53 protein-coding genes (2 of these 53 only partly in view) are annotated in these 57,244 nt (G+C 62.9%); 19 read left to right on the top strand and 34 right to left on the bottom strand.

Features of this window, described 5'->3' with window-relative positions:
• Positions 1–1,257, bottom strand: the 5' portion of a protein-coding gene (locus CCC_RS11110; protein WP_041041293.1) for a homospermidine synthase. The gene continues 147 nt to the left of window position 1, outside the view; 1,257 of the gene's 1,404 nt are visible here — the first part of the coding sequence; it begins with the start codon at positions 1,255–1,257; its stop codon lies beyond the left edge, outside the window.
• A gap of 464 nt (positions 1,258–1,721) precedes the next feature.
• On the opposite strand from CCC_RS11110, the gene CCC_RS11120 reads away from it, so the two are divergent.
• Complete coding sequence (locus CCC_RS11120; RefSeq protein ID WP_041041297.1) at positions 1,722–2,888, top strand: YbfB/YjiJ family MFS transporter; 1,167 nt, start codon at positions 1,722–1,724, stop codon at positions 2,886–2,888.
• On the opposite strand, the gene CCC_RS11125 is transcribed toward CCC_RS11120, so the two are convergent.
• The 3 genes from CCC_RS11125 to CCC_RS11135 form a co-directional block, all read right to left on the bottom strand.
• Entirely contained in the window at positions 2,857–3,105 is a 249-nt protein-coding gene (locus CCC_RS11125) for a GIY-YIG nuclease family protein (protein WP_009866625.1), read from the bottom strand. The two genes, CCC_RS11120 and CCC_RS11125, sit on opposite strands and share 32 nt — an antisense overlap.
• Before the next feature lies 1 nt (position 3,106).
• Positions 3,107–3,739: a LysE family translocator gene (locus CCC_RS11130; protein WP_009866626.1), complete on the bottom strand. Its 633-nt coding sequence runs from the start codon at positions 3,737–3,739 to the stop codon at positions 3,107–3,109.
• A gap of 80 nt (positions 3,740–3,819) precedes the next feature.
• Positions 3,820–5,910: a sensor histidine kinase gene (locus tag CCC_RS11135; protein WP_236686362.1), complete on the bottom strand. Its 2,091-nt coding sequence runs from the start codon at positions 5,908–5,910 to the stop codon at positions 3,820–3,822.
• 95 nt (positions 5,911–6,005) lie between these two features.
• Here CCC_RS11135 and CCC_RS11140 point away from each other — a divergent pair, with 95 nt between their 5' ends.
• A complete protein-coding gene (locus CCC_RS11140; RefSeq protein WP_041041299.1) occupies positions 6,006–6,806 on the top strand; it encodes a substrate-binding periplasmic protein in 801 nt (266 codons plus the stop codon).
• A gap of 4 nt (positions 6,807–6,810) precedes the next feature.
• Here the strand turns inward: CCC_RS11140 and CCC_RS11145 are convergent, their stop codons facing one another.
• The gene (locus CCC_RS11145) at positions 6,811–9,354 is read right to left on the bottom strand and encodes a sensor histidine kinase (RefSeq protein ID WP_041041301.1); all 2,544 of its coding nucleotides are present in this window, start codon (positions 9,352–9,354) and stop codon (positions 6,811–6,813) included.
• A gap of 292 nt (positions 9,355–9,646) precedes the next feature.
• Between CCC_RS11145 and CCC_RS11150 the strand changes: the two genes are divergently transcribed.
• Together CCC_RS11150 and CCC_RS11155 are read left to right on the top strand one after the other, a co-directional pair.
• Positions 9,647–10,135 (top strand): phosphatidylglycerophosphatase A family protein, encoded by a 489-nt coding sequence (locus tag CCC_RS11150; protein ID WP_052473107.1) that lies wholly within the window; start codon positions 9,647–9,649, stop codon positions 10,133–10,135.
• Between the two features lie 2 nt (positions 10,136–10,137).
• Entirely contained in the window at positions 10,138–10,629 is a 492-nt protein-coding gene (locus tag CCC_RS11155; RefSeq protein ID WP_009867274.1) for a CinA family protein, read from the top strand.
• Here CCC_RS11155 and CCC_RS11160 read toward each other — a convergent pair.
• A complete protein-coding gene (locus CCC_RS11160; RefSeq protein ID WP_009867275.1) occupies positions 10,571–10,900 on the bottom strand; it encodes a hypothetical protein in 330 nt (109 codons plus the stop codon). The two genes, CCC_RS11155 and CCC_RS11160, sit on opposite strands and share 59 nt — an antisense overlap.
• 87 nt (positions 10,901–10,987) lie before the next feature.
• Here CCC_RS11160 and CCC_RS11165 point away from each other — a divergent pair, with 87 nt between their 5' ends.
• Entirely contained in the window at positions 10,988–12,661 is a 1,674-nt protein-coding gene (locus CCC_RS11165; protein WP_041041480.1) for a thiamine pyrophosphate-binding protein, read from the top strand.
• 165 nt (positions 12,662–12,826) lie between these two features.
• On the top strand, positions 12,827–13,432 hold the full coding sequence (locus CCC_RS21200; RefSeq protein ID WP_009868435.1) for a Crp/Fnr family transcriptional regulator: 606 nt from the start codon (positions 12,827–12,829) through the stop codon (positions 13,430–13,432).
• An 11-nt stretch (positions 13,433–13,443) separates the two neighbouring features.
• Here CCC_RS21200 and CCC_RS11175 read toward each other — a convergent pair whose 3' ends face one another.
• From CCC_RS11175 to CCC_RS11200, 6 genes are all read right to left on the bottom strand, one after another.
• Positions 13,444–13,704, bottom strand: a complete 261-nt coding sequence (locus CCC_RS11175) for a hypothetical protein (RefSeq protein ID WP_009868434.1) — start codon at positions 13,702–13,704, stop codon at positions 13,444–13,446.
• The gene (locus tag CCC_RS11180; protein WP_009868433.1) at positions 13,701–14,087 is read right to left on the bottom strand and encodes a cyclophilin-like fold protein; all 387 of its coding nucleotides are present in this window, start codon (positions 14,085–14,087) and stop codon (positions 13,701–13,703) included. Before CCC_RS11180 ends, CCC_RS11175 begins: the two co-directional genes overlap by 4 nt.
• 120 nt (positions 14,088–14,207) lie before the next feature.
• Positions 14,208–14,645: a response regulator gene (locus CCC_RS11185; protein WP_041041303.1), complete on the bottom strand. Its 438-nt coding sequence runs from the start codon at positions 14,643–14,645 to the stop codon at positions 14,208–14,210.
• Positions 14,642–16,399 carry a sensor histidine kinase gene (locus CCC_RS21205; RefSeq protein ID WP_152619760.1) on the bottom strand — a complete coding sequence of 586 codons (1,758 nt, stop codon included), beginning with the start codon at positions 16,397–16,399 and terminating at the stop codon, positions 14,642–14,644. Before CCC_RS21205 ends, CCC_RS11185 begins: the two co-directional genes overlap by 4 nt.
• Before the next feature lie 145 nt (positions 16,400–16,544).
• On the bottom strand, positions 16,545–17,738 hold the full coding sequence (locus CCC_RS11195; RefSeq protein WP_009868430.1) for an acetate/propionate family kinase: 1,194 nt from the start codon (positions 17,736–17,738) through the stop codon (positions 16,545–16,547).
• A 52-nt stretch (positions 17,739–17,790) separates the two neighbouring features.
• Entirely contained in the window at positions 17,791–19,200 is a 1,410-nt protein-coding gene (locus CCC_RS11200; protein WP_009868429.1) for a bifunctional enoyl-CoA hydratase/phosphate acetyltransferase, read from the bottom strand.
• A gap of 218 nt (positions 19,201–19,418) precedes the next feature.
• On the opposite strand from CCC_RS11200, the gene CCC_RS11205 reads away from it, so the two are divergent.
• The 3 genes from CCC_RS11205 (at position 19,419) to CCC_RS11215 (ending at position 23,869) form a co-directional block, all read left to right on the top strand.
• Entirely contained in the window at positions 19,419–22,130 is a 2,712-nt protein-coding gene (locus CCC_RS11205; RefSeq protein WP_009868428.1) for a bifunctional acetate--CoA ligase family protein/GNAT family N-acetyltransferase, read from the top strand.
• A gap of 268 nt (positions 22,131–22,398) precedes the next feature.
• Positions 22,399–23,196: a motility protein A gene (locus tag CCC_RS11210; protein ID WP_009868427.1), complete on the top strand. Its 798-nt coding sequence runs from the start codon at positions 22,399–22,401 to the stop codon at positions 23,194–23,196.
• A 16-nt stretch (positions 23,197–23,212) separates the two neighbouring features.
• A complete protein-coding gene (locus tag CCC_RS11215) occupies positions 23,213–23,869 on the top strand; it encodes an OmpA/MotB family protein (protein ID WP_009868426.1) in 657 nt (218 codons plus the stop codon).
• A 1-nt stretch (position 23,870) separates the two neighbouring features.
• Here the strand turns inward: CCC_RS11215 and CCC_RS11220 are convergent, their stop codons facing one another.
• A complete protein-coding gene (locus CCC_RS11220) occupies positions 23,871–24,074 on the bottom strand; it encodes a DUF6898 family protein (RefSeq protein ID WP_009868425.1) in 204 nt (67 codons plus the stop codon).
• 11 nt (positions 24,075–24,085) lie between these two features.
• Positions 24,086–25,144, bottom strand: coding sequence for an enoyl-CoA hydratase/isomerase family protein (locus CCC_RS11225; RefSeq protein ID WP_009868424.1), 1,059 nt, complete (start codon positions 25,142–25,144; stop codon positions 24,086–24,088).
• Positions 25,145–25,308: 164 nt separating this feature from the next.
• Here CCC_RS11225 and CCC_RS11230 point away from each other — a divergent pair, with 164 nt between their 5' ends.
• The 3 genes from CCC_RS11230 (at position 25,309) to CCC_RS11240 (ending at position 28,444) form a co-directional block, all read left to right on the top strand.
• The gene (locus CCC_RS11230; RefSeq protein ID WP_041041305.1) at positions 25,309–26,601 is read left to right on the top strand and encodes an O-acetylhomoserine aminocarboxypropyltransferase/cysteine synthase family protein; all 1,293 of its coding nucleotides are present in this window, start codon (positions 25,309–25,311) and stop codon (positions 26,599–26,601) included.
• A gap of 97 nt (positions 26,602–26,698) precedes the next feature.
• Positions 26,699–27,751 (top strand): porphobilinogen synthase, encoded by a 1,053-nt coding sequence (gene hemB / locus CCC_RS11235; RefSeq protein WP_009867614.1) that lies wholly within the window; start codon positions 26,699–26,701, stop codon positions 27,749–27,751.
• Positions 27,752–27,931: 180 nt separating this feature from the next.
• Positions 27,932–28,444 carry a pentapeptide repeat-containing protein gene (locus tag CCC_RS11240; protein ID WP_052473109.1) on the top strand — a complete coding sequence of 171 codons (513 nt, stop codon included), beginning with the start codon at positions 27,932–27,934 and terminating at the stop codon, positions 28,442–28,444.
• 5 nt (positions 28,445–28,449) lie between these two features.
• Here CCC_RS11240 and CCC_RS11245 read toward each other — a convergent pair whose 3' ends face one another.
• From CCC_RS11245 to mce, 11 genes are all read right to left on the bottom strand, one after another.
• Complete coding sequence (locus CCC_RS11245; protein WP_009867612.1) at positions 28,450–29,259, bottom strand: FkbM family methyltransferase; 810 nt, start codon at positions 29,257–29,259, stop codon at positions 28,450–28,452.
• The gene (locus tag CCC_RS11250; RefSeq protein ID WP_009867611.1) at positions 29,256–30,935 is read right to left on the bottom strand and encodes a glycoside hydrolase family 17 protein; all 1,680 of its coding nucleotides are present in this window, start codon (positions 30,933–30,935) and stop codon (positions 29,256–29,258) included. The genes CCC_RS11245 and CCC_RS11250 overlap by 4 nt, the downstream gene beginning before the upstream one ends.
• Before the next feature lie 50 nt (positions 30,936–30,985).
• A complete protein-coding gene (locus CCC_RS11255) occupies positions 30,986–31,462 on the bottom strand; it encodes an LEA type 2 family protein (protein ID WP_041041307.1) in 477 nt (158 codons plus the stop codon).
• Positions 31,462–34,926, bottom strand: a complete 3,465-nt coding sequence (dnaE, locus tag CCC_RS11260; RefSeq protein ID WP_041041309.1) for a DNA polymerase III subunit alpha — start codon at positions 34,924–34,926, stop codon at positions 31,462–31,464. The genes CCC_RS11255 and dnaE overlap by 1 nt, the downstream gene beginning before the upstream one ends.
• Before the next feature lie 43 nt (positions 34,927–34,969).
• On the bottom strand, positions 34,970–35,350 hold the full coding sequence (locus tag CCC_RS11265; protein ID WP_009866879.1) for an MAPEG family protein: 381 nt from the start codon (positions 35,348–35,350) through the stop codon (positions 34,970–34,972).
• A gap of 5 nt (positions 35,351–35,355) precedes the next feature.
• Positions 35,356–36,036, bottom strand: coding sequence for an ABC transporter ATP-binding protein (locus tag CCC_RS11270; protein ID WP_009866880.1), 681 nt, complete (start codon positions 36,034–36,036; stop codon positions 35,356–35,358).
• Positions 36,029–37,273, bottom strand: a complete 1,245-nt coding sequence (locus CCC_RS11275) for a lipoprotein-releasing ABC transporter permease subunit (protein WP_009866881.1) — start codon at positions 37,271–37,273, stop codon at positions 36,029–36,031. Before CCC_RS11275 ends, CCC_RS11270 begins: the two co-directional genes overlap by 8 nt.
• 60 nt (positions 37,274–37,333) lie before the next feature.
• Positions 37,334–38,194: a hypothetical protein gene (locus CCC_RS11280; RefSeq protein WP_041041311.1), complete on the bottom strand. Its 861-nt coding sequence runs from the start codon at positions 38,192–38,194 to the stop codon at positions 37,334–37,336.
• Positions 38,195–38,531: 337 nt separating this feature from the next.
• Positions 38,532–39,335 carry a hypothetical protein gene (locus tag CCC_RS11285; RefSeq protein WP_009867169.1) on the bottom strand — a complete coding sequence of 268 codons (804 nt, stop codon included), beginning with the start codon at positions 39,333–39,335 and terminating at the stop codon, positions 38,532–38,534.
• 192 nt (positions 39,336–39,527) lie between these two features.
• On the bottom strand, positions 39,528–40,085 hold the full coding sequence (locus CCC_RS11290) for a DNA-3-methyladenine glycosylase I (RefSeq protein WP_041041313.1): 558 nt from the start codon (positions 40,083–40,085) through the stop codon (positions 39,528–39,530).
• Positions 40,086–40,150: 65 nt separating this feature from the next.
• Positions 40,151–40,555 carry a methylmalonyl-CoA epimerase gene (mce, locus tag CCC_RS11295; protein ID WP_009867171.1) on the bottom strand — a complete coding sequence of 135 codons (405 nt, stop codon included), beginning with the start codon at positions 40,553–40,555 and terminating at the stop codon, positions 40,151–40,153.
• Positions 40,556–40,727: 172 nt separating this feature from the next.
• On the opposite strand from mce, the gene CCC_RS11300 reads away from it, so the two are divergent.
• A complete protein-coding gene (locus CCC_RS11300) occupies positions 40,728–43,133 on the top strand; it encodes a penicillin acylase family protein (protein WP_041041315.1) in 2,406 nt (801 codons plus the stop codon).
• 4 nt (positions 43,134–43,137) lie between these two features.
• Here CCC_RS11300 and CCC_RS11305 read toward each other — a convergent pair whose 3' ends face one another.
• Positions 43,138–43,641, bottom strand: a complete 504-nt coding sequence (locus CCC_RS11305; protein ID WP_041041317.1) for a flavin reductase family protein — start codon at positions 43,639–43,641, stop codon at positions 43,138–43,140.
• A 209-nt stretch (positions 43,642–43,850) separates the two neighbouring features.
• On the opposite strand from CCC_RS11305, the gene motA reads away from it, so the two are divergent.
• From motA to CCC_RS11335, 6 genes are all read left to right on the top strand, one after another.
• Positions 43,851–44,711, top strand: coding sequence for a flagellar motor stator protein MotA (gene motA, locus CCC_RS11310; RefSeq protein ID WP_009867491.1), 861 nt, complete (start codon positions 43,851–43,853; stop codon positions 44,709–44,711).
• A gap of 18 nt (positions 44,712–44,729) precedes the next feature.
• Positions 44,730–45,764 carry a flagellar motor protein MotB gene (locus CCC_RS11315; protein WP_041041318.1) on the top strand — a complete coding sequence of 345 codons (1,035 nt, stop codon included), beginning with the start codon at positions 44,730–44,732 and terminating at the stop codon, positions 45,762–45,764.
• Positions 45,765–45,773: 9 nt separating this feature from the next.
• Entirely contained in the window at positions 45,774–46,295 is a 522-nt protein-coding gene (locus tag CCC_RS11320; RefSeq protein WP_009867489.1) for an RDD family protein, read from the top strand.
• 84 nt (positions 46,296–46,379) lie between these two features.
• Positions 46,380–47,114, top strand: a complete 735-nt coding sequence (locus CCC_RS11325; protein ID WP_041041320.1) for an arginyltransferase — start codon at positions 46,380–46,382, stop codon at positions 47,112–47,114.
• A 119-nt stretch (positions 47,115–47,233) separates the two neighbouring features.
• Positions 47,234–47,797, top strand: a complete 564-nt coding sequence (locus CCC_RS11330) for a TRAP transporter small permease subunit (protein WP_041041322.1) — start codon at positions 47,234–47,236, stop codon at positions 47,795–47,797.
• The gene (locus CCC_RS11335) at positions 47,794–49,254 is read left to right on the top strand and encodes a TRAP transporter large permease (RefSeq protein ID WP_041041324.1); all 1,461 of its coding nucleotides are present in this window, start codon (positions 47,794–47,796) and stop codon (positions 49,252–49,254) included. The genes CCC_RS11330 and CCC_RS11335 overlap by 4 nt, the downstream gene beginning before the upstream one ends.
• A gap of 71 nt (positions 49,255–49,325) precedes the next feature.
• Here the strand turns inward: CCC_RS11335 and CCC_RS11340 are convergent, their stop codons facing one another.
• The 8 genes from CCC_RS11340 to CCC_RS11375 all read right to left on the bottom strand — a co-directional run.
• Positions 49,326–50,420: a TRAP transporter substrate-binding protein gene (locus CCC_RS11340; protein WP_041041326.1), complete on the bottom strand. Its 1,095-nt coding sequence runs from the start codon at positions 50,418–50,420 to the stop codon at positions 49,326–49,328.
• A 108-nt stretch (positions 50,421–50,528) separates the two neighbouring features.
• Complete coding sequence (gene parC, locus CCC_RS11345; RefSeq protein WP_041041328.1) at positions 50,529–52,763, bottom strand: DNA topoisomerase IV subunit A; 2,235 nt, start codon at positions 52,761–52,763, stop codon at positions 50,529–50,531.
• Positions 52,764–52,815: 52 nt separating this feature from the next.
• The gene (locus CCC_RS11350; RefSeq protein ID WP_009865557.1) at positions 52,816–53,493 is read right to left on the bottom strand and encodes a TetR/AcrR family transcriptional regulator; all 678 of its coding nucleotides are present in this window, start codon (positions 53,491–53,493) and stop codon (positions 52,816–52,818) included.
• A gap of 69 nt (positions 53,494–53,562) precedes the next feature.
• Entirely contained in the window at positions 53,563–54,336 is a 774-nt protein-coding gene (locus CCC_RS11355; RefSeq protein WP_201773302.1) for an SDR family NAD(P)-dependent oxidoreductase, read from the bottom strand.
• Positions 54,333–55,517, bottom strand: a complete 1,185-nt coding sequence (locus CCC_RS11360; protein ID WP_041041331.1) for an acyl-CoA dehydrogenase family protein — start codon at positions 55,515–55,517, stop codon at positions 54,333–54,335. The genes CCC_RS11355 and CCC_RS11360 overlap by 4 nt, the downstream gene beginning before the upstream one ends.
• Before the next feature lie 17 nt (positions 55,518–55,534).
• On the bottom strand, positions 55,535–56,353 hold the full coding sequence (locus tag CCC_RS11365; RefSeq protein WP_041041333.1) for an enoyl-CoA hydratase family protein: 819 nt from the start codon (positions 56,351–56,353) through the stop codon (positions 55,535–55,537).
• A 38-nt stretch (positions 56,354–56,391) separates the two neighbouring features.
• Positions 56,392–57,138: an SDR family NAD(P)-dependent oxidoreductase gene (locus tag CCC_RS11370; RefSeq protein WP_041041491.1), complete on the bottom strand. Its 747-nt coding sequence runs from the start codon at positions 57,136–57,138 to the stop codon at positions 56,392–56,394.
• Positions 57,139–57,161: 23 nt separating this feature from the next.
• Positions 57,162–57,244 carry the end of an enoyl-CoA hydratase/isomerase family protein gene (locus CCC_RS11375; RefSeq protein WP_009867742.1) on the bottom strand. Its footprint extends 685 nt past the window's final position, so the window shows 83 of its 768 coding nt (coding positions 686–768); the start codon falls outside the window, past its right edge — the gene reads right to left on this strand; its stop codon occupies positions 57,162–57,164.

Consider the following 57,244-nt stretch of genomic DNA (forward strand, 5'->3'; position numbering starts at 1 on the left):
CTGGAAATCGATTTCGTCGGGCTCGACGATTCCCATCATGGGATTTTCCAACGCCCAGATCATGCCAGCCAGCACCGTTGCGGTGACCTGCAGGCTGGTGGCGCTGTTATGGGGTGCCAGTTCGCGGGCTTCGGTGATGGAGAGCTGCGAACCGTACCAATAAGCCCCCTTGGCATGACCGGCGATCAGCACGCCCAGTTCATCGATTCCGCTGACCAGTTCCTTGACCATCAGCCGTTGTTTGGACGGCATGGCCCAGTTCTTCCCGGCCAGTTCATGCAACGACAGCACGGCGGCGTCACAAGGGTGATAGGCATAGTGCACCGTGGGGCGGTAGACCACCCGGCCCTCCTCCTTCACCGTGAAATAATCGGCGATGGAGATGGATTCGTTATGGGTGATGAGAAAGCCGTGAAATGCGCCTTCCACCGGCGTCCAGGTCCGCACCTTCTGGCTGGCGCCGGGCTTCATCAGATAGATGGCCGCATCGCCGCCGAAATCGTGGCGCCGCCCATCGGGGGGCAGTTCCTTTTCGTGAGTGCCCCAGCCCAGTTCGGCGGGCTGGCAGCCCTCGCCCACGAAACCGTCGATGGACCAGGTATTGACGAATTCGTCGGGTCCCTTGGGAGTCGAGCCCTGCTGGGTATCGCGTTCGGCCACATGGATGACCTTGACGCCCAGCCGCGAGGCCAGATCACCCCAGCCCTGACGGTCCTTCGGCACGTCAGCGCCCATTCCGGTGTCGGCGGCGATATTCAGTAGAGCCTGCTTGACGAAATGGGAGACCAGGCCGGGATTGGCGCCATGGGTGACAAGCGCCGTCGGCACCGGCGCGTCGACCCGAAGACGCAACATCTCTTCGCGCAGCGCATAATTGGAGCGCAAGGACGGCGACAGGCTGAGATCGGTATATCCGCCAGCCCAAGGCTCGATGCAGGTGTCCTGATACAACACCCCGAGATCGCGGCACAGCTCGACCAGCGCGGTCGACGACACATCCACCGAAAGATTCAGCAGGAAGTCGCCCTTGCCCAGCATGGGAGTCAGACGGTCGCGGAAATCGTCCTTGGTCAGCGCTTTGTTGATGAATTCGATGCCGTATTCGGCGGCAACCTCGCGGCCGCGTTCGCAGGCCGTAATAATGGTGATCTGGGCCGGTTTGATCTCGATATGGCGCAGGATGAGGGGCAGAATGCCCTGGCCGATGCTGCCGCAGCCGATGATGACCAAACGGCCCTTGAAGACAATGGTGCGCATAGCGGTACTCCCCTTACCTCGGTTCTGGCCGGTGCCAGTAAGGCCCGGACCTGATGACATCAACAACGCTCCCAATCACGGGCTCCTTACGGAGACCGCGCTCGATGAATTCGGCGGCAGGCGACCTGAATCGGCCGCGACCGCCGTCACATACTGTGAAGAATTTCCGGGATAACGCCCGTCGTGCAGGTCACGAACATGTCCACCTCCCTTTCGGGCGCCGCCAAAGAACCCGGCGGCTCTTCCAAAAAGGACGCGTCCGTCGTTGCAGAACCATCAAGGGCCATTTGCACGTACGTGTGCGTCACTGATCCGCTATATACCCGTCCCTTTACTGCGATGCAATACCTCTTGGTCCCAAGCGATATCGCGTACCGCCTATTCGATGGCCTGGGCACGGGACCGTCCCTGCCCCATATGATCGCAATCTGGTATAAGGTCTGTAGGAATAAGAGGAGCAAGTGATGCACCATCCTGGGCCATGGCGTTCCACCGTGTCGGCGCTTTTTGCCAATCTGGTGGGTATCGGTCTGGCCCGCTTCGCCTATTCCCCGCTGATTCCGGCCCTGGTGGTGGAAGGCTGGTTCGAAGCCTCGGCCGCCGCCTATCTGGGCGCCGCCAATTTGGCCGGATATCTGGCCGGTGCGCTGTCGGCCCGTGCCCTGGGGCGCCGCCTGGGTCCTGCCTTGGCCCTGAAGGTGATGATGGGCCTGATCGCCGCGTCTTTTCTGGTCTGTGCCCAACCCGCCCCCTTTGCCTGGTTCTTCATCTGGCGCTTTGCCTCGGGTCTGGCCGGAGGCGTCATCATGGTCCTGGCCGCCACCCTGGTCCTGCCCCATGTGCCGGAATCGAGACGCGGCCTGGCCGGGGGCCTGATCTTCATGGGCGTGGGCCTGGGCGCCGTGGCCTCGGCCACCTTGCTGCCCCTGCTTCTGGCCCAGGGCATGAGTTTCACCTGGATCGCGCTCGGCCTGCTGTGCCTGGGCTTCACCCTGGCCGCCTGGAGCGGATGGCCCGAGGACGCGGTCCTACCGGCAAGCACTCCTGCCGCCCCCCTCAAGGATTCCCGCCTGCGCGCCCTGATGGTCATCTACGCGCTGAATGCCTTCGGACTGGTGCCGCATATGGTGTTTCTGGTGGATTTCGTGGCGCGCGGCCTGAACCAGGGAATCGGGCGCGGCGCCTTCATCTGGTTTCTGTTCGGATTGGGAGCCACGGTGGGTCCGGTCATTCTCGGCCGGCTCGGAGACCATTTCGGCTTCGGCAGGGTTCTGCGCGGCGCTTTGGCGACCCAGGTCCTGGTGGTGGGACTGGCCTCGACCACCAGCCAGATCGGATGGCTGGGTCTGTCCGCCCTCATCATGGGAAGCTTCACGCCGGGTGTGGTGCCTGTGGTGCTGGGCCGTGTCCGCGAACTGCTGCCTGGCGATTTCGGTGCCCAGCGCACCGCCTGGAGCCGGACCACCGCCGCCTTCGCCCTGGGACAAGCGGCGGGGGCCTATGGCCTGTCCTGGGTCTTCGCCACGGAGAAGGCCTATCCGCCGCTGTTCGCCCTTGGGGCCGTAGCATTGGCCCTGGCCCTGGCACTGGAACTGGTGGTCAGACGCCGGAACGTTTCAGCGCCCGTTTGAAGGCGCCGTCGCGCTTGATGGCCATTTCGCGCCGTAGCGCGTCGCCATGGCTCAGCGGCCCTTCCACATGGGCCAGCCGCCAGGGGCCGCGCCCGCGGGTGAACTTGGCCCCCTCGCCCGCATTGTGGCGGGCCAGCCGGTCTTCCACGTCAAGGGCGATGCCGGTATAGGCGATATGGGCCCCATTGAGCAGGACATAGACGAACCAGTCCTTCATCTCACCCTTCGACCATCAGTTTCAGACCCAGGGAGATAAAGACGATTCCGGCCGTGCGATCGAGCCATACCCCCGCCCGCCCGTGACGGCCCAGCCATCCGCCCAGGGAGCCGGCGAACCACCCGATGAGGCCGAACAGAACACAAGCCTGGACGGTAAACATCAGCCCCAGGAGGGCCATCTGTCCGCCCACCGCTCCCTTCCCGGAATCCACGAATTGCGGAAGGAAGGCCAGAAAGAACAAGATCACCTTGGGATTGACGGCATTGGCCAGCAGACCTCGCCAGAACAACATGGGCAGGGACTCGGGACTCGCCATCGTCCCGTCCAGCCGCACGCTCCCGGTGGAGGGCAAGGCGCGTATTCCCAGCCAAACCAGATAGATGCCGCCAGCCACTTTCAGTCCGGTGAACAGCGCGGGCGAGGCCGCGATGGCCGCGCTGATTCCCAAAGCCGCCAGAATGGTATGGCTGAGACAGCCCAGCGCACATCCCAGACCGAAAGCCATGCCGAAATTCCGACCCCGCGACAGGCCGAGGCTGAGGATCATCAGATTGTCCGGCCCCGGCGACACGGTGATCAGCATGGCCGCCGCCAGAAATCCCAGGACCTGAGATGCGTCCAGAATGGCCATGCCCTCGTCCTCCCTCCCCCTTGCGTGCCAGCGGCTCTACAATAGCCGTCCAGGCGCGCTTTTGAAGCGAAGATGAGGGATCAGACCGGCCCGCCCGGCGCCTGGGGCATGGTAAACAAGACGGTGGTGCCGCTCGTCCCGTCGGATTCCACCCAGATACGGCCTCCCGCCATCTCGGTGATCTTGCGGGCAATGGCCAGGCCAATGCCGGTACCGCCATAGGTGCTTGCGGAATGAAGGCGTTCCAGCGCCACGAAAACCCGTTCGTGATAGCAAGGATCGATGCCGATACCGTTATCCGCCACCTGGAACACCCAGCCTTCCGGGTGGTTCTGCGCTCCGACATTCAGACATAATGGCCGCTCGGCATGGCGGAAGCGTACGGCATTCTCGATCAGGATCTCGAACAGATCATCGAGATATTTCTGCGGGATGCCCACGCGGGGCATCAGCCCCCTTTCCACCTGCACCGGGCCGGTCTTGCTGGTATCGACGAAACGGTTGATCGCCGCCGCAAGCGCCGTTTCCGAAGAAGCGATCCCGCCGACCACCGGCTGGCGCTCGATGGCAAGATAGGCCTGGACGTCACGCAATATGTCAACCAGACGCCTGGCGGCGTCGATAATCAGGTGGGCCGGCTGCTCGGCTCCCGTGGCCTCGGGCAGATCCTCGATCCGTTGAAGCAGAACCTGGGCCTGAAGACGCATCTGGCGGGCCGGTTCCTGAAGATGGTGGGCCAGCACGAAGGAAAAGCGCTCCAGATCCTCGCTATAATGGGCCACGTCGTCATAGGCCTTGGCCAGTGACGCCCGCGCCTCCTCCTGTTGGGTGATGTCGCGCTGGACCCCCACCCAGTGGGTCAGAGCGCCATTGGTGCCCCGCAAGGGCGACAGCGAAAGCTGATTCCAGAACAAGGTGCCATCGGCGCGCTGATTTCGCACCACCACCGTAACCGGACGCCCCTCGGCCAGCGCTGCGCGGATATCGTCCAATCCCTCCTGGGCCGGATCGAATTCGTGCAGGAAACGGGCATTACGCCCCAGGGCGTTTTGGGCGGCGTAACCCGTGATGTGCTCGAAAGCGGGATTGACGTAGATAAGCGGCATGTCAGGGCCGCTCACATCGGCGATGGTCACCCCGTTGGAGACATTGGACAGAACCATGTCCGACAGCCGCAATCTGGCCTCGTCACGCCCCCTCTTGTGCAGCATGGCGGCCATGGCCGCGGTCAGTCCCAGCACGATCAGCGTCATGGCCGCCACCGGCCAGGCGATGATCTCGACGCTGCGTGTCCAACCCTCCAAGGCGCGATCGAGGGAAATACCGACGCTCACCACCAGCGGCCAGGCCAGGTTCGTGCGGTAACTGGTGATCCATGTCACGCCGTCGCCCCAGGGCCCCATGAAGGTCCCCATCTCCGAGTCCTTCAAATGGCGGGAAAACAGCGGATTGTCCCATCCACGATCCTGGTGCTGGTCGTCAATCCCCCCCGCTCCGGCAAGAAGCAGGCCGTCAAAACGCCAAAGATGGACATGGGCGCCGGATTCCCCCTCGATCCCCTGGAAACTGGAGACGAAGTAATCGGGGTTGACCGCACCGATCACCAGCCCGAGGATCTTCCCACTGGCATCACGGATAGCCCGGCTGAGGGGAATGGTCTTGTGACCGCCGCCCCGGATGCCGATTCCAATAAATCGCCCATCGACCGGTAGGCCGATGACCAATGGACGCGGAAGACGCTCATGCTCGACCAACAATCCGCCGATATCAAAAGAGCGGCCATCGGATTGGTTGGCCGAATCGAACAGCAAGGCGCCATCGGCCCTGACCACCAGGATCTGCCGCAGATAAGGGGTAAAGGTCAGACGCTGGGCCACGGCGGCGCGCAGATCAAGCCGCGCGCTTCCCATTCCCTGTTCCAGCGCCAGATCGGCAACCGAGGCAAGGGTCACATCCATGGAATTGACGGAACGTTCCACGGATTCCGTCAGGCTGCGCGCCAGATTGCGGGTCACCGCCTCGGCGCCGCCGATGGCTTCCTGACGCCCAGCCAGCAATCCCAGCGTGGTGGCAACGGCCATGGCCAACGCCATGCCAACCCCGAACACAACCACCGCCGCGATCAAACGCGCAGAGAACAGCGGTTTGACCGGGACGCGGCCCAACTCCACCGGAGAGATTTCCGGTTGCGCCTCTCTTGTCTTGGTATGGTCAGCTTGCATGGTCTATGTGAAATAGCATAATACATCCGTATCGGAGGACAATAATGTACAGACACGCCTGCCTTGTCACCGCCGTTATTGCCGCCTTGGCGGGAATTCCGTCCTTTGCCACCGCATCCGGCGGAAAACTGGCGAAAATCCGTCAGACGGGGGAGGTCAGAGTTTGCATCTGGCCCGACTACTACTCCATCTCCTACCGCAATACCCGGACCGGCAAGCTGGAGGGCATCGACATCGACATGGCCCATGAGTTTGCCAAGGACCTGGGTGTTCAGGTGCGGTTTATCGATTCGTCGTTCAAGACACTGGTCGAAGACCTTCTAAGCGATAAGTGCGACATCTCCATGCACGCGGTGGCCATTACGCCTGACCGCCAGGAGAAACTGGCCTTCACCCGCCCCCATCTGCGCAGCGGTATCTTCGCCATCACCAGCAAGACCAATCCGGTCGTCAAGGAATGGGCCGATATCGACCGCGATGGCGTGGTGGTTGCCGCCGCCGCCGGAACCTTCATGGTCGGCGTCATGAAGAATGAGTTGAAACAGGCCCGCCTGTTGGAGGTCGCCACACCGGAAGCGCGCGAACAGGAAGTGATGAGCGGACGCGCCGATTTGTTCGTCACCGACTATCCTTTCAGCCGCAAGATGCTGGCCCGGCATGATTGGGCCAAGTTGTTGACGCCGCCCACGCCCCTGGCGCCCAGTCCCTATGCCTATGCCATGGCGCCCGGCGACCGGGAATGGCTGGAAACGGCCGACGCCTTCGTGGGACGCGCCAAGACCGACGGCCGCCTGCTGGCCGCGGCCAAGGCCAACGGCCTGGAAGCCATCGTCGATCTCAAATAAGCGCTCATTCCCCCGCATCCAGGAGCGTTCCCGACTGACCGCCGTGCTCGTCCAATGGCAGGCGCACGGTCACGCGGGTTCCCTCCCCCTTGCGGCTGTCCATGACCAGGCTGCCTCCGTGCAGTTCCACGAAAGCCCGCACCAGGGGCAGCCCCAGACCGGTGCCGTCGTAGCGGCGTGACAGGCTGCCATCAACCTGACGGAAGGGCTGCATCGCCACCACCACCTCATCTTCGCTCATGCCGATCCCGGTATCGGCAACGGTAAAGCCCACATCTACGCCGATCTTCTCGACAGTGACTTCCACACGACCGCCTTCCGGGGTGAACTTGACCGAATTGGACAGAAGATTGACCAGAATCTGCAGCAACCGGCGGCGGTCAGCCCTGAGAATGGGCACATCCTCCGCAATGTGGGTGCCGAGAAACAATCCGCCAGAATCGGCGCGGCTTTCGACAATCCGGATGGCGGCCGCCACCACTTCGGCCGGTTCTACCGGCTCCATGTCGAATTCCATCTGACCCGCCTCGATCTTGGCGATATCGAGAATGTCGTTGATAACCGCCAGCAAATGGCGGCCCGAGGTCAGGATATCGTTCACATAACCGGCGTAGCGGGCCGAACCCAGCGGGCCGAACATTTCCGACGCCATGACCTCGGAAAAGCCGATGACGGCATTCAGCGGCGTGCGCAATTCGTGGCTGACATTGGCCAGGAACTCGGTCTTGGCGCGGTTGGCCAGATCGGCCTGTTCCTTCGCAGCGACCAGTTCGCGTTCGGCACGGATATGCTCGGCGATCTCGGCTTTCAGGGCCTCCGTCCGCTGATGCACACGGCGCTCCAGGCTCTCATTGACCATGTGCAAGAGACGTTCGGCGGCAATGCGCCCAGTGATGTCGCTGCCATAGACATTCACCACGCCGACGCCGGGCAGGGGCACGAAAACCAGGGACAGAATGCGGTCGCGGACGGTGATCTCGACCTCTGACTGATCGCCGCTGTCCAGGGCATCGACGATATTGGCCTTCCAGTCGTCGGGCAAAGTGCCGCCCAGATCGATATTCCAGAACACCAGCAGCCTGGACGCAGCCTGATTGGCATGGGTCACCACGCCGTCGCGGGTGACCCGCAGCACGGGATTGGGATCTTGCGAGGGAAACTGGGCGAAGATGGCGATGTTTTCTTCCGCCTTGCGGCGGCTTGTCGCATCCTCCACCAGAATCAGCCCGGTATCGACATTGCGGGCCAGCATGGTCTCGAACACGCGTTCCTTATCTCCCTCACCGATACGGACCACGTCGCCGCCACTGGTTCGGGCATCCAGGAATGGCTGAAGACCGCCAGCCTGCCGTGCAAAGTCGCGCATGACGGAATTTTCCGCCTGGGCTCCCTTATCGGTAATGCGGATGACGCCCAGCCCCATGATTTCCGTCACGGAATGCAACAGGCGCAGACGTTCGTTCTCGGTCGCCAGGGCCGCCTGCTCGGTCAGCATGCGGATACGTGTTTCCCCTTCCGCGCGCAAGGCTAGCCGCGAAAGTTCGACCTCGGAAACAAGAGTCTCCACCTCGGCTTCCAATTTGGCCAGTTCATCGCACCCCACATCCTTGCTCCGGACGTCGGAAATGCGGTGAGTCAGGGCGGCGACACGGGCCGACGCATTGCGAATTCTCCAGGCAAGATAAACGAGAGCCAGGAAAAACAGGGTACTCAGCCCCGCCCCCATGATGGTGCGGCTTGAACGCTCCATGGTGACCAGCGGTTCGCTCATCACGCCTTGCCGGTCACGGGGCAGAGCGGTCAAAAAGGCCAATCCGGAAAATCCGTCCCCCGCCCCCAGCACCCTCGGATCGCCCAGCAGGAACGTATCGGCCCAGGCCGCAAGGCTGACCCCAGGCAAGACATCACCCGGCGTTCCGGCGCGCGCCACGATCTGATCCCCACCAGGCTTGGCGGCGAGCAAAGCATAGCCACGATCCATGTACGGCCCCATGGCCACCCGCAGGAAGTCGTCATCGACGACCGAAACCACCGCCAGGCGGCGGGAATCGTCACCGGGTAAGGGAGCCGCCGAAATCAGCAACCCCACGGAATCGAGGGCCAGCAATCGCTGCACCCGGCCTGGCGGCAGGTCAGCCAGTATCCCGGCCAGTTCGGGACGGAGGACCCGGCCCGCCAGTGGCAGGGGCGCGCCCTCCACCGTGCCGCCCTTCAGAATGGCAAGATAATCCACAGGGGGAAATGCCCCGCGCTCCCCGGGGGCGGGAAACCAGATGGAAGCGTCGCCAGATCGCCCCCCCTGAAACCGCCCAGCCAGGAGCGCCAGGGACTGATGGGACCGCAGCATGTCATCTAGGCGCAAGGCATCGCGCCCGGCCTTCTGTTGGAGGCGCTCCACCAATATGCCATCGGCGACGCGGATCAGAACTTGCTGATGCACCAATTCGAGCAGCGTCCACAATGCGACGCAGACGCCCATGCAGATGAACACCAGCCTCACCATGAGACCGCGCCAACCGATCAGCCTTGCTCCCCAAGCCTCGCTCATGGCCGCCTCTGCGACTCCCCGAAACATCGAACAAAGGAAGATTTATTAAACTTATGCATAGGGCACAACACAAACAAGACCCTTTGGAATAATATTTAATAAGAACATAAAATTCATATGAATTCTCACATACCGGCCAGACTATGTCTAGTGCCGCTCAGGTTGAATATTGAGGTGAAGTCATTACTCAATATGACGTTTTGAGATGAAGAACCTCGCCAACCTTATGACTTAAGGATGTGGCTTGTCGTCGCTCGCGCCAATGATATGGTATCGCCGTTCCAAAGGAGGCATGCCTTTGTCCTATCGCCGCGCAGGCATTACGGCCTTTCATCCCGCAACCATCGTCTCCACGTGGTTCGGCGCCGGATTATTACCAAAAGGACCGGGAACCTGGGGTTCGGCCGCCGCCCTCCCCTTCGCCTGGGCATTGATGGCGGCGGGAGGACCCGAGCTGCTGCTGGTGGCCACCCTGATCTGCTTCGCTCTCGGCTGGTGGGCCTCGGCGGTCTATGTGCGCCGGACCTTGGCCGAGGACCCGAGCGAGGTGGTCATCGATGAAGTGGCCGGGCAATGGATGGTTCTGCTGGCGGCGCCGCTGGACCCCCTCTCTTATGGAATCGGCTTTGTCCTGTTTCGCATTTTCGACATCTGGAAGCCCTGGCCGGTAGGCTGGGCCGACCGGAAAATCGGTGGGGGATTAGGCATCATGGCCGACGATATCCTGGCCGGAGTCTATGGCCTGGGATTGCTGATCCTCTTCAACCACTTTCGGAGTTGAGCATGCTGCCCGCCGCTTTGAAAGAGACGGCCGCCTTGGTTCTCCGCGAGGCCGGACAGCGCGGCGAGCGCATCGCCACCGCCGAATCATGCACAGGCGGACTTGTGGCTGCGGCGCTGACCGCCATTGCCGGATCATCCTCGGTGGTGGAGCGCGGCTTCGTCACCTATTCCAACGAAGCCAAGACGGAAATGCTGGGCGTTCCCGCGCCGTTGATCGCCACCCATGGCGCGGTCAGCCGGGAAGTGGCCGTGGCCATGGCCGAGGGTGCCCTGGCCCATTCCCGCGCCGATGCGGCCGTATCCATTACCGGCATCGCCGGACCGGATGGAGGCTCGGAGGATAAACCGGTGGGCCTCGTCCATTTCGCCCTGGCACGGCGAGGATGTCCCACACGCCACGCCCGGCACGTCTTTACCGGAGACCGCGATGCGGTCAGGCTTCAGGCGGCGCTTGCCGCCCTGGACCTGCTTTTGCCGCCACCAGGGATCTGAGAATGGCCAGCGGCACGGTCGCCGCGTCCGAGATGATGCTCAGCCCCTGGCCCCTCAGGGAGGCATAGGGAAAGACACCGCTGGCGCCATAGCCCAGATGCAGCCGGATGCCGGGCAATGCCGCCTCGGCCAGGGAATGGCAATCGGATACCGATGAGGTGAAGGGGGCGAGAACCACGCCGAAGGCCGCGGCCAGATCGCGGTCGAGTTCGGGATCAGAGCCTGCCGCCCGTTCAAGACGCCGTTCCAACGCGGACCAGTCGGTTGCCATAAGCCCTCCATGTCGTCCATGGACGAGACGACAGGCCTCAGCCTATCCTGTGCTCCAGCCTTGTTCCAGATGTACTCGGAGAATTTCATGTCCCAGTCCCGCACCGGAGGCGAAATCCTGGCCGACGCCCTGATCGCCCAGGGCGCCGATACGGTGACCTGCGTGCCGGGCGAGAGCTTTCTGCCCTTCCTGGATGCCGCCTGGGATCGCCGCGACCGCCTCAAGATCCTGGCGTTTCGCCACGAAGGCGGAGCCGCCTATGCCGCCGAGGCCCATGGCAAGCTGACCGGGCGGCCCGGCGTGTGCATCGTGGGACGCGGACCCGGCGCCACCCATGCCTCGGTGGGCGTCCACACCGCCTTCCAGGATTCCACCCCCATGGTGCTGCTGATCGGCCAGGTGGACCGCCCCATCCGGGGACGCGAAGCCTTTCAGGAGGTGGAACTGGCCCAGATGTTCCTCCCCCTGGCCAAACGGGTCGAGGAAATCACCTCGCCCGACCGCCTGCCCGAGGCGGTGGCCCGCGCCTTCGCCGCCGCCATGGGCGGGCGCCCCGGTCCAGCGGTGCTGATCCTGCCCGAGGATATGCTGGCCGAGCGCGCCCAAGTCGCCGATGTGGAACGCCTCGTCCCGGCGCTGCCCCATCCCGGCCCCTGCCGCCTGGAGAAGATGGTGGACCTGCTGGGCCAGGCCCAACGCCCTCTGATGCTGGTGGGCGGAGGCGGCTGGAATGCCGAAAGCGCGGGCCTGATCACCACCTTCGCGGAAGGTTGGAACCTGCCTGTGGCCGCGTGCTTCCGCCGCCAGGACATCATCGACAACGAATCCCCCTCCTATGGCGGCGAACTGGGCTATTCCATGGCGCCCAGCCTGGGGGCGCGGGTCAAGCAAGCCGACCTGATCCTGGCGGTGGGAACCCGGCTGGGCGATATCGACACGGCCGGGTACAGCCTGATCGAGGCGCCCAATCCCAAACAGACGCTGATCCATATCTTCCCGGAAGCCGAGGAATTGGGCCGGGTCTACCGCCCCCACCTTGCCATCGTCTCGGCCATGCTGCCCTTTGCGCGCCGCGCCGCGCAATTATCCCCGCCAACCCGAATTCCCTGGACGGATTGGGCACGGTCAGTGCGCGACGATCACCTTGCCAATCGTATTCCCAATCCCTGCCCCGGCGCCCTGGACATGGGACAGGTGATGGCCGAGATCGAGAAACGCCTGCCCGATGACGCCATCATCTGCACCGGAGCGGGCAATTACACCGGCTGGCCCCAGCGTTTCCACCGGTTCCGCCGTTATCCCGGCCAACTGGCGCCCGCCAACGGCTCCATGGGCTATGGCCTGCCCGCCGCCCTGGCGGCCAAGTCCCTTCATCCCGACCGGATCGTACTGGCCTTCGCGGGCGACGGCTGCTTCCTGATGACCGGCCAGGAACTGGCCACCGCCAAGCTGCACGGCCTCGCCCCCGTGATCCTCATCGTCGATAACGGCATGTACGGCACCATCCGCATGCATCAGGAGGCCAGCCATCCCGGACGAACCCTGGCCACCGATCTCGCCAATCCCGATTTCGCGGCTCTGGCCGCGTCCTACGGCGCCTGGACGGCGCGGGTGGAGCGCACCGAGGACTTCGCCCCCGCCTTCGATCAGGCTCTGGCCGCAGGACGTCTTGCCGTGCTGCATCTGGTGATGGACCCGGAAGCCATCACCACCCGCACCACCCTCTCGGCCATTCGGGATAAGGCCCGCGCCAAGGCATAGGCCGTAAGCTCCGACCGATGTCACAATTTATCGAACCTTAGCGATTGCAGCATTGTGGAGTTTCGAGCAGAGTCGAGGCGCCTCCACCTTCCCTCATGCCCCCCCAGGATCATGAACGAAATCAGCGCCCCCCTCGCTCCTTCCCCCAGCCCAGGCGAACCCAAGATGGAAAAGCTCGCCGTCGCGGCCGGAGCGACCTTGTTCCGCCAGGGGGACGCGGGCGATGCCGCCTATATCCTGGAAAAGGGCAAGATCATGATCTTCCAGCAGGTGGAGGGTCAGCGGGTGGAACTGGACACCATCCGGCCGGGCGAGATTTTCGGCGAAATGGCGGTGATCGACAGCACGGAGCGCATGGCCACCGCCGTCGCCGCCACGGATTGCAGCGTAACCCGCGTCCCCCAGGCCATCTTCAACCGCAAGCTTGAAGCCACCGACAAATTCGTCCGTGCCCTGGTCAACATGTTCATCAAGAACATCCGCACCTCGCACCGAATCTTCGTTCGCCGCCCGCGCAGTTTCCGCGACAATATCAAGCTGATCCGCTTCTTCGCCTTCAATATCCAGCGCTATGCCAGGCTGATGGACGACCGCCCCCTGGGCGACGAGATGCTGGCGGCACTGGAGAAGGTGGAAAAGGCCGTCGCCGATTTGGCTGAAATCGGTAGCCGCGCCAAGGACAAGCGCCACGATCACATCATGGAGGAAGGCGATGCCCATAATGTGGGCCTCAAATCCGTGATGGGCACCGAGGGTCACCGGAAGCTTTAGACTTCCGCCCTCTAGCGCGGGGGCAGTTCCTCGACCGTCACCGATGATGACGACCGGGTGGCCGGAGCCCTGGCGGGCGGCGGGGGCTCTTCCTCGGTCCGCGATTGCGGCTGCGCCGATTGCTGCGAGGCGGTCTGTGACGACTGATCACCGCGATTACGCTTCTCGATCTCCTTGACGCCGTGGGCCGCCAGTTCCGCGACGGCGCAGCCCGAAAGCCCCGCCGACAGCAAAACGGCAACCGCCACCCGCAGCAAACCGGACATGGTCATCCCTCGGACTCTCCGGCCGCTTCGATGCGGACCAGCGCGCCCGCCTCGACCCCGCTGAGAAAGGCCAGGGAATCACCCGTGCGTCCGAAGATATTGGCGGGAACCGCCAGGCGGATCTCGTCCCCCTCGGAACAAGGGGTGGGGCCATAGGCGATGACCACGGCCTCTCCCTCATGGCGAAAAGCCAATTCCCCGGCTTCCACCACTTCACGGGCCGTATCCTCGCGATCGGCATGGATGGGAGCCTGGAAATAGACCTCGCCCTGCCAAGTGGCTGCACGGGCCTCGAACGGCACCGCCGCAAGAACGGCATCGGCCGTGGCCGTATCGTAGAGGTCGATATTCAGGACATGGTGTCCGATGGAAATCTTCAGCTTACGCATGCCTTACCGGTCCCGACTGGTTCGGTGTCATGGGGTGACTGTGCCATACCTCAAGGGATTTGACCAGAAGCACAATATCCACACCATATCTGGTGCCGAATAGGCCGAAAGTTAGGTTCTTCAATCCTCGTTGGCTGGCCAACGCCTCATGGTCTTCCAGTAAATCTCGATTTCTTGGATCAAAGCGAAGAACTTATCGACATCGATGGGCTTGACGGCATAGCCGGCGGCACCGGCCAGATAAGACGCCTCGACATCGCGCTCGACACTGGACGTGGTCAGCACAATCACCGGAATGGCCCGCAGATCGGGATCACTCTTGATGGCGTGCAGGACCTCACGCCCATCCATGCGCGGCATATTGAGATCAAGCAGCACGAAATCAGGACGGGGCGCAGCCTCGTAAGGCGTCTTCCGGCTCAGGAAATCCATGGCCTCCCTGCCGTCGGCCACATGATGAAATGCAAAGGGAATCTGGGTTTCCCTCAGCGCCGTCCTCACAAGCGCGGCATCCGCAGGCTCATCCTCCGCCAACAAGATAACAAGTGGCGAAGTCATGGCGCGGAAGCCCCCGGTATTTTGGGTAAAGTGAACAGGAAGGTCGATCCCTGTCCGGGCGCCGACCGGGCGTGGATGCTGCCACCCGCATATTCGACGATCTTGCGGGCCAAGGCGAGGCCGACCCCCGTCCCGGCATGACGGCCGCGCGGATGCAACCGCTCGAATACGCGGAAGATGCGCTCCAGGTAGTCCGCCTCGATGCCGATTCCGTTATCCCCGACGGAAAATTCCCACATCGTTTCACGATCAGCGCATTCGACCGTGATCCGGGGCGGCCGGTCCGGGCTGCGAAATTCGATGGCGTTGCTCAAGAGGACCATAAACAGATCGACCAGCCTCTCGCGGCAGACTTTGACCGCAGGCAGGGAGCCGGTATCGAGTTGCGCCCCGGCTTGCTCGGCCCGGTCGCTCAGCGCCCGCCAGGCCGCCTGCAAGGCTTCGGCTGCGGAAACGGGTTCGGAGGGCGGCGGCAAGCGATCGACCACCAGATAGAGATAGGCATCATGAAGCAGATCGCGCAACCGGACGGCGCTGACCTGAACAAAGCCGATCACCTCCTCGATCTCGGGAGACAGGGGCTTGGGCAGAAGATGTGCCAGGGTCTGGACATAGGTCACCTGAATGCGCACCGGTTCTTGCAGGTGATGGGCCAGGATTTCCGTAAAACGGCGCAGATCGGCATTGATCGCTGAATGTCTGGCCCCAAGCTCCGTCAGGTCGGCGCCAAGCCTGCGTATTTCCTTGGGACCGCTCCAGTCGAAGCGAACCCCCTTCTCGCCCGCGATGATCCGGTTGAGTCCGGTAAGGGCGTTCAGACGGATGGCTTCGGCCCGAATGGCCGCCCATCGCGCCGCCACGATAAGGGCAAGAACCAGGACACCGGCCACGATGCCCGAGCGTAACCACAGGGCTGCCAGCCATGCATCCAGTTCGCTTTCGTCGAGACGCGTGCCGATCCAAAGCCGGTCCGTCGGATCCGGGCCCACCACCAGCGGCACCCAGGCGATCCGCTCGCCGCCATCTCCGCCAACCACCACTGGCTTTGGCTCGGCACTCTTTTTCAGGTTGGGAAACCGGTCGAACACCGTTACCGCATCCTTTCCGCCGTGAAGCGGACGGCCACTGCCATCCACCCATACCGAGCGGGCCGCGGCCGACAGGGTTCCGGTCAGATCGTAATCGATGGTCAGCATGCCGACGGAAGTGCCGTCAGGCTTGCGAATCGGCTGGAACAGGCGCAACGCGCCGCCAGCAAGAACGCTGGCTCCGCCCTGACCCGACGACATGGACGACGCGAACCGCGCCCCGAGACCGTGGCGCGACTCGGAAGACAAGGCCGCGACGGCAAGTCCGCCCCCCTCCCTCGGCTCGAACCGCAGGCGCTCGTGCCCCTGACGATCGAGTACGGTAATGACGTTGAGATCGGCCGAGTCCCGGAACCAACGGCTCAGCACGCCGCGCAGGCGCTCTGCCGCCTGGCCTTGGTCGAGGGTGGGGCCAGTGGCGCCCTCCGCCATGGACAGGACCTCGAGCGGCGCCGGAAGCAACGCGATATTGCGCGTCCGTTCGCTGCGCCGTTCGATGGCCTGCATCAGCAGGCTTTGCTGGGCGCGGGCCTGCGACAATCCTTCCTGCCGCGCCACGGTGTCGAAGGCATCGACCACACCGGGCAGCAGCAGAACACCCAGAATCAATGCAGGGAACACCCCAAGCGCCAACAGAAGCAGCGGAATCAGTCTACGTAAGGTCAAACCGCCCCCCGACCCGAACCATTGCCGACATCATACTTAGGTTTTAGGATGCATCCGCACCCACCTAAAGACCAGTCAGAAATCGGGTCGCTTTCCGCATGCCTGGGCATTGAAAACCGCCGCCCCTCCCAGAAGGCGGCGACCCCTAATCGCGCAGGCTCTTCAACACCTCGCGGGTATGCTTGGCGATCATCATTTCCTCGTCGGTGGGAATCACCCAGACGGAAACGGGGCTTTCCACTGCGCTGATCAGCAGGGAGTCGCGCTGATTGGCCTCCTGATCCATTTCGACCCCCAACCATTCGGCATGGGCGCAGACCCTTTCGCGGATCTGATGCGAGCGTTCGCCGATGCCTGCGGTAAAGACCAGGGCGTCCACGCCGCCCATGGCGGCGGCCAGGGACCCCAATTCCCGCGAGATGCGGTAGACGAACAGTTCGACCGCCTCGGCCGCGTGGGGCTCGGAACTTTCCAGCAGAATGCGCATGTCATTGCTGACGCCTGACACGCCCAACAGGCCGGACTGCTTGTAAAGCAGATCCTCGATCTCCTTGGGAGTCATGCCCTTCTGCTGCAGCAGATACAGCACCACGCCCGCATCCAAGGTGCCGGTGCGGGTTCCCATGGGCAGGCCGTCCAGGGCGGTAAAGCCCATGGTGCTGGCCACACTCTTACCGCCTTCGATGGCGCACATGGACGCGCCGGACCCCAGATGGCAGACCACCACCTTGCCTCGCGCCGCCGCCGGAGAAAGCTGATGCAACTGGCGGGCGATATATTCGTAGGACAATCCGTGGAAGCCGTAGCGCTTGACGCCTTCGCCGGTGATCTTGCGCGGCAGGGCGAAGCTTTGCGCCGTCCAGGGATTGGAGCGGTGGAAGGCTGTGTCGAAACACGCCACCTGGGTGAGATTGGGATGGACCTTGGTCAGCGCCCGGATGGGGGCCAGGTTGTGGGGCTGATGCAGCGGCGCCAGGGGAACCAGCTTGTCCAGTTCGTCCATCAGTTCGTCGGTGACCAGCAGCGGCTGCGAATACTGCGAGCCGCCATGCACCACACGATGCCCGGCCGCCTTGAGTTCGGCATCGCCCAACTGCGCCTCGATCCAGTCGATCATGTATTTGAACAGAGCCTCGTGGCTCATATTCGGCTGATCGGGCCAGCGCTGCTCGTTCAACACGCCGCCATGGGGGGCCTTGGCGATGAAGTGAGGAGCCACATTGATCCCCTCCACCTGCCCCTTGCACGACAGAAGCGGCTTCTCGTCGCCACTGGAGATGTAGAGCGAGAACTTGATGCTGGACGAACCGGCATTGATGACCAGGATGCCTTCACGCATAGGTCCGAAACTCCGTTGATTGTCTGGCCCGCCATGACCGGCGGGCCATTCGTTACTGCGCCGCGACCGTGCCTTTGGCGCGGCGGGCATGGGCGAACAGGACGGCGACGGCGCAAGACGCCAGACGGGCCTTGGCGCTGTCGGCGCGGCTGGTCAGCACGATGGGCACCCGGGCGCCCAGCACGATGCCGGCGGCATCGGCGTCGGCCAGATAGGACAACTGCTTGGCCAGCATGTTGCCAGCCTCCAGATCGGGAACCAGCAGAATATCGGCACGCCCAGCCACCGGCGAATTGATCTTCTTGATCTTGGCGGCTTCCTCGCTGATGGCGTTGTCAAAGGCCAGCGGACCGTCCAGCAGGGCGCCGGTAATCTGGCCGCGATCGGCCATCTTGCAGAGCGCGGCGGCCTCGATGGTGGAGTTGATCTTGGGATAGACGGTCTCCACCGCCGACAGAATGGCCACCTTGGGCAGTTCGACGCCCAGCACATGGGCCAGTTCGATGGCGTTCTGCAAGATGTCGGCCTTGTCCTCCAGGGTCGGATAGATGTTGATGGCCGCATCGGTGATCAAGAGGGTGCGCGGATAGGTCGGTACGTCCATGACGAAGACATGGCTGATGCGCCGCGCCGTACGCAGGCCCTTATCCCTGGACGCCACCTCGTGCATCATCTCGTCGGTGTGCAACGAGCCCTTCATCAGGGCCTCGGCCTCACCCGAACGGCACATGGCCACCGCCTTCTCGGCGGATTCGTGGGAATGCTGGGTGTCGATGATACGCAACCCCGTGATGTCCAGGTTGAACTCCTTGGCCACCGAACGGATCTTGGCTTCCGGCCCGATGAGGATCGGGTCGATGAGTCCCAACTTGGCCGCCTCCACCGGGCCTTCCAGCGACACCTGGTCACAAGGATGGCACACCGCCACCGAGATGGGCGCCAGGGTGTGGCAGCGGGCGATGATGTCTTCGAACACATGATGGCGGCGGCGCAGCGAGACTTCGTTCAGCTCCAACCGGGGCAGAACCAGCTTCTCGCTGGGCGCCGCGACACGGGCCCGGCCCGAGAACACCGTCTCGCCCCGCTGGTTGACGCCCTTGCAATCCATCAAGATATCGGAAGGAGCGCTCTTTTCCGTCACCGTCACGGTGACGGTCAGGGTATCACCCACCTCGACGGCCGCCGAGAATTCCAGGTCCTGGTTGCGATAGACGGTGCCCGGCCCCGGCAATTCATTGCCCAAGAGAGCCGAGAGCAACGAGCCGCCCCACATGGAATGCGCCACCACCTTGCGGTGATGGGCGAATTTCTCGGCGCTTTCCGCGCTGTAATGGGTCGGGTTGAGATCCCCCGTGGCGACCCCGAAAAGCTCCACATCCTTCATGGAACAGGTTCGCGACAGGCTCGCGGTATCACCGATCTTGATCTCGGCGAATGTGCGGTTTTCCATCATCTCGACCATACCCGGCCCCCTTCGATATCAATCGGCAATAACGCTATTGCAGTGCGGAATTGTACATCCGTTCCGCCGCGCCGCACAATGACGCCTTGGTGACTAAGGTCAAGACCGGATGGGTTTTGGGGAGCTGGCAGGTATGTTTCACAACATATTGCGGTGCATTATGAAACAGGACTAATCTGCCGATCGCGCCGGACATTGACCGCCATATTGGGATTCCCATGAGCACCCGCAACCTGAAGTCCCTTTTCCGCCCGCAATCCATCGCCGTGGTGGGAGCCTCCACAAAGCCAAAGAGCGTCGGCTCGGTGGTGATGCGCAACCTCCTGAAGGGCGAATTCGCAGGCCCGGTGATGCCGGTGACCCCCGATCACGCCTCGGTTGGGGGCGTTCTTGCCTATCCCGACGTGGCCTGCCTGCCCATGGCGCCCGATCTGGCGCTGATCTGTACACCTGTGGCGGGCATTCCCGCCACGCTTCGGACGCTGGGAGAGCGCGGCACCAAGGCCGCCTGCGTCATGACCGGCGGGCTGCATCTGACCCAGGGCGAAGACGGCACCACCATGCTGGAACAGGCTCTGGCGGTGGCGCGGCAGTTCGACATGCGGCTGCTGGGGCCCAATTCCATGGGCATCCTGGTCCCCGGCATCGGTCTTAACGCCAGTTCGTCCCACGAGAACGTCCTGCCCGGCAAGCTGGCCTTCGTCTCCCAATCCGGGGCGCTGTGTACGGCGGTGCTTGATTGGGCGCGGGCCCGGGAAATCGGCTTTTCCCACTTCATCCATCTGGGCGACACCGAGGGCGTGGATTTCGGCGACGTACTCGACTATCTGGGCAGCGACCCCAGCACGCGCGCCATCCTGCTTTACATGGAATCCATCCATGAGCGGCGCAATTTCATGTCCGCCGCCCGCGCCGCCGCCCGCAACAAGCCCGTTCTCGCCATCAAATCCGGGCGTTCCAAGGAAGGCGCCCGCGCGGCGGCCTCCCATACGGGCGCCCTGGCCGGTTCCGATCTGGTGTTCGACGCGGCCATGCGCCGGGCGGGCATGCTGCGGGTGAAGGATATCGAAGAGATTTTCGGCGCGGTGGAAACCCTGGCCCGCTCCAAGCCCATGAAGGGCAAGCGGTTGGCGATCTTGACCAATGGTGGCGGCTTTGGGGTCATCGCTTCCGACGATCTGGCCGAAATGGGCGGTGAACTGGCCCAGTTGCCCGACGATGTCATCGACAAGCTGAAGGCGATTTTGCCCCCCGGCTGGACCCAGGGAAATCCGGTCGACATCTCGGGCGACGCCGATGGCGACCGCTACGTCAAGGCGTTGAATATACTCTCGGAATCCAGGGCGGTGGACGCGGTTCTGGTCATGCACTCCCCCTCGGCGGTCTCGGACCCCACCGATGTGGCGGCGGCCATCATCAAGACCGCCAAGGACCGCCCGCGCGCCAATGTCATGACCTGCTGGGTGGGCAACGAGGCGGTGGCGCGGGGCCGCCACCTGTTCAGCGGCGCGGGCATTCCCACTTACGACACACCGCGCGCCGCCATCCAGGCCTTCATGCATCTGCTGGAATACCGCAAGAACCAGGACCTGCTGATGGAAGTCCCGGCCTCGGCGCCGACCGACTTCGTGCCCGATACCAAGCGGGCCCGCTTCCTGATCGACGAGGCCCTGGCCAAGGGCGGCGGCACCTTGAACGAGCCCGAGGCCAAGGCGGTTCTGGAATCCTACGGCATCCCCACCGTCGAGACCCATGTGGCGCGCAGCCCCGCCTTGGCGGGCAAGATCGCCATGGCCATGAAGGTGCCGGTGGCGTTGAAGATTCTATCGCCCGACATCTTGCACAAGTCGGATGTGGGCGGCGTCATGCTGAACCTGGAAGGCGCCTTCGAGGTCGAGAAGGCCGCCCATGCCATGCTGGAGCGCGTCAAGGAGGTCTATCCCCAGGCCCGCATCGACGGATTCACCGTGCAAACCATGGCGCGGCGCCCCGGCGCCCAGGAACTGATCTGCGGCGTCGCAACCGATCCGGTCTTCGGCCCCGTCATCATGTTCGGCCAGGGCGGTATCGCCGTGGAAGTCATCGCCGACAGGGCCATGGCCTTGCCGCCGCTGAACATGAATCTGGCCGCCGAGGTGATCTCGCGTACCCGCGTGTCGCGCCTGCTTGAAGGCTATCGTGGCCGCCCCCCGGCCAATAAGGAAGCCATCCAGCTTGCCCTGGTGCAGTTGTCCCAACTGGTGGTCGATTTCCCCGAGATCGTCGAACTCGACATCAATCCGCTCTTCGCCGATGCCCAAGGCGTGCTGGCCCTGGACGCCCGCATGGTGGTGGCCCCCGCCAAGCCGGGCACCGAGCGCCTCGCCATCCGTCCTTACCCCAAGGAACTGGAGGAATGGTTCACCATGACCGACGGGCGCAAGACCCTGCTGCGCCCGCTGCGGCCCGAGGATGAGCCCAACCACCACATCCTGGTCTCCAAACTGACGCCCGAGGATATCCGCTTCCGCTTCTTCGGCCTGGTGCACGAACTGCCCCATTCGGAAATGGCGCGCCTGACCCAGATCGACTACGACCGCGAAATGGCCTTCATCGGTGAGATCGAGACGCCCGAGGGCAACAAGGAAACGCTCGGCGTGGTGCGCACCGTCACCGACCCCGACAATGAGGCCGCCGAATTCGCCATCGTGGTGCGCTCGGACCTCAAAGGATCTGGCCTGGGCAAGCGCCTGCTGGTCAAGATGATCGAATACTGCCGTTCGCGTGGTACCCGCACCATCGTGGGCCAGGTCCTCAAGGACAACCCGCGCATGCTGGCCTTCGTGCAGCATCTGGGCTTCCTGCCCACCCGGACCATCGACGGCGACATCGTCGAGGTGGAACTGGAACTGCAAAAGGAACACGAACTGGGCCCCGACCCCACGGCTTAGGCAAGACGGCGGGAGAATTCCCATCCCTGTCCGCCGCGGCAAGACGAAGACCCCGCCACCCCGCCCCTAACCTGTTGCTCAATATGGCGACTTGCCGCAAGATGAGGCGAATCTCGGGGTCTGGCCCCATCGGAAGATTTTGGGGCGGGTAAGCAGGCCGGGTCTCGGGGTGTCTTGGTGGAGCGCTTGTTCACCAAACATAAAGCACTCGTCCGTCACTCTTTCCGCCAGATGAGTGCGCTCGCGGGCAATTGGGGATTTCGCCGTCATGTCGCTGCCTACAGTCATCGGCTTCACGCTCAGCCTGCTGCTGATCATCGGCTCGATTCTCGAACTGACGACCAACTTCAAGATCTTCCTGCACCTCTCGGGCCTGCTGATGGTGATCGGCGGCACGCTGGCCGCCGCCAATGTGGGCTTCGAGGCCCGCTACGTGAAGCAGGCGCTGGGCAATATCAAGGCCATCTTCTTCTCGCCCAAGATGGCGCGCGGCATGCTGACCAACGAGGTGGCCCGCGTCATCCGCTGGGGCTATCTGCTGCAAAAGAGCGGTATTCAGGCTCTGGAAAGCGATGTGAAGAGCCTGAAGGGCCAGGACGCCTTCCTGGCCTATGGCGTCGGTCTGGTGGTCTCGGGCTATACGGGCGAGGAAGTGCGCCACATGCTGGACAATCAGGTTGAAACCGCGTTCCAGCGCCACACTGTCTCGGTGGAAATTCTCAAATACATGGCCAGCAACGCCCCGGCCTTCGGCATGATGGCCACCCTGGTGGGTCTGGTGGTCATGCTCGACAATATGGGCGACGACCCGTCCAAACTGGGCGCTGGCATGGCGGTGGGTCTGCTGGGCACGCTGTACGGCGTGCTCTTCGCCCGCCTGATCCTGATGCCGGCGGCAGAAAAGGCCCATCAGCGCGAATCCATCATCCGGTTCCGCAACATGCTGGTGGCCGAAGGACTGGTCATGCTGGCCGAGCGGCGCAGCCCCCGCTTCATTCAGGACGCCATGAACTCCTATCTCGACCCCGCCATCCACTTCGACATCGACAAGGCGCCGAAGAAGTAGCCGGGAGGCATCGGTCATGAGCAAGTTCCACAAGGAAAACAAGGAAGCGGCCGAGGACTGGCTGCTGTCCTATGCCGACATGATCACCCTGCTGATGGCCTTCTTCATCGTCCTGGTCTCCATGTCCAAGATCGACAAGAACAAGTACGAGCAGGTGCAGCAGGGCATGGCCAAGGATATCGGCCTGCGCGAGACCAAGACCCCGCTGCAGGACCTGCGTTCCGAAATGCTGGGCCAGGTGACCGGAGCTGGCGTCGAGGATACCGTGGATGTGGGCCGCGACGACAAGGGCATCGTCCTCAATCTGGCCAGCGGCACCATGTTCAAGCCGGGCTCGGCCGAGGTCCGCCCGGAAATCCTGCCCTTGATGAAGGAAATCAGCGCCACGCTGAAGCAGGAGCGCTTCCTCAACTACCAGATCGACATCCAGGGCCATACCGACGACACGCCGGTCCGCACCCCGCAATTTCCCAGCAACTGGGACCTGTCGGCGGCCCGCGCCCTATCGACGCTGAAAGTCATGAACGAGTTGGGCATTCCCACCAACCGTATGAAGCTGGCCGCCCTGGCCGATACCGCGCCGCGCGTTCCCAACCGTAGCGATACTGGCAAGGCCTATCCCGAGAACCAGGCCATCAATCGCCGGGTCGAGATCCATATTTATCCGCGCTAGTTCACGCTTCGCCCTGACGCCGCTTGTTCAGCACGTATTCCAGGCGCTTTAGGCCCAACAGCTTCAGATGCGCCTGGCTGGCCGTCCGGGGGCCGACGATGGAAATTTCCGTCAAGGTGGGGACGTGAAAGACCGTCACCTTGACCGCATTGCCCAGGCGGATGAACTCGAACAGCACTTCCGCCGCATTGATATCCGGCTTCATCCCCAACACTCTCACGGTAACGGCAACTCGTCGTCGCCCAGCATCTGGAAATACGCCGCCACCGACAATTCGTCCACTTCGGCCAGGCTGGAAGGGCTCCAGACCGGCCGCCTGTCCTTATCTACGACCAGAGCCCGGATTCCCTCAAGAAAATCGTGACCCGCCAGGAAGTGCCAGGCGAGACGGAATTCCCGCGAGATGGCTTCGTCGAATTCCATCCCCTTGCCTTCGCGCAATTGCCGATGCGTGACCGCCAGACTGAGGGGCGCCCGGCCCGATAGATCCCAGATGGTATCCCAGGCCCATTGGCCGCCGTCCCTGCGCAGGCCCTCCACCACATCCTCCAGGCGCCCCATCGCGAAGCAGCACTCGAGCGTATCGAGATGCCGGAGAAGCGGCCCGTCACCCGGCGGCTGATGAAAACGGCTTAAGGTGGCCGCGACTGCATCGGTTGGATCGGAAGATAACGCTGCCGCATCCAAGGCATTGTGCAGTTCATCCAGCCGTTCCACCGGTACGAAATGGGTGGCGATGCCTGCCCACAGGCAATCCGCAGGCCCCAATTGACGCCCCGTCAGACCGAGATACAGCCCCACCGAACCGGGACAGCGGTTGAGAAAATGGGTGGCGCCCACATCGGGAAAGAAACCGATTCCCGTCTCGGGCATGGCGAAGCGGGTCCGTTCTGTGGCGATCCGGTAGCGCCCGTTGACCGACAATCCCGCCCCTCCTCCCATGCAGATACCGTCGAGCAGACTGACATAAGGTTTGGGGTAGTGATGGATGCGCCGGTTCAGACGGTATTCGGTGCGAAACACGTCGAGATTGAACGCGTGATCGCCCCGCCGGGCGGCGTCCCACACCATGCGGATATCGCCACCCGCGCAAAAAGCACGATCCCCCTCGCCCTCGATCAGAATGACGGCGATGTCGGGATCGATCTCCCACTGACTGAGGCAATCCGTGATTTGATGGTACTGCGTGGCAGACAGGGCATTGAGGACCTTGGGACGATTGAGAACGATCCGGCCCAGCCTGCCGCTCCGGTCGATCCGTGTTTCCTCGCCCATCCCCGCCCCCATTACTCTACATTTCTGGTAGATTTATAATTGACAGAACAGTTTTTATGCGTGAAATTTTTTCCATTGCCATGAAGGCGTTCGTTGCCGACCCTTGCGCAGCCGAACACCACGCCACCTTCCGCCCCGGCGGCCAACACAGGAATCCGACGCCCATGACCGTCACCAGCGCCAATCCCGAGACGATCGTTCTCCATGCCGGCTATCGCGCCGATCCGGCCACCGGTGCCGTCGCGGTTCCCATCTACCAGACCACCTCGTACCAGTTCCGCGACACCGAACATGCCGCCAATCTGTTCGCCCTGAAGGAACTGGGCAACATCTACACCCGCCTGATGAACCCGACCACCGACGTGCTGGAACAGCGCCTTGCCGCCCTGGAAGGCGGAGTCGCGGCCCTGGCGGTAGCCTCGGGTCAGGCGGCATCCACCTTCGCCATTCTGAACCTTGCCCAGGCCGGTGACAACTTCGTCACCTCCACCGACCTTTATGGTGGCACCTGGAACCTGTTCGCCAACACCTTCAAGCAGCTGGGCATCGAGGCCCGTTTCGTCGATCCCGCCGACCCCGAAGCCTTTGTGCGCGCCACCGACGACAAGACCCGGGCCTGGTATGCCGAGACCCTGCCCAACCCCAAGCTACAGGTCTTCCCCATCGCCGAAGTGGCCAAACTGGCTGAGAAGATTGGCGTGCCGCTGATCGTCGACAACACCGCCTCTCCGGTGATCGCCAAGCCGCTCTCGCTCGGCGCCCATATCGTGGTCTACTCCACCACCAAGTATATCGGCGGCCATGGCACCTCGATCGGCGGCGCCATCGTCGATGGCGGCACCTTCGACTGGGAGAAGCATGCCAAGCGCTTCCCGCTCTTGAACGAGCCCGATCCCAGCTATCACGGCGCCGTCTGGACTCAGGCGGTCAAGCCACTGGGCCCCATCGCCTATATCATCCGCGCCCGCGTCACCTTGCTGCGCGATATCGGCGCGGCCATCAGCCCGTTCAACGCCTTCCAGGCGCTGCAGGGCCTGGAAACGCTGCCCCTGCGCATCCGCGAGCACAGCCGCAACGCGACGGCGGTGGCCGAGTTCTTGGCCGGTCATCACAAGGTGGCCCATGTCATTCACCCCTCCCTCCAGGATGGCGAATACCGCCGCCGCGCCGATGCGGTGCTGAAGGGCGGCTATGGCGGGCTGCTGGGCTTCGAGCTGAAGGGCGGAGCCGATGCCGGGCGCCGCTTCATCGATGCTTTGAAGCTGTTCTATCATGTGGCCAATATCGGTGACGCCCGCTCGCTGGCCATCCACCCGGCCAGCACCACGCACTCCCAGTTGTCGGGCGACGACCAGTTGGCTTCGGGTGTGACTCCGGGCTATGTGCGCCTGTCCATCGGCATCGAACATATCGACGATATCCTGGCCGACCTTCGCCAGGCCCTCGACGCCGCTTAAGGCCGCGTTTCGACGAAAACAGGGGGGGCCGGTTCCGCGAGGGATCGGCCCCTTTCCCGTTCATGGATGATTGTTCACTGGCCGCCGGGCGGGCATTATGCCATTTCCGTTACGCCGCCCCCTGCTGGAGAACCGGACCGTGCCGTCCTTCCTGCCCCACGCCCAATTCCCGCTCACCCGCATGCGCCGCAACCGCCGCGACGAATGGCAGCGCCGCATGGTCGCCGAGACCAGTCTGTCGGTGGCCGATCTGATCTGGCCGCTTTTCGTGGTGGAGGGAAGCGGGGTGCGCCAGCCGGTGGCTTCCATGCCCGGTGTCGAGCGCCTGTCCATCGACCTGCTGGTCGAGGAAGCGCGGCGCGCCGCCGATCTGGGGATTCCCGCCATCGCCGTCTTCCCTTCGGTGGACGCGGCGCTGAAGACCCCCGACGCCGCCGAGGCCGCCAATCCCGACAATCTTGTCTGCCGGGCGGTGCGCGCCGTCAAGAAGGCGGTGCCGGGTCTCGGCATCATCTGCGACGTGGCGCTGGACCCCTATAACAGCGACGGCCATGACGGGCTGGTGATCGACGGCTATGTGCAAAACGACGCCACGGTCGAGGTACTGTGCCGCCAAGCCGTGGTCCAGGCCGAGGCGGGATGCGACATCAACGCGCCTTCGGACATGATGGACGGCCGCATCAAGGCCATCCGCGAGGCTCTGGACAGTGCCAGCTGCGACCATGTGCGTATCCTGTCCTATGCCGCCAAATACGCCTCGGCCTTCTATGGCCCGTTCCGCGACGCGGTGGGGTCCAATACGGCGCTAAAAGGCGGCGACAAGAAGACCTACCAGATGGACCCGGCCAATACGGACGAGGCCCTGCGCGAAGTGGCGCTGGATCTGGCCGAGGGCGCCGACATGGTCATGGTCAAGCCCGGCCTGCCCTATCTGGACATCGTGCGCCGGGTCAAGGAGGCCTTCTCGGTCCCCACCCTGGCCTATCAGGTGTCGGGCGAATACGCCATGATGAAGGCCGCCGCCCTGAACGGCTGGCTGGATTGGGACAAGGTCATGCTGGAAAGCCTGATGGCCTTCCGCCGCGCCGGAGCCGACGCCATCCTCACCTATACCGCCCCCGAGGCCGCCCGCCTGCTGGCCAAGAAATAGGCTTTTCAGGCTTTTTGGGATTGCGTGAAGGGCAGCTTATTTCAGGTATACAACACATTCTTGCTGTAATTAACCAAAGTCAAGACTCTGCACCGGGGTGTCATCGTATTGTTTTTCCGGAAAACCACATATCTGTGTGTTGATGGTTCGGCTTTTCCGACAGACGGAAGGATTGAGACGATGACCAGGATCAGGAGCCTCCTTTGCCACAGCGCCGCCTTCTCACTCCTCACCGTGATGCTGGCTGTACCGGCCTTGGCCAATGACAAGGGCGTGGTCAATCCCGCCTGCAAGGCGGAACCCGAAAATCAGTGCGCTTTTGGCGAACTCCGTAACGCCAATCTGGCGGGAAAGGACCTGCATGACGGCAATTACGACACCGCCCGCCTGGACGGCGCCAATCTGTCGGGGGCCAATCTGAGGGGATCGAGCATGCAGGTTGCCAATTTGAGCAAGGCCAATCTGTCGAAAGCTAATCTGGAGCGCGTCCATCTTCACGCCGCTCAGTTGATGGGGGCCGATCTGACCGGGGCCAACCTGACGGGGGCGATCATGACCAAGACCTTTGCCATGGGTGCTAATTTCAAGGGAGCGACCTTGACCAGAACCTCACTGCAAGGGGCTGATTTCTCGGGGGCAACCTGGACCGACGGACGGATTTGCGCCCAAGGCTCCATCGGTGGCTGCAAGTAGAAGACTCAGAACGGCGGCGGCGCGTCGGGGGAGAGAATCTCGGTGCCGTCGCCGAAGGTCACGCCGCTTTCCCGCGGCAGACAGGCCATGTTGAGCGACGAGATATTGCCGAACACGTTCTCGGCATTACCGCGCGGATTATGAGGCGAATAAAGCGGCACGACGTGCCACCACAGCCGATAGCCCAGGTCCAGAATACGGGCGATCAGCGCCGCCGACTTTTCCTTGCGGTCGTTTTCCACGTAAAGCACCGGCCTGGTGCGGGTGATGGTATGGCGCGCACCATCGATGACCTCGGATTCGGCGCCTTCAACGTCGATCTTGATCAGCTTCAGACTCTGCAACCCATAAGAATCCAGCGTCACCAGCGGGCAGTCCTCGCCCACATCCCCGCCCGTGGAGATGCCGCCGAAATTGCCCGTCCGCGACAGATCGAGCAAGGGCACCTTGATATTGCCCGCCGCGGCTCCCAGAGCAACGCGCTCGGCCCAGACCTGCTGCAAACCGTTCAGCATGAGATTGGTGGTCAGCACCGCATGGATGGGGCGCTGCGCTTCGAAAGCCAGCACCCGCCCCCTGGCCCCCACCAAACCGGCCAGTGGCAGGGTCAGGCCACCGATATTGGCGCCCGCTTCCACCACCGTGTCGCCTGCCCGGAGAATCTGGCGAAACAAGGCGGTCTCGCCCTCGGAATACTCGCCGTAAACGGCCAGGGAGCGCCCGACCCAGACATCGCCCTTGGGGAAAATCATGGTGCCATAGCGGGTCTGCGCCACCCCCAGATAGGGCGGCAGGGCAAGGGGCGCTTCGGTCATGGCCGCGACCGCAGGCGCGCTTCCGCCCAGAAGGGCAGGATCATCACCACAACCATGGCGGCCCAGACCATCATCTCCTGATTTTCCCACAACGCCCGGATCAGCAGGGGAAGGCGATCGGACCACTGGGGGTGGGAGGTAACGAAATCATCGCCCCGCGACAGGGCCCAGGCCTCGGACAAGGGAGCGGCCAGGGCGGACAGCGCCAGCCCGGTGACGAAGCGCCGCGCCATGGCGAAGCCGTCTCCGCCGAACAGGCGGCCCACGGCAAAGGCCTCCTCCCAGGTCCTGCCCTGCACCACCATGCGGCCCAGGGCATAGACGATGATTCCGAAGCAGGGCATCAGGAATTCCACCGGCGGAATATCGCGGTAGCGGCCATGGATCAGCAAGGTTGCGCCCACCACCATGGCGGCAAAACCATAAAGGGGCATGATCTTCTCGGCCCAGGCCCAGTTCACCGGCCCCGGCTCGCGCCGGAACTGCAAGGCAGCACCCCATGCCAGTGTGATGGACAGTACCGTATGCAATCCGATGCGCGCCCAGGCCCAGGCGTCCTCCAGCCCGTCATAGGCCATGGCCAGGGCGTTGACCGCCTGCCAGGTGATGAACAGACCGGCCAATTGCGCCAGTACAAGCACGAACAGCCCGCCTTTGAGATCAAAGCGGTCATACCGCCGCCACATCAGGAAAAGGGCCAGGGCCGAACCGATCAGCACCGAGGCGGCGGCGTGGCGCGGCCAGTCGGGGCTGGGCTCGACGGGGCCGGACATGGCGTATTTGACCCGGCGATTCTCGTCGACCACGCCCCATTTGGCGCCCACCGTGCCTTCGAGGAAGGCCTTCCACGGCTGGTCGAAGGCTTCGACCACGTTGTAATCGAAACCGTTTTCCTTGGAGACCAGGGCCAGGGTGCGCACGAAGCGCGCCGCATTGGCCGTATCGGCCACCGCTGGCCCGCGCGAGCGGCCCCGTGTCGGCCAACCGGCCTCGCCGATCAGGATGGGCTTGCCGAACTGCTCGGCCATGCGCTTGTAGATGGCGACGATATGTTTCGCGGCACCATCGACACCGATGGGCTCGTCCTCCCAATAGGGCAGGATATGGATGGTAAGAAAATCCACTTCCCTGGCCACTTCCGGGTATTTCAGCCAGAAGGCCCAGACATCGGCGTAAGACACAGGCTGTTTCACCGCCGCCTTGACCTTGCGGATGTAGTAGATCAGCTGCTCGGGCGGCAGATCCTGGCGCAGCAACACCTCATTGCCGACGATCACCCGCTTGATGACGTCGGGAAAGGCGTTGGCCGCCTTGATCAGGGCGTCGACCTCGGCCTCGTTGATGGCGATCTTCTGGCCCAGCCAGGCGGAATGGGTGACCTCGATTCCGTATCGGCGGCCCAGTTCCGGCACCACGTCCAGGCCTTCGCGCGCGGTATAGGTGCGCACCCCCTTCGAGACGCCCACCAAACTCTTCATATCCTCGGCAATCTGATCCGCTGTGGGATAGACCTTGGTGATGGGCCCCTGGCCACGCCGGAACGGCGCGAAGGATACAGAGGGGAACGGCTCGTTGAACGACAGTTCCACCGGCACCGGCCGGTTGAACCACCACCAGCCAGCGGCGTTGAGAACGGCCAGGACGAGGACGGCGAGAAGAGCGAGAAGACGGTTCATGGAAAACTCATGCTGTTGGCGGGCGGGACGCCCGCGCTTGCCGGATCGCGTCAGTTCCTCTTGCCCGCGCCCCCCAGGGCCGAAGCAAAGTCGAAATCGCCATTGGTTTCGAAACCGGCGCTGCGACCTGCCATACCCGCCAGGAACAAAGTTCCCGACATGCGGTAGGCCAGCCCCTGGGCCGACGGCGCGCTCAAGACCTGACGCACCAGATCGGTGGTGGAGACATGGGCGGTGCCTTCCAGCTCGGCTTCCCCCAGACGCGGCACGGTCACCGCCTTGTCGCTGCTGCCCTTGGCGAAACCCTTGCCATTGATGTCGATGGAAAAACGCATTCCGTCCACACTCATGGGCACGTTATTGGGATTGCGCACGCGCAGCGTCACCGCCAGCCTCTGCTCCATCAGCGAGACATCCACCGGCACCATGGAAACCAGCACCACCTCGGGCGGTTCGGCGAATTCGGACGGGGTGCAGGCGGAAAGCCCCAAGACCACAAGGACAGCCGTCAACCATCGCATTGACATCAGATTTCCTCCACCTCGACGATGCCGGGAATGCTGCGCAGGGACCCCATGAATTTGGGCGACAGGGTGATATTGGACTTCAGGCCCAGTTCCACCTCGCGATTATCGGCCCGCGCCACGATGGCGACGCGGTTGCGGCCCCTGGCCTCGCCATTGATCAGCTCGGCCAGTTGGCGGATGGCGCTGTCGTCGGAAATGATGATGCGGATACCAGCCGCCGCCTTGGCGGCCTCCTGATCCAGCGAGGCGATGCGCTGGCAGGTCATGCGCAACTGCTCTTCCTCCAGCTTGGCATCCACATCGATGAGCAGCGGCCCGCCCGCATCGAGCAAGTCGCGCGACGCGGCCAGGATTTCCGAGAAGCAGGTCACCTCGAACATGCCGCTGGCATCTGAGAATTGCAGGAAGGCATAGCGTGACCCCTTGGCCGAGACCCGCTCCTGCTTGGACAGAAGCGAACCGGCCAGACGCACCCTGCCCTTGCCGCCCGATTGCAGATGGCGCGGCAGTTCGGCGATCTTGAGCACATTGAGACGCTTCATGCTCTTGGCATAGGCGTCGAGCGGGTGGGCCGAGAGGTAGAATCCCACCGCCTCGAATTCCTGATTGAGCTTCTCGTGGGGCGACCAGTCTGGACCGCTTTCCAGCTTTAAGGTCGGCGCGTTGGAGCCGCCCAGCAGGCTCATCTGGCTGGACTGGCGGTCCTCGGCGGCCTGGGCCGCGTAACGGCACAATGTGTCGGCGTTCTTGAACAGGCGGCCGCGATTCTTGTCGATGGAATCGAAGACGCCCGCCTTGACCATGTTCTCCAACTGGCGGCGGTTGAGCACCTTGGAATCCATGCGCGCCGCGAAGTCGCCCATATCCTTGAAGCGCCCGCCGCGATCGCGTTCCTCCACCAGGGATTTCATGGCCGCCTCGCCCACATTCTTCAAGGCCGCCAGGGCATAGCGCACGGCGGAACCGCCATCGGGAAGCAGTTCCACCGAGAAAGTGGGCTGGGACGAATTGATGTCAGGCGGCAGCAGTTTGATCCCTAAGCGATCCAGTTCCTGGCGGAAGGAATTGAGCTTGTCGGTGTTGCTCATTTCGTAGGTCATGGTCGCCGCCATGAATTCGGCCGGGTAATTGGCCTTCAGCCAGGCGGTCTGATAGGCGATCAGGGCATAGGCGGCGGCATGGCTCTTGTTGAAGCCGTATTCGGCGAACTTGGCCACCTTGTCGAAGATCATGGAAGCTTGGCCGCCATCCACCGCCCGCGCCGTGGCGCCTTCGACGAATTTGGCCCGCTGGCGGTCCATTTCCTCGCGGTCTTTCTTACCCATGGCACGGCGCAACAGATCGGCGCCGCCCAGGCTGTAGCCCGACAGCACCTGGGCGATCTGCATCACCTGCTCCTGATAGACCATGATCCCGAAGGTTTCCTTCAAGATGGGTTCCAGCAGCGGATGCATGTAGTCCGGCTCTTCCTTGCCGTGCTTACAGGCGATGTAGCGTGGAATCTGGTCCATGGGGCCGGGACGGTAAAGCGCCACCACGGCGATCAGGTCTTCCAGGCGGTTGGGGCCCATCTTGCGCAGCACGTCGCGCATGCCCGAACTTTCCAGCTGGAACACGCCCGCCGCATCGCCCCGCGACAGCAGCTCGTAGGATTTGGCGTCGTCCAGGGGGATGGCCGACAGATCAATGTCGATGCCCTTGGACTTCTTCACGTGCTTGACCGCCGTGACCATGACGGTAAGCGTCTTCAATCCCAGGAAGTCGAACTTCACCAGACCGGCGGATTCCACCCATTTCATATTGAACTGGGTCACCGGCATGTCGGAGCGCGGATCTCGATACAGAGGCACCAACTCGTCGAGTGGCCTGTCGCCGATCACCACGCCCGCCGCATGGGTGGAGGCGTGGCGGTAGAGACCTTCCAGCTTCATGGCCAGATCGATCAGGTGGGAGACGGTCTCGTCCCTCTCCTTCTGCTCCTTGAGTAGCGGCTCGTTCTCCAGCGCCTGTTCCAGGGTCATGGGATTGGCGGGATTGTTGGGCACCAATTTGCAGATACGGTCCACCTGGCCATAGGGCATCTGCAGCACACGGCCCACGTCACGCAGCACGGCGCGGGCCTGCAGCTTTCCGAAGGTGATGATCTGCGCCACCTGGGAATAGCCGTATTTGGCCTGGACATAGCGGATGGTCTCTTCGCGCCGGTCCTGACAGAAATCGATATCGAAGTCGGGCATGGAGACGCGTTCGGGATTGAGGAAGCGTTCGAACAGCAGCCCCCAGCGCAGCGGGTCCAGATCGGTGATGGTCAGCGCCCAGGCCACCGCCGACCCCGCGCCCGATCCGCGGCCCGGCCCCACGGGAATCTCATGGGCCTTGGACCACTGGATGAAGTCGGACACGATCAGGAAGTAGCCGGGAAAGCCCATCTGCTCGATGACGCCCAGTTCGAACTCGATGCGCTCGCGGTACGGCTTGGCGGCGTGGTCCTTCTCGTCATCGGTCATGCCGTCCTTGAAGACATGCTTGGCCAGTCGGTCATCCAAGCCCTCAAGGGTCTTCTTGCGCAACACCTCCGCCTCGGTCAGGCCGTCCATGCGGTAGGGCGGCAAGATGGGCTTGCGCTTGGCGACGCCGAAGGCGCAGCGCCGGGCGATCACCAGGGTGTTGTCGCAGGCCTCGGGCAGATCGGCGAACAGGGCGCGCATCTCTTGGGGCGACTTGAAATAATGCTCGGGCGTCAGCCTGCGGCGCTCGTCCTGGGAGATGTAGGCCCCTTCCGCGATGCAGACCAGGGCGTCGTGGGCCTCGTACATGCCCCGGTCGGCGAAGAAAGCTTCATTGGTGGCCACCAGGGGCAGGTCATGCTTGTAGGCCAGGGAGACCAGCATGGGCTCGATGCGGTCCTCGACCTCCAGCTTGTGGCGCATGATTTCCACATAACAGCGCCCTGCGAAGGCCCGCGCAAGGCGGGCCAGCACGATCTCGGCCTTCTCCGCCTGCCCGTCGGCCAGCAGACGTCCCACCGGCCCAGCCGGGCCGCCGGTGAGAATGATCAGACCGTCGGAGCGGGTCTCCAGATCATGCAGCGTCACCTGGGGCGTCTCGCCCGCATCGGTCTCGAGGAAGGCCTTGGACACCAGTTTCAGCAGATTGAGATAGCCCGCCTCGTTCTGGCATAGCAGGACCAGGGTGTCGGGCTCGGGCTTGCGTCCATCCTTGGACGGGCCGCCGTCTTCGCGCCGGATAGCGATCTGGGCGCCGACGATGGGCTGAATCCCCGCATCCGAGCAAGACGTGGAGAATTCCAGCGCGCCGAACAGATTGCCGGTATCGCTGATGCCCACGGCAGGCATGGCCATCTTCTCGCACAGCTTGATCAGCTGTTTGAGCTTGATGGCGCCTTCCGCCAGGGAATAGGCGGTGTGGACCCGAAGATGGACGAAATCGGCATAGGCAGGCATGGCGGCGAGATTACCGCAACTCAGCGTCCTTGTCCCCTATGCCTTAGCCGCCGAGAACTGCATGGGTGGCAGCCCCCAGCAGGACGACAAAGGTCCCGATCACGCCCACCTGGCGAAAACGAAGCACACCGGTTGTCAGCCCCCAGGCATGGGAGAGACGGACCAGAATCAGCACGCTCCCCAGCACATGAATGGACCAGAAGGGCGAACCGTTCATCTCGGCCAAGGCGATCAGCACCAGGGCGAAGGGCACGAATTCGGCGAAGTTGCCGTGCACCCGAATGGCACGCTTCAACCCTTCGTCGCCACCGTCGCCCAGGGATGCCCTGGCGCGGTAGCGGGCCTTGATCACGCGGATGGTCAGGACCACGAACATCACCGCAAGAACGGCGGCGTAATAGGCGACAATCTTGGGAGCATGCATGATGGCTAGACCTCGACCAGCAATCCCTCGCTCATCTTCACCACCCGGTCCATGCGGGCGGCCAGATCAGGGTTATGGGTGGCGATCAGGGCGGCGACCCCCGAGCCCTTGACCAGGCGGATCAGTTCGTCGAACACGCCCTCGGCGGTATGGGGATCGAGATTGCCGGTGGGCTCGTCGGCCAACAGGACGCGCGGCCCGTTGGCCAGGGCGCGGCAGATGGCGACACGCTGCTGCTCGCCGCCCGACAACTGGCCGGGACGATGCTCGGCCCGTTCTGCCAGTTTCATGCGCGCCAGCAGATCCATGGCCTTTTCCCGCGCCTTGGACCGGGACACGCCCGCGATCATCTGAGGCAGGATCACGTTCTCGACGGCCGAGAATTCCGGCAGCAAGTGGTGGTACTGGTAGACGAAGCCCAGATGCAGACGCCGCAGCAGGGTGCGTTCCCCCTCGCCCAAACTTCCAGCCGGGTTACCCGCCAGATGGACCTCGCCCGCATCGGGACGTTCCAATAGACCGGCGATGTGCAAAAGCGTTGATTTGCCCGCGCCCGAAGGACCGACCAGGGCGACGATCTCACCCGCCCGGATCTCCAGATTGGCGCCCTTCAGAACTTCCAGGTCATCCTTGCCCTGTTTGAAGACGCGGCGGATGTTTTCCAGTTTGAGCCCGTCGTTACTCATAACGCAGCGCCTCCACCGGATCGAGTTTGGCGGCGCGCCAGGCGGGATAGATCGTGGCGGCGAATGACAGGCCCAACGCCATCAGCACCACGGTGACCACTTCGCGCGTCTCGACGCGGGCGGGCAGTTGGGTCAGGAAGTAGATCTCGGCGGCGAACAGTTCGCGGCCGATGATGGACTGGATGAACTGGCGGATATTCTCGATATTGGTGGCGAAGGCCACGCCCAGCAAGGTGCCCGCCACGGTTCCCACCACACCCACCGAAGCCCCGGCCAGGAAGAAGATGCGCAAGATCATGCCGCGCGTCGCCCCCATGGTGCGCAGGATGGCGATGTCGCGCCCCTTGTCCTTCACCAGCATGATCAGGCTGGAGATGATGTTGAACGCCGCCACCAGAATGATCAGGGTGAGGATCAGGAACATGACGTTCCGCTCCACCTGGATGGCATTGAAGAAATTGGCGTTGGCTTGCTGCCAGTCATAGATGGTGGCGCTGCTCCCCGTCAGGTCCCAGATGGCCTTGCGGGTCTCGGGCACCATGTCGGGATTTTCCAAAAAGACCTCGATCTGGGTCACCAGTTGGGGCAGGCGGAAATAGGTCTGGGCGGCCTCCAGCGGCATGAAGACGAAGCCGGAATCATATTCGAACATGCCCACATCGAAGGTGCCCACCACCCGATAACCGCGCATGCGCGGCACGGTGCCAAAGGCGGTGACATTGCCCTTGGGCGAAATCAGTGAAACGGAATCGCCGATGCGCACGCCAAGCTTTTCCGCCAGGCGCTTGCCGATCACCACGGCGTCGTCACCGGCGAAGTCGGCGGGATTGCCGCGATACTTCTTCTGAAAGACCGGCCGCGTCAGCAGATCCTCGGCACGCACGCCGCGCACGATGGCCCCCGTCCCGCCCCCGGCCGAAGTGGCGAAGACCTGGCCCTCGGCGGTGGGAATCACCTTGGTGACCCCCGGCAACTTGCGGATGGACTCGGCCAGCGGGTCGTACCCCGAGAGCGGTGCGCCGCTGCCATAGACGCCGATATGACCGTTGATGCCGAGGATGCGGCCCAGCAATTCGTGACGAAAGCCGTTCATCACGGCCATCACCACGATCAGCGTGGCGACGCCCAGGCCGATTCCCGCCAACGAGAAACCGGCGATCACCGAAATGAAGCCTTCCTTGCGCCGGGCCCGCAAATAGCGGAACGCCACCATGCGCTCGAACGAATTGAAGATCATGGAACCCCGCCGATCAATCCTGGAGGGCGACAATAGGCAATGGCGACCGGCTTGGCAACGCTACCGCACGCCCCGTTTGGAACAGGCCTCGGCCAGGGCGCGCTGGTCCTCGGACACCATGGGCTCGTCGTTGAAGGTGAAGGAGTTGCGCGCGATGTCGTATTTGACCACGCCCACCTTCATGGAGGTGGAATCCAGCCCCTTGCCCGACAGCCCGGCCAAGGTGCCCTCGGTCGCCATGTTGGTATCCGTGTATTGCTGGCGAAGGGTGGTGTCCTTGGTCTGCAGGTCGGAGACCGTGGTGGTGTTGGCGGTGATGGCGGTATTGGTCGTAGTGATCTGCGAATTGATGGACGCAAGCTTTGTGTTATAGGCGTCATCGATGGTCTTTTGCCGCGCCGCCCGGACCCGCAGCAAACCGGGATCCGTCGCCCCCGCCCCACCGGTATTGGCGATCAATGCAGCCGTATCGGAATTGTAGGTGGTGGTCAGCGCCGTCTTTTGCGAATTGAGACTGGTGAGTTGAGTATTCAGGGCCGTGCCTTGCGCCTTGGCAGTGGTGATGGCCGTGGTGTTGGACGCCACGGCGGAAGCGGCGGCGGCCTTGTTCTTGTTGGCCGTCTTGGCCTTGTTGTAGGTCATGGGATTGATGGTGATGGGAATCTCCAACACCTCGGGCAGCACCTTCTTGGCGAAGGCCTCCCTCCCCGGATCGGTATCGGCCGAGACCACCGGCTTGCCGCGCACATCAACGCCCGGTTTATAGGCCACGTCGGGCGCGGGCGTATGGCTGATCACCCGCGAACAATCCAGCTTGGATATGGTGATCACCACCGGTCCCGACGAGCCAGATGCCCCCTGCGCCATCACGGCGGGGGTGCAAAGGCAAAATGCGGCGGACAGCGACAGAAAGCGGCGCATGGCCAGGCTCCGAAGGGGATCAACGACGGTTCACGAAGGATGCGCCCCTCTAGGCCCGCCTTTCAAGCCCCGGACTCCCGCATTAGAGACTTTCGCGTTAAGCCCCATTTGCGAAAGGTTCACAAAGAATAATGGTGACAGCTGTCAGAAAATTTCGTAACTTGGTGTCCAAGCCCGGTGAACGGGCAAGACATCCGATAACGGTTGCGCCAAAGCGGCTTGAGTGTCGGGAGGAACGTGTCCCAGGTCCGCCGAAAAGGCCGAGGCCAGGAACGTAGGATGCGGCAGGATCCCTTAAGGGCGGTCCTGCCGTTTCCGTTTTCAGCGTCTGATAGGCTCAGGCCGCCAGGCTGGCCCGCATCCTGGCCAGTTCGCCGAGTATGGGCCCGAACACCGCCTCCGGCGTCATCTGCCAACGGAATTGAAACTGGGCATGCCCGGCGTCATCCATGCTTTTGGGATCGCAGACGGCGAACAGGGCCTCGAAGATCAGCAGGAATTTGGGATCGTCGAATTCGTCGGTACACCGCTTTCCCGGCTTGGCGGACAGATAGACGCCGCCGCCTATGGTGCGGGTGGCCGGGGCCGAGTTCATGACGATCATCAGCCAGTCCTTGCGGGGCTCGAACCGCCGGAAGGTCCGCGCGATGGACACCAGAACCCGCTCGCGCAGAAGGATGGTTTCCGGGTGAGCATAAAAGGCCTCCCAGCGGGTCACGCCATCGCGCCCCTTTCCCGCCTCGGCGGCGATGGCGGCGCAGCGCCCTTGGATCTCCTCGTAGACCTCCTCACCCAGAATCATGCGCAGCGCGGTAAAGAACCGGCCAAGATGACCGCGCGTGATCCCAGATGCATGGTCGTTCAGGATATGGGCAAAGGCCTTGGTGACAATCCGCCCGATATAATTGGTGCGCTGGCAGTCCACCTGCCGCAAGGCGAAGATGTCCTGGCAGGACTGTTCGCTGTCGGAGTACAGGGAGCCGACCACGTCGCCCAATCCGCCCATATCGGCGCAAAGCCGCCGAATGGTCTCCACCGGAACCTGGCCATCGACCGCCTGCTGCTCCAGCAGACCCGCAAAGGCCTTGACCGCAACGGCCGCCGTATTCCGGCATCGTGCCCCAAGTTCGTTCTCGGACATCGCCACCCTACTCGGAAAGCACCCACTCCTCGATAAACTATAGGACTAGCCGCATAGCAACTCAATATCGTTTAAAGAAAAGAAATCCGCATCAAAGGAGATAGCCGCAACCTTGCAGAACCCTGTCAGCCGGAATACTCATTTACAGCCAAACACAGTGTGGACACATATTGTTCACACTGCATCAACATTCTATTTTGAATAGAAGTCTTCCCCCACCTGTATCCAGGGCGGATTGATGGAAACCAGCTTTAAGCATACGGGGCAATCCGCGCGGTGAGCTCCCGGCAGATAACCGATGCTCATCAGGAATTCCCCCACCACCTCGCCGCCCATGAAGACGAAGCTGGATTTGAACAGCCTGACCCAGTCCTCCTTGGACAGCGGGTGGTGACGCTCGATCCAGGCGGCGAAACTGCCTTCGCGGGCCCGCAGGGCCTGAAGCCGCCGGGCGTTCTCAACGATGGCCGCCAGCTTGCGCCGGTTGCGGATGATTCCGGGATCGCTTAGCAGACGATCCATCTCGGAATCGCCATAGGCCGCCACCTTGTCCACATCAAAGCCGTCGAAGGCCGCCACCATGGACGGACGCTTCTTCAGAACGATCAGCCAGGAAAGCCCCGCCTGGAAGATCTCCAGGCACAGACGCTCGAACAGCGCCCGTTCGTCGGTGAGGGGGAAGCCGTATTCCTGATCGTGATAGGGACCGTGGAATGGGTGGCCGGGCGCGATATCGCAATACCAAGACATTTGATTCTCCTCGGCCACGCGGCCACCCCGCCAACCCCACATGGCCGAGGAGGATTGGAGTCAGATCAGGCCTGTTCCAGTTCCACCAGAGTGCCGTTGAAATCCTTGGGATGCAGGAACAGAACCGGCTTGTCATGGGCGCCGATCTTGGGCTCGCCGTCGCCCAGAACGCGGGCGCCGGTGGCCTTCAGTTTGTCGCGGGCGGCCAGGATGTCTTCCACCTCGTAGCAGATGTGATGGATACCTCCCGACGGATTCTTTTCGAGGAAACCGGCGATGGGGGACTTTTCGCCCATGGGATGAAGCAGTTCCACCTTGGTGTTGGGCAGTTCCACGAACACCACCGTCACGCCATGGGCAGGCTGCGCCACCGGAGCGGAGACCTTGGCTCCCAGAGTGTCGCGATAGAGTGCGGTGGCGGCGGCCAGATCGGGCACGGCGATGGCAACATGGTTCAACTTACCGATCATCGGAATCCTCGTCCTTGCTGTGAAAAAGCTTGGGCTGCGAAAAAAATTTGGGTCGGCCACCTATATCACGCCTGGGCGGCGGAACACACTAAGGTGATGCGGCCTTTGACTTGCCGCCCGACGCGGGGTAGGAAAGGGCTCAGAGCCTGAATTTGTAAGTGGGGCGGGACCTGTGCCGGAACACGCCGCGAATGACAAGACCTCGGCCGTAAGCAAACCCGACAACCCGGATTTCGTGCGCATCGGCGACACCATGTCCCCTTGGGCGAGGATTGCCAATACCATCGCCCTTGTCCTGCTCCTGGGTGGTTCGGCCCTGTTCGTCGTGGTGATGGGCTCGCTGCCGCGCATCGAAGGGCATCACCCGGTCTCGGGAATCCTACTGAAGACCGCCATCACCCGCGACAGCGTCGGCATCCCCAGCATCAAGGCCGAGACCAGTCATGACGCCTATTTCGCCATGGGCTGGGTCCATGCCCAGGACCGCATGTGGCAGATGGAGGCCTCTCGGCGCTTAGGGAGCGGACGGCTGGCCGAACTGGTGGGCGAGCCGGGTCTGGCCAGTGACCGCTATATGCGCACGCTCGGCCTCTATCAGGCGGCGGAGCGCTCGCTGGGGGCTCTGGCGGAACCGACCCGCTCGGCGCTGCAATCCTACGCCGATGGCATCAATGGCTGGCTCTCCCACAACAGCCACCGCCTGCCACCCGAGTTCAGTCTGTTGGGCGTCAAGCCCGAGCCCTGGACCCCCGCTGATTCCATGGTCTGGCAAAAGATCATGGCCATGACCCTGTCGGGAAACTGGCACGACGACGTCTTGCGCAGCCAACTGGCGCGAAACCTGGACCCAAAGCGGCTGCAGGAACTGTTCCCCGCCTATCCCGCCGATGCGCCGGTGACCCTGTCGGCCGAGGGCGGCAAGGCTTTGCTGGACCTCGCCCCCGACGCGCTGCGCCCCATGCCCGCCTCCAATGTCTGGGTGGTGAGCGGGGCCCGCACCCGCTCGGGAAAGCCCCTGCTGGCTGGCGATCCCCATCTGGCCTTTCGCGCCCCCGTCCTATGGTATCTGGCGCAAGTGGAGATGCCCGGCCTCAAACTGGCGGGCGCCACCGTTCCCGGCCTGCCCTTTCACCTGATCGCCCAAAATGGCCGCATCGCCTGGAGTTTCACCTCCACCCAGGCCGACACCGTCGATCTGTTCGTGGAAAAGCTGGCGGGCGAATCCGGCTACCGCACCCCCGAAGGCACCAGACCTTTCCTCGCCCGCACCGAGACCATCAAGGTCAAGGGCAAGCCTGATGTGACGCTCATCGTGCGCGAAACCAGGCACGGGCCGGTGATTTCCGATCTTCTGGCCCAGGATGTCGCGGGCAAGGACGAGGTAATCGCCCTGTCCTCGTCCGCGCTTGGCCAGACCGATACCAGCATCCAGGCCCTGCATCTGCTGAATCAGGCCGTCGACTGGACCGGCTTTAACAAGGCGGTCAGGGATCTCCAGGCCCCGGCTCTCAACATCGCCTATGCCGACACCGCCGGAAATATCGGTTTTGTCACCGCCGGACGCATTCCCATCCGCAAATCCGGGAACGGCACCGTGCCCGCCCGCGGCTGGACCGGCGAAGGCGATTGGACCGGATGGGTGCCAGCGGCCAAGCTGCCGCAAGTCCTGAACCCCAAATCCGGCCTGCTGATCAACGCCAACAACAAGGTGGTGGGCGATAAATATCCCTATCTGATCACCGCCACCTGGCCCGACGGCTATCGCGCCGCCCGCATCCGGGAATTGCTGGGCGAGCGCCGCGGACTGACCATTGAAGACATGTCGGCCATTCAGGCCGATGCGGTGTCGGCCCAGGCCATCGAACTCAAGGATTTGCTGACCGGCATCGAGTTCAAGGATCCCCACGCCCGCGACATGGCGCACAAGATCGCCGAATGGGACGGCAAGGCCGACCGCGACCGGCCCGAGCCGCTGATCTTCGCAGCCTGGATGGATCGCCTGAACCGCGCCATCCTGGCCGATGAACTGAAGGAGTCCTTTTCCGCCTTCGAGCCGGTGCGGGCCCAGGTTCTGGTGGATATCCTGACCCGCCGCCGTCACTGGTGCGACGACATCACCACGCCCGAGGCCGAAAGCTGCGACGACCTGATCGAGCGCAGCCTGGGCAAGGCCCTAACCGATCTGGAAGCCACCTGGGGCAAGGACAGCAAGACCTGGCGCTGGGGTGCCGCCCATCCGGCCCGCTTCTCCCATCCCCTCTTGGGGCATGTTCCGGTGCTGGGCGGCATGGCCGATCTGCAGGTGCCATCCGACGGCGACGATTTCACCGTGTCGCGCGGCACCTATCGCGCCGAGGACAACGCCACCCGCTTCCCCCAGATTCACGGGGCGGGCCTGCGCGCGGTATTCGATCTGGCCGATCTGGCCGACAGCCGCTTCGTCATCGCTACCGGCCAGTCAGGCAACCCGCTGTCGCGCCACTATTCCGACATGCTGCCAGCCTGGAGCGCCAACCGCCTCTTTCGCCTGGGGCATGATCCCAAGCACTCGGTGCTGACCCTGGAACGGGGACGGTGAAAACTCAGACCACGTCGGTAAGCGACGGCGTGTGCGGATCCATATAGCTTCCACGGAAATAGACCAGGGGGCTGCCGCCCTCCTGATGCTTCATCTTCTCCACCTTGCCGATAAAAATCTGGTGATCTCCACCGTCAGCCACATTGACGAGCGAGCATTCCAGATTGGCCAGGCACCCCGAGAGAATGGGAACGCCGCTGTTCCACCCGCTCCAGGCGATGGACTTCCACTTATCTTCCGACCGGCTGGCGAAGCGGATGGAGAGGTCGCGCTGGTGTTCCGACAAGATGTTGATGGCGAAATGCCCGAAGGTCTTGAACGCGTCCATGCTCGACGTCGTGTTGCCCAGGCAGAACAGCACCAGCGGCGGATCCAGCGACAGGGAGGTAAAAGCGCTGACCGTGACCCCCACCGGCTCGTTGCCGCCGGGCGTCAAGGTGGTCACCACCGTAACGCCCGAAGCGAAACAGCCCAAAGTCTTGCGAAAGGAACGGGGGTCAAGGGACATGAATGGCTCGGTATCACTGGAGGCGGGAGATAGATTTAAATGCGTTCTACCGTCCAGGTCAAATGCGCCTTTCCCCATGGCTGGGGAAAAGAGATGCTTTTCATCACGACAAGGCAGTTGACTCAAGACATGGAGGAGGAATTATAGCATTCTCCGTGATAAGGAGATGGTCCGCCCATTCCCGTCGGGATGGCCTCCAGGGGAAGTGAATGTTCGCAATCATCGGCATCGTCGTGACATTCGTCAGCGTCATCGGCGGTTATGCTGCACCGGGCGGCCATCTTGGCGTTCTGTTCCAGCCTTTCGAGTGGCTGATCATCATCGGCGCCGCCGTCGGCTCACTCCTGCTTGGCAATCCCAAGACCGTCATTCTCGGCATCGGCAAGAATATCGGTCTGGTGTTCAAGGGCGCCCATCACGGCAAGGACGACTATATCGAACTGCTATCGGTGCTGTACGCCGTGTTCAAACTGGCCAAGACCAAGGGCGATCTGGCCCTGGAAAGCCATGTGGAAAAGCCCGACGAAAGCCCGCTGTTCGGCAAGTTTCCCAAATTCAGTTCGGACCACCACACCCGGACCTTCTTCTGTGACTATCTGCGGCTGCTCACTCTGGGCACCAGCAATGCGCACGAGTTGGAATCCATCATCGATGGCGAGCTTGAAGCCCACCACAAGCACTATCACGAGATCGCCCACGCGGTGAATCTGATGGGCGACGCCATGCCCGCCCTGGGCATCGTGGCGGCGGTGCTGGGCGTTATTCACACCATGGGCTCCATCACCGAGCCACCGGAAGTTCTGGGCCATCTCATCGGCGCGGCGCTGGTGGGCACGTTCTCGGGCGTGCTGATTTCCTATGCTTTCATCGCCCCCATCGCGCGCAACATGCAGCTGTGTTTCGATTCGGACCATTACTACTTCATGGCCATCAAGGCCGGGCTGCTGGGTCACATGCAGGGCTATGCGCCGCAGGTCTCCATCGAATTCGCCCGCAAGATCCTGCCCGACGAGTTGCGCCCGACCTTCCAGGAATTGGAAGAGACCGTCACCAACCTGCCACCCGATTAACCGAGAAGGCAGCCGGATATGGCCGAAGGCGGTCAGCAGATCATCATCAAGCGGGTCAAGAAGGTGGCCGGTGGCGCCCATGGCGGCGCCTGGAAGGTGGCCTATGCCGACTTCGTGACCGCCATGATGGCCTTCTTCCTGCTGCTGTGGCTGCTCAATGCCGTCACCGAGGAACAGCTGACCGGTGTGTCCAACTATTTCGCTCCCACCATGGCGTCGAAAAGCTCTTCGGGCGCAGGCGGCCTGTTGGGCGGCAAGGTGATCGGCGAAGGCGCCCAGACCTCCAACACCTCATCACCCAGTCTGGTACAGCACCTTCCCCCCGCCTCCATCGGTCCCGGCGGCGAGGATCTGACCGGATCCAAGGAGTTCGAGTCCGACAATCCCAGTGAAAGCAATCAAGGACCCGGCCAGGGCGCGGGTCAGGGCGCGGGCCAGGGTCCGGGCCAGGGCAAGGACCGCTCGGGCATGTCCGAGCAGGAGTTCAAGGAAGCCCAGGCCCAACGCGAGCAGCAGAAATTCGACAAGGCCAAGGAAGTTCTGGAAGGCGCCATGAAGGGCATTCCGGAAATGAAGCAGTTCCAGGGCTCCATGCTGGTGGACAACACGCCCGAAGGCCTGCGCATCCAGATCACCGACCAGGAAGGCCTGGCCATGTTCCCCTCGGGCTCCAGCGCGCAGTTCGGCCATACCCGCGCCATGCTCGACCTCGTCTCGCGCGTGGTGCGCCAGCTGCCCGACAACCGCATCGCCATTTCCGGCCATACCGACGCCGTCCCCTTCCGCGACCCGTCGGGCTATACCAATTGGGAATTGTCCGCCGACCGTGCCCTGGCCACCCGTCGGGCGCTGATCGCCTCAGGCGTGCCGGAAGGCCGCATCGACCGCATCGTCGGACGCGCCGATCAGGAACCGCTGGACAAGGCGGATCCCAAGGGGTTGCGCAACCGGCGGATCAGCATCATCTTGCTGCGCGAGAACGACCTGGGACCGGTGGATTCCCAGAACCTGTCCGTTCCCTTGAAATCCACAACGCCCGCGCCGAAGCGTTAGGCGGCCACCATGGCCATGCCGCCCTCCGCCTTCTCCCGCATCATCGACAACACCCCCGAGTGGGACGACCCTTGGGGACAGCCGCGCTATTACATGGGCATCACCGCCCGACGCATCTATGCCTATTGCATCGATCTAGTGGTGGTCGGCCTGTTGATGGGCATGGTGTTCATGGGCTCCATCATCCTGGGCGCCCTGACGCTCGGCCTGCTATGGCCGGTCTTGATGCTGGTGATGGCCTTGACACCCATCGCCTACCACACCCTGACCATCGCGGGTCCGCGCGCGGCCACGCTGGGCATGCGCGCCGCCAATATCCGGGTCATGTCGGTTGGCACCAACGCCTTTGACGATAACGGGCGGCCAAGCCTTCTCCAGGCGGCCATCCAGACCGTATGCTTCTACGCATCCGTGGCCCTGACCTGCTGGCTGATCCTGGCCGTGGCCCTGTTCAACCCGAGGCGGCGCACGGTGCACGACATGCTGGCCCGGACGGTGGTGGTCAACGATCCGGCGCAGTGGGGCAGTTGAATCAAGGGGCTGGCGGCGGCGGGGGCCAACTCCTATATGTGAGAAACCGGGTGGTTTGGCCGGGATACGGGACGACGGAATTCCATGGATCATTTTCCGCTCAAGCGGCCCCATTTCTTCTTCACGACGGCGCCGCTGCCTTGCCCGTACGTGTCGGGCCGTCTCGAGCGCAAGATCGTCACCGAACTGAACGGCACCGATGCCGACTGCCTGCACGAGGCCCTGTCGCGCGCCGGTTTCCGCCGCAGCCACTCCATTGCCTATACCCCGGCCTGCCCCGGCTGCAACGCCTGTATTCCGGTGCGCATCGTCGCCGACGAATTCACGCCCGACCGCACCATGCGCCGCATCTGGCGCACCAATGGCGCTCTCATCGCCCGCAAGGTCCCGGCCCGGGCCAGCGCCGACCAGTTCCGCCTGTTCGCCCGTTACCAGGAATCACGTCATTCCGGCGGCGATATGGCGCTGATGGGATTTTATGACTACCGGTCCATGGTCGAAGACAGCCCCATCGACACTTTCATCGTCGAATTCCGTGATGGAGAGGACAATCTGGTGGCGGCCTGCCTAGCGGACGGCATGGGCGATGGTCTGTCGGCGGTCTATTCCTTCTTCGATCCCGATCTGGCGTCGCGCAGCCTGGGGACCTTCATGGTCCTGTGGCTGGTGGAAGAGGCGCGGAGACAGTCTCTCCCTTACGTCTATCTCGGCTATTGGATCGAAGAGAGCCGCAAAATGTCCTATAAAACCCGCTATCAGCCCTTGGAAGCCTTCGGCCCCGACGGCTGGAAGCGTTTTGCGGCCGATGGCGACACGTAGACTACGGGTGTCCACAACTGGCCTGTATCGAGGCCATATGAGATCGTACGAGTTGGACAAAGCTGGCGCAACAAGCTGGCAAGGTTAATAACTCCATAGGGGAATGGGAGGAACCGGCATTGAAACCGCTTCTGTCACTCAGCTCGCTCATTGATCGCATCAACGAGTGGGTGGGGCGTACTGTTTATTGGCTGATCCTCGTCATGGTGATCGTCAGTTCGGGCAACGCCACCTTCCGCTACATCTTCTCCAACAGTTCGAACGCCTGGCTTGAGGTGCAATGGTACCTGTTCGCCACGGTGTTCCTGCTCTGCGCGGGCTATACCTTGCTGCGCAACGAGCATATCCGCATTGACGTCATCTGCGGCCGCCTGCCGCGCCGGACCCAGATCTGGATCGATATCGTCGGGACCATCGTCTTCCTGTTTCCCATGGCCATGCTGATCCTGACCCTGTCCTGGCCCATGTTCATGAAATCCTTCACCATGATGGAGATGTCTTCGGATGCCGGAGGCCTGATCCGCTGGCCGGTCAAGCTGATGATTCCCCTGGGTTTTTCGCTTCTGATGCTGCAAGGCGCGTCCGAGCTGATCAAGAAAATCGCCATCCTGACCGGCGATATGGCTGATCCCGGCGATCACGGCCATCACCACCACACTTCGGCGGACGGAGAAGCGGTATGACCCAATTCCTGATCGCCAATATGGCGCCGCTGATGTTCGCGGCCCTGGTCGTCTTCCTGCTGATCGGCTATCCGGTGGCCTTCGCACTGGCCGCCAACGGCATTCTCTTTGGTCTGGTGGGCGTCGAGCTGGGACTGCTGCATGTCAGCCTGTTTCAGGCCTTGCCCGAGCGCGTCTTCGGCATCATGCGCAACGACACGCTGCTGGCCATTCCCTTCTTCACCTTCATGGGCCTGATTCTCGAACGATCCGGCATGGCGGAAGACCTGCTGGATACGATCGGCCAGTTGTTCGGCCCCATCCGGGGTGGTCTTGCCTATGCCGTGATCTTCGTGGGCGCGCTGCTTGCCGCCACCACCGGCGTGGTGGCCGCCTCGGTGATTTCCATGGGCCTGATCTCGCTGCCCATCATGATGCGCTACGGCTACGACCGCCGTGTGGCGTCCGGTGTCATCGCCGCTTCAGGCACATTGGCCCAAATCATTCCGCCCTCCCTGGTGCTCATCATCATGGCCGACCAGTTGGGCCGGTCGGTGGGCGACATGTATGCTGGCGCCTTCGTCCCCGGCTTCGTGCTGACCGGCCTTTACGCCGGGTTCATCTTCCTGGTCACCATGATCAAGCCGGATTTTGCCCCTGCCCTGCCAGCCGAGGCCCGATCCCTGCGCGGCATGGGGCTGATCATTCGCACATTCACCTGTCTGGTTCCGCCGCTGATCCTGATCTTCCTGGTTCTGGGCACCATCTTCATCGGTGTGGCCACTCCCACCGAGGGCGGAGCCATGGGCGCGGCGGGCGCCATGATCCTGGCCCTGATGAAGCGCAAGCTTGACTGGAACCTGATGCGCCAGGCCATGGACACCACAGCCAAGCTGTCGTGCTTCGTGGTGTTCATCCTGGTGGGTTCCACGGTGTTCGGCCTGGTGTTCCGCGGCGTCAACGGCGATCTGTGGGTCGAGCATCTGATGAGCAGCCTGCCCGGCGGCAAGCTGGGCTTTTTGATCGTCACCAATGTGTTGATGTTCGTCCTGGCTTTCTTCCTCGACTTCTTCGAACTGGCCTTCATCCTGGTCCCGCTGCTGGGGCCGGTGGCCGAGAAGATGGGCATCGACCTGATCTGGTTCGGCGTTCTGTTGGGCGTCAACATGCAGACCTCGTTCATGCATCCGCCTTTTGGCTTCGCGCTATTCTACCTGCGCAGCGTGGCGCCCAAATCCGACTATGTGGACAAGATCACCGGCAAGCTGACGGCCAAGATCACCACTGGCCAGATCTATTGGGGCGCGGTGCCCTTCGTGATCATCCAGATCATCATGGTGGGCCTGGTCATCGCCTTTCCCGATCTGGTCACTGGCGGCATCGACAAGGCGGCCGCCGTGGACACCTCGAAGATCCAGATCGAGGTGCCCCAGGGCGAGTTCGGCGGCGGCATGTATGGCGGCCCCGACAGCAAGTAGGCGGACCCTAACCCAAACAAAAAGCCCCGCACCAATGGTGCGGGGCTTTCCTTATGGAAATCGTCCCGGAACTACTTCTTGGGAACGCCATAGAGCATGAAGTTGTCGAAACCGGCTTCGGCGACGCTGAACCAGGAGCGCTGCTCGGCCAGATAGGCGCTCCAATGGTCGAAAACCTTCTTGAAAGAAGGATTGGTCGCCGATTCCTCGGCATAGGTTTCCTGAGCCGCCTTGTAACAGGCCAGCATGATGTCCTTGGAGAAGGGACGCAGCTGGGTGCCGTTGGCGATCAGGCGCTTCAGGGCCGGGGGATTGAGCACGTCATACTTGGCGGTCATGTCCATATTGGCTTCGGCTGCCGCGGACTCGAAGACGGCCTTGTAGTGCTTGGGCAGCTTTTCCCACTCGTTCTTGTTGACCAGGGCCGAAACGCAAGGGCCGCCTTCCCACCAGCCGGGATAGTAATAGTAGGGAGCCACCTTGTTGAAGCCCAGCTTCTCGTCGTCATAGGGGCCGACCCATTCGGCGGCGTCGATGGTGCCCTTCTCCAGGGCGGGATAGAGATCGCCGCCAGCGATCTGCTGCGGCACCACGCCCAGCTTGGTCAGCACCTTGCCGGCATAGCCGCCGATGCGGAATTTGAGGCCCTTCAAGTCTTCTACGGTCTTGATCTCCTTGCGGAACCAGCCGCCCATCTGGGTGCCGGTATTGCCGCAGGGGAAATTCAGCATGTTGTATTTGGCGAAGAATTCGCGCATCAGCGCCATGCCGCCGCCGTGATACAGCCAGGAATTCTGCTGGCGGGTATTGGCGCCAAACGGCATGGAGGCATCGAAGCCGAAGGTGGCGTCCTTGCCCACATAGTAGTAGCTGACCGTATGGCCGCATTCGACGGTGCCGTTCTGCACGGCGTCCAGAACCTGCAGACCGGGGACGATCTCGCCGCCCGCGAAGACACGGATCTGGAACTTGCCGTCGGTGGCCTCGGCCACCCTTTTGGCCAGAACTTCACCGGCGCCATAGATGGTATCCAGGCTCTTGGGGAAGCTGGACGCCAGGCGCCACTTCACTTCGGGCATGCTCTGCGCAATGGCCGGAGCCGCGATGGTGGTCGAGGCGGCAGCCGCTCCCACGGCTGCTCCGGTCAGGAATTTACGTCGCTGCATTAAAGTCTCCTCCCAGAAAACTTTTGCCGGTTGATCCGGATCAGGTGGAAATTATCCTACACCTTTGCAAGGGCGACGCAACGCGACCCGGCTTTCGGAAAACCGTAATCAGCTGAAACGATTGTTCCTGGGAAAGCCGGTGGGAGGCAGTCGTCCCACCGAGGCGCGCTTACCCAGCCAGGGGGTAAGATCGGCCTCGGTGCGCACCCTGTCGCCCAGATTCCAGGTCAGGCCTTGGGCCAGGGTAAAGACCTTGATGTCGGCCATGCCGCCGTCACGGTACTTCTGCAAGATCACGCCCCTGCCCCGGGTCATCACCGGGATTTCATCGGCCATGAACACCAGCAGCTTGCGGTTCTCGCCGATCACCGCCACGGCGTCGCCCTCGAAGGGCAGGCAGAATTTGGCTTTCTCGCCATCGCCGCAATTGAGGACCATCTTGCCCGCCCGCGTCTGGGCCAGGACTTCATTCTCCTCGACCACGAAGCCGCGATCGGAATTGGTGGCGACCAAGAGCTTGCGCCCCGGCTTGTGGACCAGAACGGCGGCGATATCCACATCACCCGCCAGATCGATCATCAGGCGCAGCGGCTCGCCATGGCCGCGCCCCGAAGGCAGCTTGTCGCCGCCGATGGTGTAGAAGCGCCCGTCGGTGGCGAAGACCAGGATCTTGTCGGTGGTCCAGGCCTTGAGCAGATGCCCAAGCTGGTCGCCCTCCTTGAACTTCAAGGCATCGGGACTGTCGGAATGGCCTTTCAGCGCCCGGATCCAGCCCTTCTCGGACAGAACCATGGTGATGGCTTCGCGCTCCACATAGGCCTCGATGGGCACCACCACGGCGGACGGCGCGTCACCCAGTTCGGTGCGGCGCTTGCCCAAAGCGGTGGCCCCGCCGAAGGCTTTGCGGATCTCGGCATTCTGGGCGGCGATGGTGGTCCAGCGGCGGCCTTCATCGGCCAACAGCGCTTCAAGATCGGCCTTTTCCGCCGACAATTCGGCGTGTTCGGTCTTGATCTCCAGTTCCTGCAGCTTGTTCAGGGAGCGCAGCCGCATATTGAGGATGGCCTCGGCCTGCACCTCGGACAGTTTGAAGGTCTTGATCAGCTCCGCCTTGGGCTCGTCGGCGAAGCGGATGATCTTGATGACCTTGTCCAGATCGGCATAGACCTTGAGGAAGCCTTCCAGCACTTCCAGGCGCTTGGCGATCTTCTCCAGGCGGAAGCGGGTGCGGCGCTCGAGAACCACCATGCGGTGATCGAGAAAAGCGCGCAGCACCTCCTTCAGATTCATAACGCCGGGCGTAAGGTGGCCATGGCTGTCAGGCGCCAGCACGTTCATGTTGAGCGAAAAGCGCGATTCCAGGTCGGTCTGGCGGAACAATTGCTCCATGACCAGTTCGGCCTCGACCGTGCGATTCCTGGGCTCGAGCACCAGACGGATATCCTCGGCGGATTCATCCCTGATATCGGCCAGCAGCGGCAACTTCTTCTCGGACAAAAGCTCGGCGATCTTCTCGATCAGCTTGGCCTTTTGCACCTGATAGGGAATCTCGGTGATGACGATCTGGTAAAGCCCGTGGGAGAGCTTCTCCACCGCCCATTTGGCCCGCACCCTGAACGAGCCCTTGCCGGTACGGTAGGCCTCGCTGATGGCCGCGCTGGTTTCCACCAGAACACCGCCGGTGGGAAAGTCGGGACCGGGCATATGGGCGATCAACTCGTCCACATCGCAATCGGGCTTGGCGATCAGGTGATCGAGCGCGTCGCAGATCTCGCCCAGATTATGGGGCGGAATGCTGGTGGCCATGCCCACCGCGATACCGGCCGAGCCATTGGCCAGCAGATTGGGAATGGCCGACGGCATGACCGCGGGCTCTTCCTCGGTCCCGTCATAGGTGGGGCGGAAATCGACGCTGTCCTCGTCGAGACCTTCCATCAGGGCGGCGGCGATCTCGGTCAGCTTGGCTTCGGTATACCGCATGGCCGCGGCGTTATCGCCGTCGATATTGCCGAAATTGCCCTGGCCCTCCACCAGGGGATAGCGCACGGCGAAGTCCTGGGCCAGACGCACCAGAGTGTCATAGACCGCCACATCGCCATGGGGGTGGTACTTACCGATGACGTCGCCGACCACGCGGGCGCATTTCTTGAAGCCGCCGCTGGGGTCCAGCTTCAACTGGCGCATGGCGAACAGCAGACGGCGATGCACAGGCTTCAACCCGTCGCGCACATCGGGCAGCGAGCGCGACACGATGGTGGACATGGCATAGGCGAGATAGCGCTCGCCCAGGGCGTCGGCAAGCGGCGTGTCGCGGATATCGCCGGTAACGGCGGGCTGGGTCATCACATTCCTCTGGCTTTTGAAGCCAGATATAGTACCCGATGTTGAGAGTGCGTCAACAGATCGTGGTGGTGGAGAGCGCCTCCCACTGACGCCGTCCCTTCGGCGTCAGAAGTGCCTGGGCGAAGAAGTCCAGCCCCTCGGCAATGTATTGCTCCAGGTCGCACAACTCTTTGAGGCGCCAGTGCTTCAAGGCCCAGCTATGGGCGAAGGTCACCAGCTGGTAAGTCACCAGTTCCACATTGACGTCGCGCATCAGCCCGGCCTTGATGCAGTTTGCAAGACAGGCCGCGATCATGCCGTTGGTCTCGATCTCGCAATCCTTGATCAACTGGCGGCGATCATCGGGCAGCGACTTGGTGGAGCGGTAGGCCAGCACCGTCGCTTCGCGCCGCTGGTCCACCACCCGGCAATAGGCCCGGATGGCGGCGACAAAGCGCTCCAGCGGGTCGGAAAGGCCTTCCAGCGCGGCCGGGATTTCCTGCTTATAGGATTCCAGAACCGACAGGAGAGCGAGCAGCAGCACGTCTTCCTTGTCGGTGACATATTGGTAGATCAGCCCGGCCGAGACCCCCGCCTTCTTGGCCACATCCTGAATGGTGGTGCGGTAGAACCCCTGGTGGGAGAACAACTCCACCGCCGAGGCGATGATCTGGCCGCGCCGCTTGGCAACCAGGGCCTCGTCGCTGACCTGGGCCTTGACGTCATGAACCGTGCCCGGCTTGCTGTCCATTCCGTGTTTTGCCCCAATTGGAAGATTTCCGAAAACCGGACTACTCCGGCGCGGAGGGTCCGTCAACCTCTACATCAATTCCCCACCCGCGACAGCGATGCTCTGGCCGGTGATGGAGCTTGACCCCGGCAGGCACAGCCAGGCCACCGCCTCGGCCACTTCTTCCGGCTTGATCAGGCGCTTTTGCGGATTGGAGGCCACCAGACCGGCCAAGGCCTCTTCCCGGCTCCGTCCGGTCTTGGCGACGATATTGCTGATGGTTTCCTCGACGATATCGGTTTCGGTATAGCCGGGACAGACGGCATTGACCGTCACCGGCTTGGATGCCAGTTCCACCGCCAGGGCCCGCGTCAGGCCGATCAGCCCATGCTTGGCGGCGCAATAGGCAGCGCAATAGGCCAGACCGGTCAGCCCGGCGGTGGACGCCACATTGACCACCCTGCCCCAACCGGATTCCAGCATCTGGGGAAGCGCCGCCTGTGTGCTCAAGAACGCCCCCGTCAGATCGGTGCGCAGGATGTCGTCCCACAAGGACAGATCGGTCTTGGCGAAGGGCGCCGCCTTGGCGATCCCGGCATTGTTGACCAGGATGGTGATGGGGCCTTGGGCCTGGGCCGCCAGGGCAAAGCCGTTCTGAATGGCCGAAGCATCGGTCACGTCCATGGCCACGGCATGACAGCCCATGGCGGCGGCGGCCCCTTCCAAGCGCCCCTTGTCGCGCCCGGTGATGGTGACGGCGGCGCCCAGGCTCAGCAATTGCCGCGCGATGGCGGCGCCGATGCCGCGCCCGCCGCCGGTAACGAGAGCATGGCGGCCAGCAAGCGGCTTCGCCTCGCCCATCATAGGGGCAGCCCCTCATAGACCTTGGAGGCGATGACCAGCTTTTGAATCTCGCTGGTGCCTTCATAGATGCGCAGCGCGCGAATCTCGCGGTAGAGCTGCTCCACCGCCATGCCGCTGATCACGCCCAGGCCGCCCCAGATCTGCACCGCCTGATCGATGACCATCTGGGCCTGTTCGGTGGCCCACAGCTTGGCCATGGAGGCCTCGCGGGTCACGCGTCCACCCTTGGTGTCCTTGACCCAGGCCGAGCGGTAGATCAGCAGCGCCGAGGTATCGATGGCCACCGCCATGTCGGCGATCTTGGCCTGGATCAATTGGAAGTCGGCGAGGCGCGAGCCGAAGGCCTTGCGCTTGACCGAGCGCGACACCGCCTCGTCCATGGCGCGGCGCGCGAAGCCCAGGGCGGCGGCGCCCACCGTGGTGCGGAACACGTCCAGCACGCTCATGGCCACCTTGAAGCCGTCACCCGGCTTGCCCAGCATGGCCGAGGCGGGCACCCGCATGTTGTCAAAGCGTAACGACCCCAGGGGATGGGGCGCGATGACATCGATTCGCTCCGACACCGAAAGTCCGGGAGTCTTTGCGTCAACCACGAATGCAGCGAGTCCCTTGGCGCCTTCCTCGTCGCCCATGCGGGCGAAGACGGTATAGAAGTCGGCCAGCCCGGCATTGGAGATCCAGGTCTTGGCGCCGTTGATCACATAATGGTCGCCATCCCTGACCGCCTTGGTGGTCATGGCCCCCACATCGGAACCGGCATCGGCTTCGGAAATGGCGAAGGCGGCGATCATCTCGCCCGTTCCCACCTTGGGCAGATAGCGGGCCTTTTGTTCCTCATTTCCGAACAAGGTGATGGCGGCGCTACCCAAGCCCTGCATGGCGAAGGCGAAATCGGCAAGACCGGCGTGGCGGGCCAGGATCTCGCGGCCCAGGCACAAGGCCCGAACGTCGAAATCCTTAGCCCGCCCGCCATAAGCGGCCGGAATTGCGGCCTTAAGGAACCCCGCCTGTCCCAAAGCCGTTACCAGGCGTCGGGCGGTCTGGTCCATGGCGGGGCCGTGCGCCTCGTCCTCGGGACACACCCCTGGGAGGATGGTGTCGGCCCAGTCCTCTAACGACCGCGCAAAGGCGCGGTGGGACTCGTCGAGAAAGGGCCAGTCGAGGAACGTGGCGTCACTCATGGTTCTTTTCCTTAACCTTAATTACCCTCGAAAATCGGCGCCTGCTTGGCGGCGAATGCCACGTAAGCGCGCTCGAAGTCCTTGGTCTGCATGCAAATGGCCTGGGCCTGAGCCTCGGCCTCGATGCACTCGCCCAGGCCGTGGTTCCATTCCTGCCACAGCATCTTCTTGGTCATGGCGTGACCGAAGGTGGGGCCGTTGGCCAGGGAATGCGCCAGCTTGTTGGCGGCGTCCAGCAGTTCTTCCGGAGCATGGAGCGAGTTGTAATAGCCGACCCGCTCGGATTCCTCGCCGCCCATGGCGCGGCCAGTGTAGAGCAGCTCAGCCGCCCGCGACAGGCCGATCAGGCGGGGCAGCAAGGTGCAGGCGCCCATATCGGCACCGGCCAGACCAACGCGCACGAACAGGAAGGCCACCTTGGAGCGCGCCGTGCCCAGACGGATATCGGCGGCGCAGCCCAGCATGGTGCCAGCACCGGCACAGATGCCGTCGATGGCGGCGATGATCGGCTGGGGCGCATTGCGCATGGCGCGCACCGCGTCGCCGGTCATGCGGGTGAATTCAAGGAGTTCGGGCATGTCCATCTTGGTCAGCGGACCGATGATCTCGTGCACGTCGCCGCCCGAGCAGAAATTGCCGCCCGAGCCGGTGACGATCACCGCCTTGACGTCGTCGGCATAGACCATATTCTCAAACAGATCGCGAAGTTCACCATAAGAATCAAATGTTAACGGGTTTTTCCTATCAGGACGGTTGAGGGTGAGAGTCGCCACCTTGCCATCAACCTTCCAGTCGAAATGAGTGGCCTTGTACTCGGCTGCCTTGAACTTGCGCATGGGATTGTCCTCTTTCGTGACGTTGGGAACGCGGGCTCTTAGCCCACCATGGTGATGCCGCCGTTGACCGACAGAACCTGGCCGGTGATGTAGTCGGCGCGGTTGGATGCCATGAAGACGATGGAATCGGCCACTTCCTGCGGTTGGCCGAAGCGGCGCATGGGAATGACCTTGAGGAAGGCCTCCAGGAACTTTTCCGGCTCGGACTTCAACAGCGGCGTGTCGGTGGGGCCGGGGCAGATGGCGTTGACGTTGATGTTGTAGCGGGCACCCTCGCGGGCCAGGGCCTTGGAGAAGGAAATCAGCCCGCCCTTGGCCGCCGAATAGACGCTTTCGCCCAAGCTTCCCACCCGCCCGGCATCGGAGGCCACATTGACGATCTTGCCGGTCTTCTTCTCGATCATCAGGGGGAAGAAGGCGCGGATCAACTCGATGGGGCCGGTGAGATTGAGGCTCATGACCTTGGCGATGAAGGCGTCGTCGTTATCAACGAAGGGCTGGATATGCCCCCAGCCCGCCACGTTGCACAGGATGTCGAGGCGGCCGCGGGTGGCCAGAACATGCTCCTTGACACGCGCGATATTAGCCTTGTCGGTGACGTCGAGGCGCACGAATTCGGCCTTGAGGCCCTTGGCCTTCAGCTCGGTCGCAGCCTTCTCGCCCGCTTCCACGTTGATATCGGCGATCAGCACATCGGCGCCCAGTTCGGCCATGGACTTCACGGTGCAATAGCCGATGCCCGACGCACCGCCGGTGATCAGGGCGACTTTATCCTCGAACTTCATTTCCTTGGCTCCTTCGATGGAAATCACTTGGACAGGAAGGCCTCGACCCGGTGGCGGGTCTCGGGCTCGTGCAACAGCAGGTCACGGGTGGCGGTGAGTTCTTCCT

Source organism: Paramagnetospirillum magnetotacticum MS-1, assembly GCF_000829825.1.
Taxonomy (GTDB): domain Bacteria; phylum Pseudomonadota; class Alphaproteobacteria; order Rhodospirillales; family Magnetospirillaceae; genus Phaeospirillum; species Phaeospirillum magnetotacticum.

Bases quoted from the DNA above. Each gene is read 5' to 3' on its own strand.
- CCC_RS11120 (WP_041041297.1), top strand. From the start codon at position 1,722: ATGCACCATCCTGGGCCATGGCGTTCCACCGTGTCGGCGCTTTTTGCC.
- CCC_RS11125 (WP_009866625.1), bottom strand. From the start codon at position 3,105: ATGAAGGACTGGTTCGTCTATGTCCTGCTCAATGGGGCCCATATCGCC.
- CCC_RS11130 (WP_009866626.1), bottom strand. From the start codon at position 3,739: ATGGCCATTCTGGACGCATCTCAGGTCCTGGGATTTCTGGCGGCGGCC.
- CCC_RS11140 (WP_041041299.1), top strand. From the start codon at position 6,006: ATGTACAGACACGCCTGCCTTGTCACCGCCGTTATTGCCGCCTTGGCG.
- CCC_RS11145 (WP_041041301.1), bottom strand. From the start codon at position 9,354: ATGAGCGAGGCTTGGGGAGCAAGGCTGATCGGTTGGCGCGGTCTCATG.
- CCC_RS11150 (WP_052473107.1), top strand. From the start codon at position 9,647: ATGCCTTTGTCCTATCGCCGCGCAGGCATTACGGCCTTTCATCCCGCA.
- CCC_RS11155 (WP_009867274.1), top strand. From the start codon at position 10,138: ATGCTGCCCGCCGCTTTGAAAGAGACGGCCGCCTTGGTTCTCCGCGAG.
- CCC_RS11160 (WP_009867275.1), bottom strand. From the start codon at position 10,900: ATGGCAACCGACTGGTCCGCGTTGGAACGGCGTCTTGAACGGGCGGCA.
- CCC_RS11165 (WP_041041480.1), top strand. From the start codon at position 10,988: ATGTCCCAGTCCCGCACCGGAGGCGAAATCCTGGCCGACGCCCTGATC.
- CCC_RS21200 (WP_009868435.1), top strand. From the start codon at position 12,827: ATGGAAAAGCTCGCCGTCGCGGCCGGAGCGACCTTGTTCCGCCAGGGG.
- CCC_RS11175 (WP_009868434.1), bottom strand. From the start codon at position 13,704: ATGACCATGTCCGGTTTGCTGCGGGTGGCGGTTGCCGTTTTGCTGTCG.
- CCC_RS11180 (WP_009868433.1), bottom strand. From the start codon at position 14,087: ATGCGTAAGCTGAAGATTTCCATCGGACACCATGTCCTGAATATCGAC.
- CCC_RS11185 (WP_041041303.1), bottom strand. From the start codon at position 14,645: ATGACTTCGCCACTTGTTATCTTGTTGGCGGAGGATGAGCCTGCGGAT.
- CCC_RS11195 (WP_009868430.1), bottom strand. From the start codon at position 17,738: ATGCGTGAAGGCATCCTGGTCATCAATGCCGGTTCGTCCAGCATCAAG.
- CCC_RS11200 (WP_009868429.1), bottom strand. From the start codon at position 19,200: ATGGTCGAGATGATGGAAAACCGCACATTCGCCGAGATCAAGATCGGT.
- CCC_RS11205 (WP_009868428.1), top strand. From the start codon at position 19,419: ATGAGCACCCGCAACCTGAAGTCCCTTTTCCGCCCGCAATCCATCGCC.
- CCC_RS11210 (WP_009868427.1), top strand. From the start codon at position 22,399: ATGTCGCTGCCTACAGTCATCGGCTTCACGCTCAGCCTGCTGCTGATC.
- CCC_RS11215 (WP_009868426.1), top strand. From the start codon at position 23,213: ATGAGCAAGTTCCACAAGGAAAACAAGGAAGCGGCCGAGGACTGGCTG.
- CCC_RS11220 (WP_009868425.1), bottom strand. From the start codon at position 24,074: ATGAAGCCGGATATCAATGCGGCGGAAGTGCTGTTCGAGTTCATCCGC.
- CCC_RS11225 (WP_009868424.1), bottom strand. From the start codon at position 25,144: ATGGGCGAGGAAACACGGATCGACCGGAGCGGCAGGCTGGGCCGGATC.
- CCC_RS11230 (WP_041041305.1), top strand. From the start codon at position 25,309: ATGACCGTCACCAGCGCCAATCCCGAGACGATCGTTCTCCATGCCGGC.
- hemB (WP_009867614.1), top strand. From the start codon at position 26,699: ATGCCATTTCCGTTACGCCGCCCCCTGCTGGAGAACCGGACCGTGCCG.
- CCC_RS11240 (WP_052473109.1), top strand. From the start codon at position 27,932: ATGACCAGGATCAGGAGCCTCCTTTGCCACAGCGCCGCCTTCTCACTC.
- CCC_RS11245 (WP_009867612.1), bottom strand. From the start codon at position 29,259: ATGACCGAAGCGCCCCTTGCCCTGCCGCCCTATCTGGGGGTGGCGCAG.
- CCC_RS11250 (WP_009867611.1), bottom strand. From the start codon at position 30,935: ATGAACCGTCTTCTCGCTCTTCTCGCCGTCCTCGTCCTGGCCGTTCTC.
- CCC_RS11255 (WP_041041307.1), bottom strand. From the start codon at position 31,462: ATGTCAATGCGATGGTTGACGGCTGTCCTTGTGGTCTTGGGGCTTTCC.
- dnaE (WP_041041309.1), bottom strand. From the start codon at position 34,926: ATGCCTGCCTATGCCGATTTCGTCCATCTTCGGGTCCACACCGCCTAT.
- CCC_RS11265 (WP_009866879.1), bottom strand. From the start codon at position 35,350: ATGCATGCTCCCAAGATTGTCGCCTATTACGCCGCCGTTCTTGCGGTG.
- CCC_RS11270 (WP_009866880.1), bottom strand. From the start codon at position 36,036: ATGAGTAACGACGGGCTCAAACTGGAAAACATCCGCCGCGTCTTCAAA.
- CCC_RS11275 (WP_009866881.1), bottom strand. From the start codon at position 37,273: ATGATCTTCAATTCGTTCGAGCGCATGGTGGCGTTCCGCTATTTGCGG.
- CCC_RS11280 (WP_041041311.1), bottom strand. From the start codon at position 38,194: ATGCGCCGCTTTCTGTCGCTGTCCGCCGCATTTTGCCTTTGCACCCCC.
- CCC_RS11285 (WP_009867169.1), bottom strand. From the start codon at position 39,335: ATGTCCGAGAACGAACTTGGGGCACGATGCCGGAATACGGCGGCCGTT.
- CCC_RS11290 (WP_041041313.1), bottom strand. From the start codon at position 40,085: ATGTCTTGGTATTGCGATATCGCGCCCGGCCACCCATTCCACGGTCCC.
- mce (WP_009867171.1), bottom strand. From the start codon at position 40,555: ATGATCGGTAAGTTGAACCATGTTGCCATCGCCGTGCCCGATCTGGCC.
- CCC_RS11305 (WP_041041317.1), bottom strand. From the start codon at position 43,641: ATGTCCCTTGACCCCCGTTCCTTTCGCAAGACTTTGGGCTGTTTCGCT.
- motA (WP_009867491.1), top strand. From the start codon at position 43,851: ATGTTCGCAATCATCGGCATCGTCGTGACATTCGTCAGCGTCATCGGC.
- CCC_RS11315 (WP_041041318.1), top strand. From the start codon at position 44,730: ATGGCCGAAGGCGGTCAGCAGATCATCATCAAGCGGGTCAAGAAGGTG.
- CCC_RS11320 (WP_009867489.1), top strand. From the start codon at position 45,774: ATGGCCATGCCGCCCTCCGCCTTCTCCCGCATCATCGACAACACCCCC.
- CCC_RS11325 (WP_041041320.1), top strand. From the start codon at position 46,380: ATGGATCATTTTCCGCTCAAGCGGCCCCATTTCTTCTTCACGACGGCG.
- CCC_RS11335 (WP_041041324.1), top strand. From the start codon at position 47,794: ATGACCCAATTCCTGATCGCCAATATGGCGCCGCTGATGTTCGCGGCC.
- CCC_RS11340 (WP_041041326.1), bottom strand. From the start codon at position 50,420: ATGCAGCGACGTAAATTCCTGACCGGAGCAGCCGTGGGAGCGGCTGCC.
- parC (WP_041041328.1), bottom strand. From the start codon at position 52,763: ATGACCCAGCCCGCCGTTACCGGCGATATCCGCGACACGCCGCTTGCC.
- CCC_RS11350 (WP_009865557.1), bottom strand. From the start codon at position 53,493: ATGGACAGCAAGCCGGGCACGGTTCATGACGTCAAGGCCCAGGTCAGC.
- CCC_RS11355 (WP_201773302.1), bottom strand. From the start codon at position 54,336: ATGATGGGCGAGGCGAAGCCGCTTGCTGGCCGCCATGCTCTCGTTACC.
- CCC_RS11360 (WP_041041331.1), bottom strand. From the start codon at position 55,517: ATGAGTGACGCCACGTTCCTCGACTGGCCCTTTCTCGACGAGTCCCAC.
- CCC_RS11365 (WP_041041333.1), bottom strand. From the start codon at position 56,353: ATGCGCAAGTTCAAGGCAGCCGAGTACAAGGCCACTCATTTCGACTGG.
- CCC_RS11370 (WP_041041491.1), bottom strand. From the start codon at position 57,138: ATGAAGTTCGAGGATAAAGTCGCCCTGATCACCGGCGGTGCGTCGGGC.